Source organism: Streptomyces venezuelae, assembly GCF_008642315.1.
Lineage (GTDB): Bacteria > Actinomycetota > Actinomycetes > Streptomycetales > Streptomycetaceae > Streptomyces > Streptomyces venezuelae_D.
Genome location: NZ_CP029192.1, coordinates 4,663,686 through 4,718,455, shown reverse-complemented (window position 1 = coordinate 4,718,455; position 54,770 = coordinate 4,663,686). Strand labels below are relative to the sequence as shown.

Below are 54,770 nucleotides of genomic sequence, written 5' to 3'. Positions count from 1 at the left end.
AACGCGAGGAGTCCGGCGTCAGGACCTCGTCGGCGAGGATGAGCTCGTCCCCCTCGAAGCCGAACTCGAACTTCGTGTCGGCGAGGATCAGGCCGCGCTCGCGTGCGATGTCCAGTGCCCTGCCGTAGACCGCGAGGGTCGTCTGGCGCAGCTGAGCCGCGGTCTCCGCGCCGACCTGGCGGGCGACCTCCTCGTACGACACGTTCTCGTCGTGCTCGCCGACGGCGGCCTTCGCGGCGGGCGTGAAGATCGGCGCGGGCAGCTCCGAGCCGTCGACCAGGCCCTCGGGCAGGGCGAGGCCGCAGACCGTACGCGACTCGTCGTACTCCAGGAGGCCCGAGCCCGTCAGATAGCCGCGGGCCACGCACTCGACCGGGACCATCTCCAGGGACTTGCAGACCAGCGTGCGCCCCTCCCAGTCGGCGGGGGCGCCCTTCGGCAGCTCCGAGGAGATGACGTGGTTCGGCACGAGGTCCGCGAGCTGGTCGAACCACCACAGGGAGAGCTGGGTGAGGACGCGGCCCTTGTCGGGGATCTCCGAGGGCAGCACCCAGTCGTAGGCGGACATGCGGTCGCTGGCGACCATGACGAGCTCGCCCGCCTCGTTCCGGTACAGCTCGCGCACCTTGCCGGTGTGGAGGTGGACCAGGCCCGGCACTTGCAGCGGCTCGGGCTTTTCTACGAATCCGGACACGGTTCCCTCCCGTGGTTCTGGCCAAGTGAGGTCGATTCTCCCGTATGGGAGGTGTGGTTTTGGCCAGGGGTTGAGTGGGGCGGTCGAATGGGCGCTCGGCTGGGGCGGTCGGTCGGCGTCACTCAACGGTCAGTACGGTCAGTCACGCTTGCAGATGCGGTCCAGGAGATTGGCCGTGGCGCGCTGGATACGGGCGTCGACATGGCCTGGACGGTCCAGCGCCGGGGACCAGGCGAAGGTGCCGGACGCGAAGACCAGGGCGCCGGACGGGGCGCGGTAGAGCGACGACTCCTGGTGGCGGACGACACCCTCCGTGTCCTCGTACGGGGAGTGGGCGAGCAGGATGCGGCCCTGGTGCTCGGGGAGCGCCGTCCTCGGGAAGTACCGGTCGGCCTCGCCCGCGACCAGGCCGTCGATCTCGTCGCCGTCGTGCGCCCCCGTGGCCTCCCACAGCCAGTGGTCGGCGTTGCGGACGACGAGGGGGCGCGGCTCGGGTACGCGGCCCGCGTACTGGATGCCGAGGAGCTGCTGCTCGGCCGCCTTGCCGCCGTCCCGCTCCCGCCACAGGGTCGGTTTGCCGGGGCCGCGGCGCTTGCGGCAGGTGAGGAGACGGTCCTCGACGCCGGACGCGGAGGGGCTCAACTCCACCTGCCAGTACATGGTGTTGGCGGAGAGGAAGACGAGTGACGTGCCGTGCTCGCGGGCCTGCTCCGTGGCGCGGCGCATGCTCGGCGACCAGTACTCGTCGTGGCCCGGGAAGACGAGACCTCGGTACCGGGTGGGGTCGACGCGGCCGGCGTGCAGGTCGCGGGCGTCCGCGTACGCCAGGTCGTATCCGTACCGCTCGGCCCAGCGGATGAAGTCGTAGGCATGGCCCACGTGCAGGGGGAGGCCCGCGCCCGCGTACGGCCGGTCGAAGGAGACCGTTACGGCGGCCTCGCTCTCGCCGAGCAGGCCGCCCTGCTCGTCCCACGCGTGGTACAGGCTGGCGCCCGTGCGGCCGTCCTCGGGGTAGAGGTTGTACGCCTGCCACGTGACGTCGGGCAGGAGCAGGAGGAGGTCGGCGGGGTGGTCGTCGCGGACCGTGAAGGGGACGTGCGAGCGGTACCCGTCGGCGGTGGTGAGCACCGCGACGTACGCCCCGACGTTCCAGTAGCTCGGGATCTGCAGCCGCCAGGAGAGCCACCAGTGGTGGCAGGAGACCGTGCGGTCCGCGGTGAGGGGGGCGGGCTGGACGATCCCGGAGAGCCGGGGGCTGGTGGTGATCTTGCTGGCGCCGTCACCGCCGTAGTGCCCGATGCGGTAGATGTCGACGCCGAACTGCTGGGGCGGGTCGACGGTGACGTGGAAGTCGATGGCCTCGCCGGGAGCGGCGGCGCCGGTCGAGGTGAACCCTTTGATCTGGCAGTGCACGTCGTCGGCGTTGAGCGGACCGCCGGTCCGCGGAGCGGGGATGTCGGCGGCGCCGGGGGCCGGGGCGTGGTCGATGTACCAGGGGACGACGTGGCCCGTGTCGTCGAAGTAGTGCTCGGCTCCGCGCAGCCAGGGCAGCGGGCCCTGGCCGAAAGGGTCCGATACGGCGTGCGCCAGCGCACCCGATTCCCATCGACGGATCGGCTCCGACCTCATCTGTGCCCCTCCCTCGCTCCCCCGAGCCTGCGGCGCCTGTGGTGCATCCGGTCCGGCAGCCGCTCCCAGCACATCACATTACGCACGCACCCCGTCACCGTTCGTCGCGAATTGATATGAACGGAGCGTGATGCTCCGGGAGGGGCGGGGTGGGGTGGCGCTGAGGTGGGGTGACGCGGGGGTGGGGTGGGGGTGGCGTGCGGTTGGGCTTGGGGGTGTGTGGGGTGGTGCTTGGGGGTGGGCGGTGGCGGTGGGCGGTGTTTGGTGGCGCTTGGCGGTGCTGGTGACGCTGGGCGGTGTTCGGTGGTGCGGGGCAGCGCCAGCGACGCTGGTACGGGTTTGGTGGACCCGGATTCGGAAGGTCCGGGGTTGGTGGGGCCCGGTTCGGAGGGGCCCTGATTCCGTTGGGACCGGGTTCCGCGGGGGCCGGGTTGGGAGGGTCGGGGTACGTCTTTCCCTGGGGCGTAGGGGGCCCGGGGTCAGACCAGGCGGACCGGTTTTTCGGGGCGGATTCCCTGGCGGGTGAGCCAGTCGCGCAGTGGGGTCGGGTCGCCGTCCTCGACGAGGCGTGAGATGCGCGGCGTGAGGTCCGCCGCACGCTCGCCGCCGACCAGCAGGGCGGGGCCGTCGAGCCAGTCGAGGCCGGGAGCGGCGCCCGCGGTGTCGATGGCCGCGCAGCACACCATCGCCGTGACGTGGTCGACGAGCAGCTCACGGCCGGTGCGGGGCGGCTGCAGCGGGAAGAGCGGCAGCGCGCCGTCGTCCCAGAGCGCTTCGTCAGGACCCTGCCCCGTGGGGGCGGGGCGCGGGGGCGTCGCGGCCTCCTCGCGGGCGATCTCCGCGGTGAGCCCTGCGGCGAGCCTGCCGCTCCGGCTCTCGTCGTCGGCCTCGCCGGCGCCTTCGTCGACCTCGGGGAAGAGGGCGGCGGCGCGCTCGGGGGCGTCCAGAGCGTCCAAGGCGTCCGGGGCGTCGGAGGTCTCGGTGGGCGTGGGGGACGGAGCGGCCGGGGTGTCCGGGGCGGCCGGGGTGCTCGCGGAGCCCTTGGTGTCCGGGGTGGCCAGAGCGTCCGGGGTACCCGTGATGTCCGGAGCGGCCAGAGCATCCGCCGCGTCCGAGGCGACCGGAGCATCCGGGGTGCCCGCGGAGCCCGCAGTGTCCCGGGCGGCCGAGGCGTCCGGGGCAACCGGAGCAACCGGAGCGGCCAAAGCATCCTCCGTGTCCGGGGTGCCCGCGGAGCACTCGGCGTCCGGCGCGGCCGAAGCATCCGGGGTGCCCGGCGCCGCCGGAGCGTCCGAGGTGTTCGCCGTCTTCCGGGCGGTCGGGGTGGCCGGGGTGGTCGGCTGTGGGGTGGGGGGCTCGTATGGGTTCGGGTTACTCTCCGTAGCGTTCTGCGGGGCCGTCGTCAGGTGCGTCAGGACTCGGTCGAGCGTGGGGCCCTTGGGGGCCGAGGCGCTTCGGTCGGCCGCGCCGTCGACCTCCAGGGCGTCCAGGACCCGGTGCAGCCGCGCCGCGTCCATGCGCCATTTTCGGTCGACGACCTCGTCCGGATACTCCTGCCAGGCCACCGGCGCCCAGTCCGGCCCCGACTCCGCGGGACCGCCGTGGAAGAGCCGCGCGGCGAGGAGCGACGCCGCCTCGTCCACCGAGCCCGGCTCCTCCAGGAGGTCGCAGGCGGGGCGCTCGCCGAGGCGTGAGGCGAAGCCTTCCGCCAGGCGGTCCCTGCGCGACAGCTCCGTCAGCGCGGAGACCACGCCCGCGTCGAGCCGCGAGGGCCAGCGGCCCATGCGCCAGGCGGGCAGTGCGACGCGGGTGAGAAGGCGGTCCCAGCCCGCGTACGCGAGGCCGACCTGCTCCTGGGCGACGATCCGCACGCCGTAGTCCACCGTCTGGGCGCGTTCCGCCGCGGCCGCGGCCACACCGCGCTCCATCTCGGCGGCATGGACCCTGCAGTGGCGCAGCAGGAGCCTGGCGACCCGCCCGACGCCGCCGAGCGCCACACGGGCCAGCGGACCGCGCCCCGGCGCCGAGGCGACCGCGACCGCCGCGTCGAGCCCGCGCACGAAGCGCCGGGCGGCGGCTATGTCGGGGTGCGCGGAGGGGCCCGTACCGGCAACGACCGGCGCGAGCACCGCGCGGAGCTCGCCGACGCGCATCCACCACAGGAACGGGGAGCCGATGACGAGGACGGGGGCGATGGGGCCGGTGGCCCCGCCTTCGCCTTCGCCGCCTGTGGGGCCGGTGGCCATCCCGGTGCCGGTGCCGTGGCCGGTGCCGGGTGAGTTCTGCGCTGCCGAACCCCGCACCCACCCCCGCCGCCCCGACGGCCCGTGCGCCGGATGCGTACGGTCCTCCAGCCAGCTGTCGCAGTCCGGGGTGAGCGCTATCGCCGAGGGAGCGGGCACGTCGAGGCGGTCGGCGAGGTCCCGCACCAGGCGATACAGATCGGGGGCCGACTCCTCGGCGATCGGGACGGTGGGACTGAGAGCGGGCCGCGCCCGCGCGACGACCAGGCCGACCGCGCCCGCGGCGACCAGGACGAGCAGCGCGACGACGGTCACGGTCCAGCTCGCGACGTACCAACTCCCGCCACCGGCATGCCCCGTGGCCCCCGCCGCGAACAGCACGACGGCGACGGCCGCGGGCAGCAGGGCGACGGCCAGCGCCCTGCTGCGCAGCCGCAGCACGGCGAGGGCCCGGGAGCGCGCGGCCTGCGCGCCCACCTCCACACCCGTACCTGACACGACCGATGGCACCCCCATGCTGCCTACTGTTCGGCCGCCGGCCGGAGCCGACGGCGCACTTCAACGGCGTTGGTCTTGCTCACTCCCCCACTGTGGCACCCGCCACCGACATCGCAATGCCGGTGGTCTGTTTGGCTCTGGGCGCCTTGAACGCTTTCGCCGCACCCTAGTTGGGGCGCCGGTCGTCGTCAGCCGGATGGGCCACCGGTCACTCGATGGAATGGCTTTGGCTAAAGCTGGATGCCGAGAGGGCCCCGGATCCAGTGTCAGATCCGGGGCCCTGAGGGTTCGGGGGTGGCCGAAAGTTCACGCGGCAGCCGCGTGCGTCACGCCTCCGCCGCGGCCTTCGCCGCGATGTCGGTGCGGTGTTGGGACCCGTCGAGACGGATACGGGACAGCGCCGCGTACGCCCGCTCGCGCGCCTCGGTGAGGCCCGCGCCGGTCGCCGTCACGGACAGCACGCGGCCGCCCGCGCTGACGACGGCGTCGCCGTCGCGCCTCGTTCCGGCGTGCAGGACGTACGCATCCGGGGCATCCTGCGCCGCGACCTCGTCCAGACCCTCGATGGGGTCGCCCGTGCGCGGCGTACCCGGGTAGTTGTACGAGGCGACCACCACGGTCACCGCGGCGTCGTCGCTCCAGCGCAGCGGAGGCAGGTCGGCGAGGTTGCCGGTCGACGCGGCCATCAGGAGCCCGGCGAGCGGGGTCCGGAGGCGGGCGAGGACGACCTGGGTCTCGGGGTCGCCGAAGCGGGCGTTGAACTCGATGACGCGCACGCCGCGGCTCGTGATCGCCAGCCCCGCGTACAGCAGTCCCGCGAACGGGGTGCCGCGGCGGCGCAGCTCGTCCACGGTCGGCTGGAGCACGCTCTGCATGACCTCGTCGACGAGCTTCGGGTCGGCCCACGGGAGGGGCGAGTACGCGCCCATGCCGCCCGTGTTCGGGCCCTCGTCGCCGTCGAGCGCGCGCTTGAAGTCCTGGGCGGGCTGGAGCGGGACGACCGTCTCGCCGTCGGTGACGGCGAAGAGGGACACCTCGGGGCCGTCCAGGAACTCCTCGATGACGACGCGGTCGCAGGCGAGGGCGTGCGCGCGGGCCACGTCGACGTCGTCCGTGACGACGACTCCCTTGCCTGCGGCGAGCCCGTCGTCCTTCACGACGTACGGCGCTCCGAAGGCGTCGAGTGCCTCGTCGATCTCGGCCGGGGTGGTGCAGACGTACGACCGGGCGGTCGGCACGCTCGCGCCCGCCATCACATCCTTGGCGAACGCCTTGGAGCCCTCCAGCTGCGCGGCCTCCTTGGAGGGGCCGAAGCACGGGATGCCCGCGGCGCGCACGGCGTCGGCGACGCCCGCGACGAGGGGGGCTTCGGGGCCCACGATGACGAGCCCCGCGCCCAGTCGCCGGGCGAGGCCCGCCACGGCGGCGCCGTCGAGGGCGTCGACGGTGTGCAGCTCGGCCACGTCTGCGATGCCGGCGTTGCCGGGGGCGCAGTGCAGCTCGGAGACGTCGGGGTCGAGGGACAGAGAGCGGCACAGGGCGTGTTCGCGGGCACCACTGCCGATGACGAGGACCTTCACGGGGTCAGCGTAGCCCGCGGCACCCCCACCCATTCGTACGGGCCACCCACTGACCCGCCTCCCCCCTCCTGTACGTTCCTCCAACCCGGCACGTTCGCCCTACCGTCCGACGGGGCCAGGAGCCCCCAAGCCCGCCGCTCCGCGACGGATCACACCCACCCACCCGCCCGTGCACCCCGAACCGTCCGGCGGAACTAGGGGCGGTTCGGACCGGGCTCGTACGTCGGGGGGGGCGGTGCGGGGTAAACGGGCGGGCGGGAGGGGAGCGCCCGCCGCGCAGCGGCGGGCTTGAAGCTCCTGGTCCCGCCGGACGGTGCGGGGTAAACGGGTGGGAGCCGTCGCCGCGGGGCGGGGCGCGTTATTCGTTGGGGTATTCGTCGACCACCGTCGCGCCCAGCTCGCGCATGATCAGGTCGTGGCCCGACAGGGCGGACTCGACCAGGTCCGGGTCGTCGTCCTCGGGGATGTCGTCCTCGGGGGAGATGTGCTCCCGGGGCGGGGCCGCGACCGGAGCAGGAGCGGGGGCCGGAGTGGGCTCCGGGGACGGTGCGGGCGGGGAGTACGGGGCCGCCGGGGGCGGGGCCTGCTGCTGCGGGGGCGCGGCGGGACGCGGGGCCTGCGGAGCGCCGCCGCCGAAGTTCCCGGCCGCGGGCGGAGGCGCCGAGCCGCCGGACGGGTCGACGATCGCCTCGACCTTCCACTGCACCCCGAACTGCTCGGACAGCGCCTGTCGCAGCACGTCCTCGCTGCCGCTGCTCGCGAAGTTGTCCCGCGCGCCCGCGTTGACGAAGCCGATCTGCAGGGTCGTCCCGTCGAACCCGGCCACCTGGGCGTTCTGGCTGAGCAGGATCCACGTGAAGCGGCGGCGGTTCTTCACCGCCTCCAGGATGTTCGGCCACAGGGAGCGTGGGTCGGGACCGCCCGCGGGGGCCGCCGCCATCGGCGCGGCGGAGGGCGGCGGGGAGGCGGCAGCCGGGGCGGAGGGCTGCGGGGCCGGGTTGGACGCGGGTGTGCCACTGCCCGCGGACGCCGCCGTCGGCCAGCCGCCCGGGCGGGGCGCGGACGATGCCTGGGCGGGAGCCGAGGCCGTGGGCCAGCCACCGGGACGACGCTCCCCCGGCGAGTCGGAGGAGGGCGGCGGGGTGGCGGGAGTGGTGGGGGGCGCCGGGGGCTGCGGCGCGCTCGCCTGCGGAGGAGTCGCAGCCGGGGCAGGCGATGGCGCAGGGGACGCCGCCGGGGCCGGGGGCGTCTCGGGTGCTCCGCCAGATCCCCGTACCGCCGCCCGCGCGGCCGCGGGACCGCCGCCCGGAGGCACCGGCGGCCCCTGGGGGGCGGGCGCACCGCCACTCGCCGGCGGCATGGCCACGCCACCCTGCGGCACGCCCGCGTGGGCCTCGGGCCCGGGAACGTACCCCATCGCGGGGCCGGGGCCCTGGCCGCCGGGCACGAAGTTGCCGCCGCGCTCCAGGCGCTCCAGGCGGGCCATGACGGAGCGCTCGTCGTCGTAGGCCGCGGGGAGCAGCACGCGGGCGCAGATGAGCTCCAGCTGGAGGCGCGGGGACGTGGCGCCGCGCATCTCCGTGAGGCCCTCGTTCACGAGGTCGGCCGCGCGGCTGAGCTCGGCGCCGCCGAAGACGCCGGCCTGCGCCTGCATGCGCTCGACGACGTCGGCGGGGGCGTCGATGAGCCCCTTCTCCGCGGCGTCGGGCACGGCGGCGAGGATCACGAGGTCCCGCAGCCGCTCCAGGAGGTCGGCGACGAACCGGCGCGGGTCGTTGCCGCCCTCGATGACGTGGTCCACGACCTCGAAGGCCGCGGCGCCGTCCCCGGAGGCGAAGGCCTCGATGACGGAGTCGAGCAGCGAGCCGTCCGTGTACCCGAGGAGGGACGTCGCCATGGCATACGTCACACCGTCCTCGCGCGCGCCGGCGAGGAGCTGGTCCATGACGGACATGGAGTCACGCACGGAGCCTGCCCCGGCCCGCACCACCAGCGGGAACACCCCGTCCTCGACGGTCATGTCCTCGCGGCCGCAGACCTCGGCGAGGTAGTCGCGGAGGGTGCCGGGGGGCACGAGCCGGAACGGGTAGTGGTGGGTGCGCGACCGGATCGTGCCGATGACCTTCTCGGGCTCGGTCGTCGCGAAGATGAACTTGAGGTGCTCCGGGGGCTCCTCGACCACCTTCAGGAGGGCGTTGAAGCCCGCCGAGGTGACCATGTGGGCCTCATCGATGATGTAGATCTTGTACCGGCTCGACGCGGGGCCGAAGAAGGCCTTCTCGCGCAGGTCACGGGCGTCGTCGACACCTCCGTGCGACGCGGCGTCGATCTCGATGACGTCGATCGAGCCCGGCCCGTTCCTCGCCAGGTCGCGGCAGGACTGGCACTCGCCGCAGGGCGTGGGAGTGGGACCTTGCTCACAGTTGAGACAGCGGGCCAGGATGCGCGCGCTCGTCGTCTTGCCGCAGCCGCGCGGGCCACTGAACAGGTAGGCATGGTTGACCCGGTTGTTCCGCAGCGCCTGCTGCAGCGGGTCGGTCACATGCTCCTGCCCGATGACCTCGGCGAACGACTCCGGGCGATAGCGGCGGTACAAGGCGAGAGACGACACGTATACGAGGTTATAGGCGACCACTGACAACCCGGACCGCCCCGATGGCACCTGGAGGCCGCCCGGAACGCAAAGCGCCCCCCACGCACCCGCCAGAGCCGACCTACCCTTGCTGCCTTCCGGCCCTGGGGGAGTTCAGTCAGATAGCGCCACGTGAGGGGCTGGCCCCCACAGTAGCGGATCCCGGGGCGGGGAAGCGACGCCGGGAGGAACGGTTCCGCCCTCGCGAGTCCCTCTGGAGTCCTTCGCGACTCCCTCCGGAGTCCCGCGAGTGGATCGTGTTCGCGAGCACTGCCCAACGTCTTGTATTGTTTGCGGCGGAGGATTCGCCTAGTGGCCTAGGGCGCACGCTTGGAAAGCGTGTTGGGGGCAACCCCTCACGAGTTCGAATCTCGTATCCTCCGCCGGCAGAAGGCCCGGACCGTTCCGACGGTCCGGGCCTTCGTCGTTGTCATCTCTGATTTGGTCTCCGTCGTGAACCTCTTCCGAGGTCTCTGCACACGTCTCAGCCACAGCCCCACCCACTCTCACCGTCACCACTCGGTCACGGATAGCGTTGCTTCGCTCGAGTTAACCCTCACCTCACCGGAGACACCAGTGAACCGCTCGACCCGGCGCGTGGCGGCCGCGCTCACAGCCTCGGCCGCCCTGTTGCTGACCGCCTGTGGCGGATCGGACGACAGCAAGGACAACGACAAGATCGCCGGCGCTGACGCGGGCAGCGAGAAGTCGGCATCCCCCTCCGCGTCGGCGGACGGCATCGACCGGCCGGAGATCAAACTGCCTTCTGACGTGAAGCTCACCTTCACTCCAGAACGGACGGGGGACCCCGTCAAGAACGCCGTCCTTCGGGACAACGCGGACATGATTCGTGCGCTCAACATGGCCATCGTGGAGGGAGACCCTCAGCTGTCCGCTCTGGAGTTCTACACCGAGGGCGAGGGTGCTGTGGCCGCTCGGGACTGGGCGAAGTCGTTCAAGGACGCGGGCTGGACCGTCACCGGGACGGTGCGCTATTTCAACCGGAACGTAAAGGTCAAGTCCAAGGACAGCGCGGCGATCGGATACTGCGCCGATGAGAGCAAGGGCTTTACCAGAGACGTTAAGACGGACGAGATCAAGCGGACGAAGGTGACGAAGGACAGCTACGTCGCCTACAGCGCTCAGCTCAGGAAGAACAAGCAGGGGGTCTGGGAGCTCATGAAGATGGCATCCACTCGCGGCGCGACGGGCTGCCAGCCGTGAGTCGGCTCCTGCGCACCGCCGCGATCGCGGTCGCGGCGGGGGCGACCTGGCTGTGCGCGGCTCCCGCCGCCGTCGCAGACCAGACGCCTCCCGGAGGAGGAGGCTCGTTCGGTGGCCGGCCGGGAGGCGACACCAGCGTCTCCGGCGATGCCGGCGGTCCCACCCTCTCGGCGTCCGCCAAGGGGATCGTCTACGACTTCTCCAAAAACGGAAAGGGAAGTTCCGTCGGTCCCGTCACATCGTCCTCCGCAACGTGGACTCCTCCTGCCTGCTACTACGCCCCCAAGTACACCCCGAAGTCGCTCGAGGCGTACATGCGGTACCAGTGGATGGGCACATCGACCACCGAAGAGTGGGACAAGAAGACGCAGGGCCTGTACGTCGACAAGGGCGGCGACTCCGACAAGGACTTCAAGAAGGACAAAGCCGACAAGGGGGCTTGGTGGGGTGCCTTCGTGAGCGAGGGACGAGAGGCCGACCCCGCAGCGCAGGACTGCGACAAGATTCCCTTCTGGGTCGACAAGGGGGACCCGCCCCCCGCTGACGCCCCACAGGCTGTCACCCCGGAGATCCTCGCGCAGCTCGCCTACTCCCAGATTCGTGTTCCCGGTACGAAGGTTGATCTGAAACCGCAGAACAAGTCGACGGTGAATCTGCCGACGTGGGCGTGGCTCGAGGGGGCGGAGTTCAAGCCAGTGTCAGTCACCGCTTCCGTTCCCGGGTTCGGGATCGAAGCTACGAGCACAGCCGAGCCCGCCGCACTCAAGATCGAGCCGGGGACGCCGGACGCTGAACTGCACCCGGCCTCCGGACAGTGCCCGATCGAGGGTGGCCGCATCGGAGTGCCGTATCGCAAGGGCAATGGCGGCGACACCCCTCCGTGCGGCGTGACTTACTTGCGGGCGTCCGGCGACGATGCCTATCGGCTCAAGGCCACCGTCACCTGGAAGATCCATTGGACGGGGACCGGGGTCGAGGGCGAACAGAGGTTGCCTGACGGCGTGTTCGGTTCCGAACAGGACGTCGTCGTGCAGGAGATCCAGTCCATCAACCGCTGACCGTGACCGAGGCCGTCGGTCGGTGCCGGTCTCCGTGGCCCCGTCAGGCCCGCCGCCCCTATCAGCCCGCCGCCCGTAAGTGTCCGCGCAGCGCGTCCTCCAGGGTCGGGGACGGGCGGAGGCGGGTGGTGAGGCCGAGTATGCGGAGCATGCGCAGGATGAGCGGGTGGGGGCAGACCAGCAGCAGGTCGCCGTCGCGTTCCTCCAGGCGTGTGCGGGCGCGGCAGAGGAGGGCCAGGCCGGAGCAGTCGAGGAACGTGGTCGGCGTGAGGTCGATGACGAGCAGCGTTTTGGGCGGTTTGGTGGTCGCGTCCAGGGTCGGCAGGATCGCCAGGGCCGCCGCGATGTCTATCTCGCCGTGGAACTCCATGACGGTGTGGCCGGGGGCACGGTGGACGCGCAGATGCCCGTCGGGAAGCGGAACGCCGTGGATCATGGCGGCATCCTCACTGCGAACGGCCCACCTCCAGGGGGCCGGATGGGCGGGTGGGACGAAGAGCCACCGGGGGCCTGGGTGACGACGTGCGGGGTGTGTCCGGAGCAAGCGTTCTCACTGGGTGATATGCCCCCGTCAAGGCGTTGTCCAACCTGCCTTCTTGACAGATTTGGTGCGACAAGTCCATGGAGCAGCAACAGAGTTGCGGGGGTTGAGGGCAACCACCCCTGTGGGGTGATTCCGTGTGCCGGCCCTCTCGTCGAACCTGGGCGGGGTCGCGGAGGTGGGGAGGGCGTTCATGGGGGCCGGTGGGCGGCGGGACCGTGGCGGGCGGGTCGTGTCGTCGCTGCGTGCCGTGCCGGGGGTCCGCGCGGTCACGACGTACCGGCGGGAGTGGCTGTCGAAGGACCTCGTGGCGGGGGTCGTGCTGACCACGCTGCTCGTGCCGCAGGGCATGGCGTACGCCGAACTCGCCGGGCTGCCCGCCATCACCGGCCTCTACACGTCCATCCTGTGCCTGCTCGGCTATGCCGTGTGCGGGCCCTCGCGGATCCTGGTCCTCGGGCCCGACTCCTCGCTCGGGCCGATGATCGCGGCGACGGTGCTGCCGCTGGTCGCCGCCGACGGCGATCCCGGCCGTGCCGTCGCCCTGGCCTCGATGCTGTCGCTCATGGTCGCGGGCATCATGATCCTCGCGTCGACCGCCCGTCTCGGTTACGTCGCCGAGCTGATCTCCAAGCCCACGATGATCGGGTACATGAACGGGCTCGCCGTCACCATCCTGGTCGGACAGTTGCCCAAGCTCCTCGGGTTCAAGGTGGACGCCGACGGGCTGATCGACGAGTGCGTGTCCGTGGCGGAGGGGCTCGCGGACGGGAAGGCGGTCGGGGCGGCCGTCGCCGTCGGGTGCGGTGGGATCGTGCTGATCCTGGCGCTTCAGCGGTGGCTGCCCCGGGTGCCGGCCGTGCTCGTCATGGTGGTGTCCGCCATCGGGGCCGTGGTCGTGTTCGACCTGGAGGACCGGGGGGTCTCGCTCGTCGGTGTGCTGCCCGAGGGGTTTCCGCCGCTGACCGTGCCCGACGTCCGCCTCGATGATCTCGGGCCGCTGCTCGCGGGAGCTCTGGGGATCGCCGTCGTCTCGCTCGCCGACACGATCTCCAATGCTTCCGCTTTCGCCTCCCGCACCGGGCAGGAGGTGCGGGGGAACCAGGAGATGGCGGGTGTGGGCGCGGCGAACCTCGCCGCCGGGTTCTTCCAGGGGTTTCCCGTGAGTACGAGCGGGTCGCGTACTGCCGTGGCGGAGCGGGCCGGGGCGCGTACCCAGCTGACCGGTGTCGTCGGCGCGGGGCTGATCGTGCTCATGCTCGTGGTGGTGCCGGGGCTCTTCCGGCATCTGCCGCAGCCCGCGCTCGCGGCAGTCGTCATCACCGCGTCGCTCTCGCTGGCCGACGTGCCCGGCACGGTGCGGCTGTGGCGGCAGCGCAGGATCGAGTTCCTGCTGTGTCTCGCGGCGTTCCTCGGGGTCGCCCTGGTGGGGGTGCTCGAAGGGATCGCCGTGGCCGTGGGGCTCTCCGTGCTGAATGTCTTCCGGCGGGTCTGGTGGCCCTACGAGGCGGTGCTCGGGCGGGTCGAGGGGCTCCCCGGGTATCACGACGTCAGCTCGTACCCGGACGCCGAGCGGATTCCCGGGCTGGTCATCTACCGCTTCGACGCCCCGCTGATCTTCGCCAACGCCAAGACCTTCCGCGACGAGGTGACGCGGCTCTCGCGGGCGGATCCGGTGCCTGAGTGGATCGTGGTCGCCGCCGAGCCCATGACCGACGTCGACACCACCGCCGCGGACGTCCTGGAGGCGCTCGACGAGTCCCTCAACTCCCGCGGAGTGCATCTCGTCTTCGCGGAGCTGAAGGACCCGGTACGGCGCAAGATCGAGCGGTACGAGCTCACCCGCACCATCGACGAGCGGCACTTCTTCCCGACCGTGGAGGCCGCTGTCGCCGCGTTCCGGAGTCGGTGATCGACACGGGGGCGCGCCCGGTCACATCGGCAGCGCGTGGTGCTTGGCCCGCGCGTACTCCGCCTCCGTCAGCGCGCCCGAACGGTGCAGTTCCGCCAACCGCTCCAACTCCCCCGCACTGGCGACCGACGACGACCCCACGGGGTGGTTGCCGAAGGCGGACATGCGGGTGGCCACGTTGCGGTTGCCCATCCCGGAGCCCTGGGAGATGACGTAGAGCAGTACGCCGAGCAGGGGCAGGACGAACACGAGCAGCAGCCACAGGGCCTTGCGGACGCCGTTCAGATCCTCGTTGCGGAAGATGTCCACGACGATGTGGATCACGATGGCGAACCAGATCACCCACAAGAAGAACATGAGCATGGTGAGGAAGACGTCAAACATCGGGTAGTCGTCCACGGCAGCCCTCCCGTCGGTCCGGTCCCGGCGGTCCAGTCCCGTCGGTCCGGTGGGCAGCAGCTTCGGGGCGCGTGGCCCGGGGCGTATCACCCCTGCGGGGCGAACCCTCATGCGGCGAACCGCGCGACAGTGGCCCCGGAGCGCGGGCCCGGCGCCACTGCTGCGAGGGGGCACCGTCATGCTGACCGCCACGCGCGCCCGGCCGCTGGCGGCCCGTGCCGTCCGGCAGCTCGTGGGCGTGAACATCCTGGATCTCGCGACGCGGCTCGCGGCACAGGCGTTCCTCGCCGCGCTGCCGATGCTCATCGCGGTCGCCTCGTTCTGCCCGCCCGGCTGGCGGCACGAACTCCGCAGGTCGCTGCGGTCGTTGTTCGGTTCGGGCGGGACCGAGGCGGCGATGCTCGACCAGGTGTACGCGGGCGACCCGCAGACGATGAACAGCTGGGGCGCGGCGAGCGTACTGGTGGCGCTGCTGTCCGCCACGGCCTTCTCCAGGGCCCTGCAACGGCTCTGCGAACGCTGCTGGCACCTCCAGGCGTCGGGCATGCGGATCTTGTTGTGGCGTTGGGCCCTGTGGCTCTTCGTGTGGCTGACCGCCCTGTTCTTCCAGGGGCTGCTGCACGACGGGTTCGGCGCGGGCCCGGTACTGGGGATTCCGCTGCAGGCCGTCGGCGCGGTCCTGATGTGGTGGTGGACGCAGCACCTGCTGCTCGCGGGGCGCGTGCCGTGGCGTCCGCTGCTGCCGGGGGCGCTGCTCGCCGGAACGGGCGTGGTCGTGTTCTCGCAGGTCGCCGCGGTGTGGCTGCCCGGGGCGCTGCAGCGCAGCGTGGAGCGGTACGGGCCGCTCGGCTCGGTCTTCACGCTCCTGTCCTGGCTGATCGTCTTCTTCACGGTCGTCGCGGCCGGCATCGCGCTGGGTCAGGTGTTCGCGCAGGAGGAGCGGGTGCGGCGCGTGCTGCGCATCCCCGCGGTGCCTGCGGCGGACGGGGACGGCGTCACGTCGGCGACGCCGTGACCCGGCCGTCGCGTACCGCTTCGGACAGGGCGCGGTGGTCGCGTTCGTTCTGGTCGGCGTAGCGCTCGGCGAACTCCGCGAGCGCGCGGTCGAACCGGTCGGAGCCGCCCAGGTACGCCGCGATGGCGATCCGGTCCCCGGAGCGTGCGTGCGCGCGAGCCAGGGTCGCCCCGGCCAGCCGCCCGAACAGCCGCATGACCTTCGGAGTCATGCCCTCGGCCTTGGGGATGGCCTTCCAGTCGCGCAACTGACGTACGTAGAAGTCCCGTTCGAGGCCGTCGAGGCCGGAGACGCGCTCCCAGCCCAGGAACATGTCACTGGTGGCCTGCATCAGGCGCTGACCGGACACGACCCGCTCCCCCTGGTTCGCGTGGGCGCTGGGCTCGCAGTACGGGGCGAGCGCCGACTCCTCGGCCTCCTTGGCCTGGAGGAACAGCGGGTCGCCGGTGTCCCGGCCGAGCAGCAGCAGCACCCAGCAGCGGGTTCCCACGCTGCCGACGCCGACCACCTTGCGCGCCATGTCGACCACCCGGTACTGCGCGAGGAGCGCGCGCCGGTCGGACGACAGCGTCAGGACGTAGTGTCCGATGAGCTCCCGCAACTGCTTCTCCAGCTCGGAGCGTTCGACCTCGGGGAGCAGATCGGAGAGGGGGGTGACGAGCGGTGCGTCGGGAGCGATCCGCAGGTCGTCCCCCACCCGGTGGACGAGTTTCTCCAGGGACTGGAGGTGGTCGCGGCCCCTGGCCTTGCTGAGGGTGCGCGACAGACGGCGCCGGCCGCTCGGGCGCAGCTCCCCGGCGAGCCTGGCGTACAGGTCGTCGGCGTCGATCCGGGCGTACCAGACGTCGAGGTTGCGCATGCCGGCGAAGCCGCGCATCGCCTCCCGGTAGAAGCGCACCGTCTCCCGGATCACGCGGGACCGCTCCGGCGCGTCGAAGCCGTTGGCGCGGCCCGCGACGGCGAGGCTGGCCGCCAGCCGTTTGACGTCCCACTCCCACGGTCCCGGCAGCGTCTCGTCGAAGTCGTTGACGTCGAACATGAGATGGCGCTCGGGGGACGCCAGGAGCCGGAAGTTCAGCATGTGCGCGTCCCCGCACAGCTGGGTGGTGATGCCGCTCGACGCCGTCGTCGCCAGGTCCATCGCCATCAGGGATGCGGCGCCCCGGTAGAAGCGGAACGGCGATTCGAGCATCCGCCCGTACCGGATCGGCACCAGCTCGGGCAGGCGGCGCGACGACTGGCGCTCCAGCGCCTCGACCGGGTCGGTGCGGTCCGGTGCCGGGGCGAACTCGGCGTGCCGGGAGCGCGGCACCTTGGTGCGGGCCGCCCGGCCGCGGGCAGCGCGCTCCTGCGGAGTGGGATGTACGTGCCGGCCCTCGTCCATGGCCCGCCCCTCTCTGACGCGGCGGGTCACGGCGGCCCGCCCTCCCTGACGCGGCCGATCCTGCCGGTGCCGGGGGCGGGGCCGAACCACCTTCCGGGGGTGAGGTGGGGTCCGTCCGTGCCCCGCACCGTGTCGCCATGAATCCGACGACGACGCAGCGCCGTTGGCTGGCGCGGGCGTCCTTGGCATCGATCCTCGCCGCCGTGCTGACCCTCGGTGTGTTCGCGGGCGCGCGGACCTTCGGGCTGCTGGCCGTCGGCCTCGTCGGCCTGGTGCTCGTGGCGGCCGGGCTGTGGTGGAGCCTGGCCAGGCAGGGCACCCTGCGGGTGCTGGCCGTCGCCCTGACCCTCGGGGCGCCGGTGTGGGTCCTCGTCGCGTACACCCGTGCCCGTCTGACCTGGGTCGCCGTTCTGGCGGTCGCCCTGTGGCTGGTGGCGGTCGCCACGGGCCGTGCGGCACTCGTACGGGACGCGGACGAGGAGGCGGCCGCGATGCCGGAGCATCCGGCTCCGCGCGTGCGCCACCCCGTCCTGATCATGAATCCGCGGTCGGGCGGCGGCAAGGTCCGCCGGTTCGAACTGCGGGAGCGCGCGCGGAGTCTGGGCGCGGAGGTGCTGCTCCTGGAGGGGCGCGACGGGGCCGACGTGACCGACATGGCCCGCAAGGCCGCCGCCGAGGGGGCCGATCTGCTCGGGGTCGCGGGCGGCGACGGGACACAGGCGCAGGTCGCCGAGGTCGCCGCCGCGCTGGATCTGCCGTTCCTGGTGATCCCGGCGGGCACCCGCAACCACTTCGCCCTGGACCTGGGGCTCGACAGGGACGACCCGTCGAAGGCGCTCGACGCGCTGCGGGACGGTGTGGAGCTCCGGGTCGACCTCGGCAGCGCGAACGGCCTCCCCTTCGTCAACAACGTGTCGTTCGGCGCGTACGCCGAGGTCGTGGCGAGCCCCGCGTACCGGGACGACAAGACGCGTACGGCACTGCGGCTGCTGCCCGACATGCTGGCGGGCCACCAGGGACCGCGGCTCTCCGCGCACGCGGGGTCCGTGGAGTTCGCCGAGCCGCAGGCACTGCTCGTCAGCAACAACCCCTACGGCACCGGGGACATCGCGGGCCTCGGCCGCCGGGCCCGCCTCGACGGCGGTGAACTGGGCTGCGTCGGGGTCAGGGTCACCAGCGCCGCCCAGGCCGCCGGGCTGCTGCGCGGACGGCGTGCCGCCGGTCTCGTCCGTACGAACGCGGCGCACGTGGTCGTCGACGCCGACCAGGACCGGATCCAGGCCGGGGTCGACGGCGAGTCCCTGTCGCTGCGGGTGCCCGTGCACTGCGACGTGCGGCCGCGGGCCCTGCGGGTGCTGGTGCCGCGCCACCGTCCGGGCGTGCGCGGGGCACGGCCGATGCCGGACTGGCGGCACATCGGGAGGCTCGCGGTGGGGCGCGGGCGCTGAGGCGGGTGTCACCGTGCGGTGTCGTCCGCGTCGTCGGGGCCGTGCTCGTGGTCCGTGTCGGCCGCGCCCAGGAGCTTGTGGGACACGGGACGGGCGTACCGGACCAGGGACCAGATCACCAGGACGTCCAGCGCGATCATGACGAGGCACCACACCGGGTAGTACGGGACGAAGAAGTAGCACTCCAGCGCGCTCAGCCCCGCGACCGTCACGCCGACGGCACGCGCCCACAGGTACCCGCTGAGGAGGGTGAGCGCGGCGGCGAGGACGATCATGCCGATGATCAGGTGGAGCCAGCCCCAGGCCGTGACGTCGAGTGCGTAGGGGTAGTCGTCCGGCCGTGCGAAGAACCTGTCGTCGATGAGCGCGGCGAACCCTGCGATCGCGTGGTAGCTGCCGACGATCGTCAGTACGCACACGGAGAACACGACGGTGGTGACCGCGAGCGGGCCGGCGGCGGGCTCCCGCGGACCGGCGGCGGGTCCCTGCGGTCGGGCATGTTCGGCCATGACTGCTCCTTTCGCTCCGGCTGAGGCCGGAGCCTGGCCCGGCCCGTCCCGGAGCGGTTCACCCCTGGCAGGCGAGATGCGGGGCCGGGCGGGAACACAGTCACCTGGCCGGGGTGAGGCCCCGCGGGACAGGGCCGGAAGAATGGCCGCACGGGCAGGTATCGCAGGAGGTGATGCCATGGGCACCGATCGGCCGGGCGCGGGTACGGGGCGGTCCGAACCGCTCCCCGACGGCGGCAGGTTCGAGATCCGGGTGCGCGGCACCCTCGGTGAGGGGCTCCGGTCCGCCTTCGCCGAACTCACGGTCACGCTGCGTCCCGCGGAGACCGTCATGTACGGGGGCGGCATCGACCAGAGCGCGCTGTACGGCATTCTCGACCGCATCCAGGCGCTGGGGCTCGAACTCCTGGAGGTGCGCGGCCTGCCCCCGCCCTCCAGGGCCGAAAAGCCCTCCGGATAGGCCGTAGGAGCCCTTCCCGGAGCCGTGGGGAGCGGTCACCGTGGGTGTATGTGCTGCCGACCGGCCGGGAAGGTGAGGACATGCACGCGGTGACGGCGCATCCCCTGTGCGTGGCGCACGACGGCCGGGTGCCGACGGCACGGCCGCCGGTGCCGGGCCGCGGGGCCGGACTGCGCAGGGCCCTGCGCGCGTCGGGGCACGCTCCGGACCGCACGGACGCGCTGGAGACCGCCTGTCTCGTGTGGCTGGCCGGAGTGCTCGTGGAGATCGCCGGGAAGGCGGCGGACGCGCGCACGGCGAAGCTGTTGGCGGACGAGGCGTCGGCGGCCCTCACGGCGGTGGCGTCGGTCCCGGCCGCGCCCCTCGCCGCGTCTTTCACCGCCCCCCTCACCGCACCGCTCACCCGCCGCGAACTCGTCGTGCTGCGGGAGCTGCGGGAGAACGAGAACGTGCCGCTGCGCCGGATCGCCGACAGCCTGCACGTCTCCCTCAACACGGTCCGGAGTCAGACCCGTTCCGTGTACCGCAAACTCGGCGTGAGCTCCCGCTCGCAGGCGCTGCACCGCGCCCGCGAGCTGCACCTCCTCTGACCCGTGCCTCCTTCGTCCCGCGCCTCCTCCGCACCACACACGTCGGCGTCACAGCAGCTGGAGCTCCCGCGCCCGCCGTACCGCCGCCGACCTGCGGGACACGGAGAGCTTGCGGTAGACGCTCTTCAGGTGGGTCTTCACCGTGTTGACCGAGAGGTAGAGGTCCTCCGCGATCTCCTCGGTCGTCATCATCTGCGACAGCCGCCCCAGCACGTCCTCCTCCCTGGCGGTGAGCCGCTCGACCGCGACGTCGGCCGTGCCGTGCCCGTCGCCGGGCTCGGAGTGGCGGGCCCGGGCGCAGGGCGTGTCGAGCGAGGCCGCACAGGCCCTCGTCAGGGGCTGCCGCAGTGTCGGGGGCAGCCACGGTCCCGCGGTGTCCAGGAGCGCCCCGGGGGCCGCGGGCAGGGCCTGTTCGGCGATGTTGACCAGCCGCCCGACCAGGGACGCGACGCCCGCGGTGAACGGGTCGGGCAGCGCGTGCAACGCGGCGCCCACGTGCCCCAACTCGGCTCGTACGGTTGCCGGTTCGCCGCGTGCGAGGGCGACCCATGCCCGTACGACCAGCAGTGTCGCGTTGGAGCTGTCCCGCGCGGTCCAGGTGGGCAAGGGCGGCCTGGTCGCGAGCGTGGCGAACTCGCCGGCCGCGCGGAAGCGGCCGCGGACCGCTTCGAGCAGGGCGAGCTCCACCAGGCAGCCCCGGCGCAGGGTGCCGTTCTCGGTGGCTCCCGCCGCCTTGAGGCCGCTCGTGAGCAGGGGCTCGGCCGCCTTCAGGTCTCCGGCGCGCAGCTCCGCGCGCCCCAGCACGAACAGCGTCAGCGCCCTGATCTCCGGCCGCTCCGCCAACGCGTGCGCGGGCAGCCGTGCGCACAGGGCCCTCGCCTCGGCGGCCGCGGTCCGCGCGGCCGCGGGGTCCCTGGAGTGTTCCGCCGCCATCCGGATCACCGCGTGCGTGAGCCGGCACCTGAGCATCCGGTCGGCCTCCGCGTCCGGCAGCCCGTCGGTCAGCCGGGCCGCCTCCGCCAGCGCGTCCGCGACCGCGTCGGCGTCGGTGTGCTGCGCGGCCGCGGCGACGAGCACGGGTTCGGGGTCCTCCGTCCGTGCCTCCGCGGGGGTCCACTGGCCCGGTATGTCCGGCAGCCGTGTCGCCGTGAGGCCCAGGAGCTGTCCGATGCCCAGCTGGTCGACCACCAGACGGGCGGCGTAGTGGGCGTCGTCCGCCGCGAGGGCGTGACCGACCGCCGCCGCGAGGCAGCCGTGGGCGGCCAGCCAGGCGGCGGCCCGCCGGTGCACTCCGGCGACGCTGCCCGGCAGTTCGTGCTGGAGCCTGAGCTGGAGCACGTCGGCGAACATCCGGTGACAGCGGAACCAGCCCTGCCCCTCGGGCTGCAGGAAGGAGTTCTGCCGTACGAGCATGGCGAAGTACCGTCCCGCGTCGGCGCCCGCGACCTCCGTGGCGAGCTCCGCGTTCACGTGCTCCAGGACGCTCGTCGTCAGCAGCAGCCTGCGCATCTCGGGGGACTGCGCGTCGAGCACCTCCTCCACCAGGTACGTCACGATCGCCTCGTCGTCACCGGCGAACCGGGCGATGAACTGGTCCGGATGGAGCTGCCCCTGCATCGACATCGCGGCGAGCCTGATCCCCGCCGCCCAGCCCGCGGTGCGCCGCCGCAGCGCCCTGACCACGTGGCGGGCCACGTCCAGTCCGTGCTGGGACAGCAGCGACGCGGTCTCCGCGTCGGTGAACGCCAGGTCGGCGGTGCGCAGTTCGGTGAGTTCGCGGGCGAGCCGGTAGCGGTGCAGGTGCAGCGGCGGGTCCCGGCGCGAGAGCACGACCAGGCGCAGCATGGACGAGGTGTGCCGCAGGAGGCTGACGACGCCCTCGGCGACCGGTGAGCCCGGCTCCGGCTGGAAGTCGTCGAGCACCAGCACGACCGGCGCGGCACGCAGCGCGAGCCGGGCGGAGAGCCGTGCGACGAGCAGTTCGTTGACGGGCACGTCGTCGAAGGCGGGAAGGTCCACGCCCGCGCCGCGCAGCGCGGTCAGGATGCGTGGCCAGAAGACGTCCGGGCGCTCCTCGCGCCCCTCGCACCGCACACAGGCCACCGGGCCGGGGGCCCTGCCGGTGTGCAGCCACTCCGTGGCGAGTGCGGACTTGCCCGCTCCCACCGGCCCCACGACCACGGTCAGCGGCCCGAGCACGCCGCGCGAGAGCCGTTCGGCGAGCCGCGGGCGCGGGACGAGCCACCCGGGCAGTTCGGGAACGACGGTGCGGGGTTCGGGCACGGCCGTGCGGGGTCCCGGCACGGGTGCTTCGGGTGTGAAGACGGTCTCGGCGGGCGGCCTCCCCAGGTGGTCGTCCATCGACGGCACCTCCCTCTCGGATCGGGTGGTGCTGGAAAGACGAGTCTGGGTCCGGCGGGTGCGACGGCACCCTCTGGGGGGAGCCATCTCACCCGGGTGAAGTTTCCGTGCGCCCGGCGCACGTGCGCTGTCCTGCGGGGCGGCGTACGCGGCCGGGCACCGGGCTCACTTGGACTGGAGCGCCTCGACGAGTTCCTCCTCCCGGTCCTTGGTGAGGGAGGTACGCAGGACGGTGGGGTTGAAGGGGCGTAGCGCTTCTCGTACCCGGTCGGGGGTGGAGCGGCGCACGAGCGCGAAGACCGCGGCCCTGCCGGGCTCCAGCGTGTTCGCGACCTCCTTGACGAAGGCGTCGTTCACGCCGATGTCGGAGAGCTTCCCGGCGACCGCGCCGGTGGCGGCGCCGACCGCCGCACCGAACACCGGCATCAGGAAGAGCAGTCCGAACAGCGTCCCCCACAGGGCGCCGCCCGCCGCTCCGGCCCCGGTGAGGCTGTAGCTCTGGCGGACGTGGACCTTTCCGTCCGGGGTCCGCCAGGCGAGTGCGGCGTCCTCCAGGTCGAGCAGCTCCTGGCGCGACAGCTCCTTGCTGAGCCGCAGGACCGCTTCGGCCTTGTCCTTGTCGGTGAAACCGAGCACGACTAGATCGGCCATCATGTCCTCCTGAACCTGGTCTCGTGGTCCCGGGGGGAGATCGGCTCCCCCCGCTGGTCCGCCGCGGCGACGAGCTCGGCCGCGATGGGCAGGAGCGCCTCTTCGGTGAGGAACCCCTCGGCGACGGGGACGCCGCCGGCGTTGCGGATGGCGGCCCGCAGATACTTCGCCCACACGTGCTCGAAGAGGATGAACGCCGCGGCGCTGCCCGGCTCCAGCTCCCGGGCCGTGTCCTTGATCTCGGCGCGGCTGAGGCCGAAGGCGTTCCCCTCGGCCACGGACGGATACAGCTCTTCCGACCCCCGCACGCTGTCGCGGGAGATGCCGAGCAGCGCGGCGACGGTGTCGCCCATGTCCTCGGCCTGGTAGTCGAGGGCGGTCAGCCGTCCGTCGGTCTCCTTCGCCACGAAGAGCATGTCGAGCACGCGGATCTGCCCGTTCGACTCCAGGATGATCAGTTCTTCGATGACCCGGCCCTCGAACTTGGCCGAGGGCCCGAACTCGACCGTCAGCAGCTGTACGGGCCCGATGGTGCTCATCGGGACCCCCTTCCTCGAAAATCGACGGTTCGCTTCCATCAGGCCGCTTCGTGCCCCGCACCACGTCACCCACCACAGGTGAAGGTCGTGCCGCGGCCGCTGCCCGACAGTGGGCGCCGGAGGTGCGACGCCATGGCCCACGGAGAAGCTGCGGACGACCGCACGACCACCGGAGCCCCCGGTGCCGACGACGAACTGGTGCGCCTGCGCGCGGAGGTCGCGACCCTGCGGGCCGACGCCGACACCCGGCGGAGCAGGAAGGCCCGCCTCCTGGTGGTGCGGCGCGTGACCGCCGCCGTGCTCATCGCCCTGGCGGCCGTCCTCACGGTCACCTCGGTCGTCGGCGTGTGGGGCGCGCGCACCACGCTCAGCACCGGGCGGTGGGTCGACACGGTGGACGACCTGCCGAGCCGTCCGGCGGTGAACAGGGCCGTGTCCGCGTACCTCACGGACCAGATCTTCGGCCGGCTCGACGTGGAGGACCGGCTGGCGGAGGCGCTGCCCGACCGGGCCGCGTTCCTGGCCCCGCCGGTCACCGGGGCGGTGCGGGACTACGTGCGCTCCTCGATCTCCGACCCCATCGCCACCGACGAGTTCCGGTCCCTGTGGCGCACCACCAACCGGTTCGCGCACGAGCGGATCGTCGCGATCCTGGAGGAGAAGAACAAGAACGTGCGCGCCGAGGGCGACACCGTCACCCTCGACCTCCTGCCGATGATCAACAACGTTCTGAACACCCTGGAGGACCGGCTCCCCACGCTCTTCGGCAAGGACCTCGACCTGCCCCGCATCACCTCCGGCGAGATACCGCCCGGCCTGCACGACCGCATCGAGGAGGCGCTCGGTGTGACGCTGCCGGACGACTTCGGGCAGGTGCGGCTCTACGACCGCGGTGAGCTGAGCCAGGTGCAGGAGGCGGTGCTGCTGTTCAAGCGGGCGGTGTGGGGGATCGTCATCGCCGTACCCGTCCTGCTCGCCCTCGCCCTGTGGATCTCCCCGAACCGGCGGCGCACGGTGCTCCAGTTCGGCCTGTGGCTGGTGGTCGCCGTCACCGTGCTGACCAGCGTGCTGCGGGCGGTGCGGGACCAGCTCCTGGCCCAGGTGAAGCCGGGCGCGTACCGGGAAGGGGTGCGCGACGTGCTGTGGACCGTGTTCGAGACCCTGCGCGAGCGGGGCGCCCAGCTCCTGTGGATCGGCGTCGCCGTCGCGGTCGTCGCCTACCTGGTCGGGCCGGGCAGGCTGCCCGTGTGGCTGCGCCGCACCGTCGCCAGGGGCGCGCGGGCGTCCGGGGGGCTCGTGGCGCGGGCCGCGCGCCGCGCGACGGGTGCGGGGGCACGGCAGTGGCTCCGCGCGCACGCCGACGTGCTGCGGGTCGGGGGGCTCGTCGTGGCGGTCCTCGTCGCCCTGCTGTTCGCCTCGTGGACGGCCCTGCTCGTCGTCGCCCTGGTGCTCCTCGCGTACGAGGCGGGGGTCACGCTCCTGGCGCGCGGCGGGCCCGAACCGGCCGGGGAAACGGCCTCCGAGGACCGCGACGACGCCTCACCCACCGCAGGTGAGGCCGGGCAGGCACCGGCCACGGAGACTGACGCTGCCCAGGTCACCTCGTCGCACGGAGGGAACCCATGAGCACAGGCACGAGCAGCGAACGGATCGGCCCGAGGGGCGACGAGGAAGGCCGGTGGCGGCTCTGGGGGCCCTACCTGAGCGAGCGCCAGTGGGGCACGGTCCGCGAGGACTACAGCGAGAACGGCGACGCGTGGTCGTACTTCCCGCACGACCACGCCCGGTCCCGCGCCTACCGCTGGGGGGAGGACGGTCTCGGCGGGATCTGCGACGAGAAGCAGCGGCTCTGCTTCGCCCTCGCGCTGTGGAACGGCCGCGACCCCATCCTCAAGGAGCGCGCCTTCGGCCTCACCAACGGCGAGGGCAACCACGGCGAGGACGTGAAGGAGTACTACTTCTACCTCGACAGCACGCCCAGTCATTCGTACCTGCGCTACCTGTACAAGTACCCGCAGGCCGAGTTCCCCTACGAAGACCTCGTGGCCACCAACCGGGAGCGCGGGCGCGGCGACTTCGAGTACGAACTCCTCGACACCGGCGTGTTCGCCGACAACCGCTACTTCGACGTGACCGTCGAGTACGCCAAGGCCGCGCACGACGACGTCCTCGCCCGCGTCACCGTCGACAACCGCGGGCCCGATGAAGCCACCGTGCACGTCCTGCCGACGCTGTGGTTCCGCAACACCTGGTCGTGGACCGAGGACGGCGACGAGAAGCCCGGGATCTCCGCCGCCGAGAGCCCCGCCGGAACCGTGGCCCTCACCGCGACCCACCCCGCACTCGGCGGCTACGAACTCCGTTTCGGCGACCGGGTGCCGCTGCTCTTCACGGAGAACGAGACGAACAACGAGCGCCTCTTCGGCTCCCCCAACGCATCGGCGTACACCAAGGACGGCATCGGCCGGCACGTCGTGAACGGGGAGATCGGGGCCGTCAATCCGGCGCGGCACGGCACCAAGGCGGCCGCCCACTGGACCCTCACCCTGCCCCCGGGCGGCTCGACGACCCTGCGGATGCGGCTCGCGCCCGCCGGCTCGCAGCCCTCGCTCGGCCGCGGCTTCGACTCGGTCTTCGCCGCACGCATCGCCGAGGCGGACGGCTTCTACGACGAGCTGGCGCCCAAGAGCGCGGGCGAGGACGAACGCCGCGTCATGCGGCAGGCGTTCGCCGGGATGCTGTGGAGCAAGCAGTACTACTGCTTCGACCTGGAGACGTGGCTGGCCGAGCACGGCCTCGCGCCGTGGAGCCTGCCGCGGGGCGACGACACCCGCAACCGCGAGTGGTTCCACATGGTCAGCGACGACATCATCTCCATGCCCGACAAGTGGGAGTACCCCTGGTTCGCCGCCTGGGACCTCGCCTTCCACGCCGTGGCCCTGTCGATGGTGGACACCGGCTTCGCGAAGGAGCAGCTGGAGCTGCTGACCCGGGACGCCTATCTGCATCCCAACGGACAGCTTCCCGCGTACGAATGGAACTTCGGCGACGTCAACCCGCCGGTGCACGCCTGGGCCGCGTACTTCGTCTACATGATGGAGGAGCGCATCAGCGGCCACGCCGACCGCGCGTTCCTGGAGCGGACCTTCCAGAAGCTCCTGACGAACTTCACCTGGTGGGTCAACCGCAAGGACCCCACGGGGCGCAACGTCTTCCAGGGCGGCTTCCTCGGCCTCGACAACATCGGCGTCTTCGACCGCAGCGCGCCCCTGCCCACCGGCGGCCAGCTCGAACAGGCCGACGGGACCGCCTGGATGGCCCTGTACTGCCAGGCCATGCTCCAGATCGCCCTGGAACTCGTCGAGCACAACCCGGCCTACGAGGACCTGGTCCTGAAGTTCGTCGAGCACTACCTGTGGATCTCCGCCGCCATGGACCGCGTCGGCGACCTCGACGACGGCATGTGGGACGAGGAGGACGGCTTCTACTACGACGTGCTGCGGCTGCCCGACGGGCAGGCGGTCCGCCTCAAGGTGCGCTCGATGGTCGGCCTCCTTCCGCTCTGCGCGTCGACCGTGTTCCGGCCCTCCCAGCTCGCGAAGGTGTCCGGTCTCCGCGAACGCCTTCACCGCTTCGCGACCCGCCACCCCTCGCTCTCCGCCACCCTCGCCTCCGCCCGCGCCGGTTCCACGGGCGGGCCACGGCTGCTGTCGGTGATGGACGAGAAGAAGCTCCTGCGCGTCCTCGAACGGATGCTGTCGGAGGACGAGTTCCTCGGCCCGTACGGCCTGCGCGCGCTCTCGCGCCACCACGCGGAGCACCCCTACACCTTCTGGGTCAACGGCGAGCAGCACCAGGTGAGTTACGTGCCCGCCGAGTCGGACTCCGGGATGTTCGGCGGCAACTCCAACTGGCGCGGGCCCGTGTGGTTCCCGGTCAACGCCCTCGTCGTACGGGCCCTGCTCAACCTGTACGGCTTCTACGGCGACGACCTCACCGTGGAGTGCCCCTCCGGCTCCGGGGTGCGCATGACCCTCTACGAAGTCGCCGAGGAGATATCGCGGCGGCTCGGCGCGACGTTCCTGCGCGGCCCCGACGGGCGCAGGCCCGTCTACGGCGGGCAGGAGACGTTCCAGAACGACCCGCACTGGCGCGACCTGATCTCGTTCCACGAGTACTTCCACGGGGACAACGGCGCGGGGATCGGCGCCGCCCACCAGACCGGCTGGACCGGCCTGGTGGCCCCCCTGATGATGATCTTCGGGAGCCTCGGCCCCCGGGACTTCCTGGCCGACCCCGGGGAGGGGACCTCATGACCGGGCTGCCCGCACAACCCGTCGTGCACGAAGTGAACACCCGGGTGTGGCTGCGCGAGCTCCAGCGGCGCACCGGCTCCCGCACCGGCCTCGCCGACGTCCCCAAGGACGCCTGGGACCACATCACCCCGCACGGCGTCGACGCCGTCTGGCTCATGGGGGTGTGGGAGCGCAGCCCCGCGGGCCGCGCCATCGCCCTGCGCGACGCGTCGCTGCGGGACGCGTTCGCGCGGGCGGTGCCGGACATCGCCGACGACGAGATCGCCGGGTCGCCGTACTGCATCCGCCGCTACGAGGCCGACGCGGCCCTGGGCGGCGCCGAGGGGCTCGCCGTGGCCCGCGCCGAACTCGACCGGCGCGGCGTCGGGCTGCTGCTCGACTACGTGCCGAACCACGTGGCGCCCGACAGCCCCTGGGTGACCGAGCACCCCGAGTACTTCGTCCGTGGCACCGCCGAGGACCTGCGGCGCGATCCGGCCGCGTTCCTCGACACCGGAACCGACGTGTACGCGCGTGGCCGGGACCCGTTCTTCCCGCCCTGGCCCGACGTCGTCCAGCTCGACGCCTTCGCGCCCGCCCTGCGCGCCGCCACCGCCCGGGTCCTCACCGACATCGGCAGCGTCTGCGACGGGGTGCGCTGCGACATGGCGATGCTGCTCATGAACGACGTGTTCGCCCGCACCTGGGGGCAGTACGCGGGGGTCGCGCCCCAGGAGGAGTTCTGGCCGGCCGTGTTCGCCGACGTCCGGCGCCGCCACCCGGCCATGGTCTTCGCCGCCGAGGCGTACTGGGACCTCGAATGGGCCCTCCAGCAACAGGGATTCGACTTCTGCTACGACAAGCGGCTCTACGACCGCATCGTGCACGAGGACGCGGAATCCGTCCGCCAGCACCTCCGGGCGCCGGTGGACTACCAGCGCCGTCTCGTACGGTTCCTGGAGAACCACGACGAGCCGAGGGCCGCGCACACGCTGCCCGCGGACAAGGAGCGCGCGGCGGCCGTCGTCATCGCCACACTGCCCGGGGCCACGCTGTGGCACGAGGGCCAGTTCACGGGCCGCCGCACCCAGCTGCCCGTCTTCCTGGACCGCGGGCCCGACGAGGAACCCGACACCGAGCTGCGCGCCTTCCACGAACGGCTCCTGGCCGCCGTCCACAAGAGCGGGATGCGCGAGGGCAGTTGGCGGCTGCTCGACAGCGAGGGATGGCCCGACAACCCCAGCCACCGCTCCGTGCTCGCCTGGAGCTGGACCGGCGCCCGCGGACGGTTCGCCGTGGCCGTGAACCTCTCCGGGCAGTCCGCGCAGGCCAGGATCCGGCTGCCCTGGCCCGAACTGGGCGGGCGCCCGGCCCGGCTGACCGACCTCCTGGACGGCTCACGCCACGCACGCTCCGGCGACGAGCTGACCGACCCCGGTCTCTACGTCGACCTCGCCCCCTGGGGCACCCACGTGTTCGCCGTCACCGCCGACAGCGGCACCTGACCGGACGGCGGCACCCATGGCCGACCACACCGCCCCGTCGGGAGCGGCCGAAGGAGGACCGCGCCACGTCCTGCTGCCCCTCGCCCTCGCCCAGTTCATCTGCAGCTTCGCCGGCTCCAACATGAACGTGATGATCAACGACATCAGCGAGGACCTGGACACCACGGTGCAGGGCGTCCAGACCGCCATCACGATCTTCCTTCTCGTGATGGCGGCCCTGATGATCCCCGGCGGGAAACTCACCGACCGCTACGGCCGCAAGCGCTGCTTCCAGGCGGGCCTCGCCGTGTACGGAGTGGGCGCCCTGCTCAGCGCGTTCGCGCCCGGACTCGGCCTGCTCATCCTCGGCAACTCCGTCCTGGAGGGCATCGGCACGGCCCTGCTCATCCCGCCCGTGTACATCCTCGCCACGCTGCTGTTCACCGGCGTCACCGCACGGGCCCGCGCCTTCGGCGCCATCATGGCGATGGGCGGCATCGGCGCGGCCGCGGGGCCGCTGATCGGCGGGCTCATCACCACGGCGGTCAGCTGGCGCGCGGCCTTCGTGTTCCAGGCCCTCATCGTCGGCTCCATCCTGCTGCTGAGCCGTCGCGTGCCGGATCCGCTGCCCGCCGACCCCACCGCGTCCTTCGACGTCCGCGGCACGGTGCTCAGCGCCGTCGGGCTCATCGTCCTGGTGACCGGCATCCTGGCCGTCGACGACAACGCGTGGCTGGCCGTCGGGCTGCTCGCCGCGGGGGCGCTGGTCCTCGTCTGGTTCTTCCGCTCGGCACGCGCGATGGAGCGGGCGGGCAAGGAACCGCTCCTGTCGACCGGCCTCTTCCACAACCGCACCTCCAACCTGGGCCTGATCACCCAGCACGTGCAGTGGCTCGTCCTGATGGGGGTGTCGTTCGTCGTCGCCGCCTACCTCCAGGTCGTCCGCGGCCACAACGCCATCGAGACCGGCGTGATCTTCACGGCGGCCACGGTGGGCCTGCTCGCCTCGTCCCTGGCCGCCGAGCGCTTCGCCCGGCGCCGCGCCCAACGGACGCTCATCACCGCCGGGTTCGCCCTCACCCTGGGCGGCATCGTCGTCCTGCTCGTCATGTCGGGCGGCGCCGCGAGCGCCTGGGCCTCGTCCCCCGGGCTCTTCCTCATCGGGGTGGGCCTCGGGGTGATGCTGACCCCGTCGGTCAACATCGTCCAGTCGAGCTTCGCCGAGGACGAGCAGGGCGAGATATCCGGCCTGTCCCGCAGCGTGTCGAACCTGGGCTCGTCCGTGGGCACCGCCGTCGCGGGCACCATCCTCGTCGCCGACCCGGCCCACGCGTACGCCGCCGCGATGATCACCCTCGCCGCCCTCGGCCTGGTCGGCCTCGGCGCGGCGACACTGCTGCCGGGCGGCTCGGCCCCGAACGTTTCGACGACGCGGGCCGCCGGGGCCGGGGGTTGAGCGCGGCCCAGGGGTTGGGGCGGCTACGGGTTCGGGGCGCCTCTGCGGTACGCGGAGACCGCCGGGCTGCGCGGGGTCCAGTCGTAGACCACCGTGCTGCGTACCAGGAGGTCCTGGACGGAGGCGTTGCGGCGGCTCAGGGGGATCCACAGCAGGCCCGCGGGGAGCGCGAGGCAGAGCGCGGCCCGCAGCACCGCGGGCGCGACCCTCAGCAGCCGCCCCGAGCGGGAGCTCACCCGCAGCCCCATCACCTGGCCCCCTGCGGTGCGCCCCGTCGTGACCCAGCTGCCCGCCGCGTAGCCGAGGACGAGGACCGTGCCGCACACGGCCGTGACCCACGCGGGCGGGTCGAGGCTGCGGAACGGCGGACCGGTCACCACGAGCACGAGCGCGGACGCCCCCAGGTGCAGGAGCACCCCGAGCAGCGCCACGACCAGCGCGTCGACGCACCCGGCGGCGAGCCGCGAGACGAGGCCCGCGGGCTTCCCCCGCGCCTGCCAGGGCCCGTCCGGGGCCGCCGCGCCGCCGTTCACGCCGGCCGCACCGGCGGGGGCAGCGGGGTGCCGTTCCGGGCGTCGGGCGTCCGGCGCAGCAGGCGGTCGGTGAGCTGGGTGACAAGACGGTCGGCCCTGATGCCGCGCTCCCGTACGGCCTCGACGGTCTCGCGCGTCATGCCGCTGCCCGCCTCCCTGGCGATGCGCTGCACGTCGATCTCCGCGAGGACGTCGAGGACCAGGGCGACGAGGTCGATACGGGCGATGACGGCGTCGACGTCGAGGCGCCGGGCGATCGCGTCCACGTCGACCCGCTCCACCACCCGCTCCACGTCGAGGCGCCGGGCGATCGCGTCGACGTCGACCCGGTCCACGACCTGGTCCACGTCCACGCGCCGCACGACCCGGTTCACGTCGACACGGGACACGATCCGGTCCACGTCGACGCGCTCCACGACCCGGTCGACGTCGACCCGCTCGACCACCCGGTCGACGTCCACGCGGGACACCACGTCGTCGAGTTCGATGCGCCGCACGACGGCGGCGAGCAGTTCGCGTACGACCGCGTCGAGACCGGCGCCCGCGGCCCTGAGCACCAGGCGCGGCACGAACAGCAGCGTGCCGGCGATGCCGGTGTCCCTGTGTGCGTCCACCTCGGCATCGCACCGGACCGCCGGGCCGCCGGCCTCCTCCCCGGCGGGTGAGGTTCGCGGCCGCGGGACGGTCCTCAGTTCCTCACAGGGGCGCCCCGTAGGCCTTGTGGGCCTCGCGTCGCCCGTACGTGGCGAGGGACCAGATCACCACCACGTCGAGCAGGATGATGAGCGCCGACCACACCGGGTGGTACGGCGTGAAGAAGAAGTGCTCCATCGCGCTGAGCCCCGCGATCCCGATGCCCACGCCGCGGGCCCACGTCTTGCCGGAGAAGAGGCTCAGCGCCGCGGCGAGCACCACGACCCCGGTGAGCATCTCGACCCAGCCGCGGGTGTTGACGTCGAAGTCGTAGGAATAGTTGTTCTGCGTCTCGTAGTAGTTGTCGCTGAGGATCGCGGAGAGGCCCGCGACGACGTGGAACGAGCCGACGAGGCCCAGCACGCACGCGGCGAACACGACCCCGCCGAGGGTCACCACGTTGACGCGGTGCTCCGGTTCGGGCGGGGGTGCGCCGGGACCGGCGGCCGGGTTCCGGGTGTAGTGCTCAGCCATGTCGAACCTCCTGTTGGACCTGGACGGATCACGACGGGGGACGGAGCCGTCGGCGCGCGGCGAACTTGCCGAGCTCCCACAGGCCGAGGAGCGCGAGAGCGGGCAGGAGGGCCCAGCCGAACTGGCCGATGGTCAGCGGTGTGGTGTCGAGGAGCCGGTTGAAGACGTCCGTCTGGGTCACGGCGACGGCGAGGAGGAACTCCCCGAGGAGCGTCCAGTTCAGCTGTTTGCTGTCGAAGGAGTCGGCGGTGAAGACCGTGCCCGTCTGGTCGCGGCATTCGAGGGCGGCGACGAGCAGGCACAGCGCGAACGTCGTGAAGGCGATGGAGTTGCCGACGGCGAGGCTGTCGAACCGCGTCTCGCCGAGCTTGATCATGCCGAGCAGCCCGACGGTCAGGGCCGTCCCGACGAGTCCGACGGTCAGCATCAGGCCGCCCGTCATCACGGGTTCGCCGCGCGGGCGCGGACGGCGGCTCATCAGCCCCGCGCTGACCCGGTCGAAGCCGAGGGCGAAGCCGAACGCCGCGTTGACGAAGAAGTGGATCCACAGCACCTGCGCGGGCGTGAAGGGCTCCCCGTCGGCGATGTCGAAGAGCGTCGCGCCGAGGAACGTCAGCACGAAGGCGACGAGCAGCACGAGCACGAACCGGATGTACTTGGTGAGGTTGTCGTAGATCTTGCGGCCCTGCTCGACCGCGTGGACGATCGTGGCGAAGTTGTCGTCGGCGAGGATCATGCGTCCGGCGTTCCGCGTGACCTCCGTGCCGGAGCCCATGGCGATGCCGATGTCCGCGGCCTTCACGGCCGGGGCGTCGTTGACCCCGTCGCCGGTCATGGCGACGACGTCGCCCTTCTTCTTGAGGGTCTCCGCGAGCAGCACCTTGTGTTCGGGGGCGACGCGTCCGACGACGCCGATGTCGTCGATGCGGGCCAGCCGCTCACGCTCGGTCAGCGCCGCGAACTCGGTGCCGAGGACCGCCTCGCCCGGGATGCCGATCTGCTCGGCGACGGCGGCGCCGGTGATGACGTCGTCGCCGGTGACCATGCGGACCCGGATGTGGGCGGCCTGCGCGGCGGCGACGGCGTCCCGGGACTCGGTGCGCGGCGGGTCGACCATGCCGACGAGGCTGGTCACCGTCAGCTCCGTCATCAGCGGCAGGAGGTCCCCGTCCGGGGTGAACTCCGCGGGGTCGAGGTCACGGGTCGCGGCGGCCATCACCCGGTGTCCGGCCCGCTCCATGCGCTCCAGTTCGCCCTGCGCGCGCTCGCTCAGGGCCTTGTCGAAGGGGACGGCGGCGCCGTACGACAGGGCCGTGGACGCGCGTGCCAGCACGGCGGGCGCGGCACCTTTGACGAAGCAGCGCACGACCGTGCGGCCCTGCGGGTCCCGTGCCTCGTGGAAGGTGGCCATCAGCTTGTACGCGGGGTCGAACGGCAGCGTGGCGAGGCGCGGCAGCCGGGCGCGCGTGGCGTCGACGTCGAGCCCCGCCTTGTGGCCGAGCACGAGCAGGGCGCCTTCGGTCGGGTCCCCCACCACCTTGCCGTCCACGAGGGTCGCGTCGCTCGCGACGAGGTACGGGAGGATCGCGCCCTCGATGCTCGGGGACGTACCGGCGGCGTGCTGGATGCGGCCCTCCAGGCCGTAGCCGGTGCCGGAGACCGTGTAGCGGTCGTAGGGGTCGACGACTTCCACGACGGTCATCTGGTTGAGCGTCAGCGTGCCGGTCTTGTCGGAGTTGATCGCCGAGGTGAAGCCCAGGGTCTCGACCGAGGGCAGGTCCTTGACGATGGCGTGCCTGCGGGCGAGTTCGAGGCCGCCGAGGGAGAGGATCGTCTGTGTCACCGTGGGCAGCGCCTCGGGGACGGCGGCGATCGCCAGGGAGACCGCGCTGATGAACAGCATGTCCCACGGCTCGCCACGCTGCCTGCCGAGGACGAACATCATGAACATCGTCAGGCCCGCGGCCCCCACGATCCACAGCGTCAGCCGGTTCAGCTCCTTGGTGAGCGGCGACTCCGTACGCGGTGTGGTCGACAGCATCCCCGCGATCCGGCCCAGTTCGGTGCCGGACCCGACGGCGGTGACGACGAGGACGGCGCTGCCGTGCGTCACCGGGGTGTTCATGAACGCCATGTCGGTGAGGTCGGCCGGCGTCGGCTCGACGTCCGGCGCCACCCGCACCGGCGTGGCGTCCTTGGCGGCGGGCACGCTCTCCCCGGTCAGGGCGGACTCGTCGATCTGCAGGGCGTTCGCCTCGATGAGCCGCCCGTCGGCGGGCACCTCGTCCCCCGCGGTGAGGAGGACGACGTCCCCGACGACGAGTTCCTCCGCGGGGACCCTGGCCTCGGTGCCGTCGCGCCGCACCCGCGCCGTCGACTTCGTCATCGCCTTGAGGGCGTTCATGGCGCTCTCCGCCTTGCCCTCCTGACGTATCCCGATGACCGCGTTCAGCACGGTCAGCGCCGTGAGGACCACCGCGGTCCCCCACTCCTGGACGGCGAGGGACACCACGGCGGCGCAGACGAGGATGATCTGCATGTACGAGGTGTACTGGCCGAGGAACCGCCGCAGCCCGGACGGCGGCCGCTCCTCCGGCAGCGCGTTGGGGCCGTCCTCGGCCAGCCGCGCGGCCACCTGCCCGGCGTCCAGGCCGACGGCCGGATCGACGCCGAGGCGCGCGGCCACCGACTCGGCGGAGTCCGCGTGCCAGGCGGCGGTCCGGGCCGGGGGCGGGCGGTGTCCGGGTGCGGGCGCGGGTGCGGATGCCGTCATCGCTGCCGCCTCGTGTTCTTCCTGTTTCCCTTGCTCCCCTTGGGTTGTTTGACCCCCTTGGGTCCCTTGGCGAGCTTCGCCGCGTACGGGTCGGGCACCGACCCCGCCGGGGCCTCGCTCTCCAACAGGACCTTCTCCCGCGCCAGTTCACGTCGGCTCTTGTCGTCGATCTCGGGATAGCGCGGGTCGATCCCGATCAGGGTGTCGGCGAGCACGGCCGCCGCACAGATGCGCGCGAACCACTTGCGGTCGGCGGGGACGACGTACCAGGGCGCCCAGGGGGTGCTGGTGGCGGAGAGCATCTCGGAGAACGCGGACTGGTAGGCGTCCCAGAAGGTGCGCTCGCGGGCGTCGGCCGCGGAGAACTTCCAGTTCCGCTCCGGTACGTCGATCCGCCGCAGGAAACGGGTGCGCTGTTCCTCCTTGGACAGGTTGAGGAAGAGCTTGACGACCCGGAACCCGTTCTCGGCCAGATACCGCTCCCAGTCGTTGATCTCCCGGAAGCGCCGCCGCCAGATCGCCTTGCCCACCTCGCCCGTACCCGGTATCCGCTGCCGGCTGAGGAGTTCGGGGTGCACCCGCACCACCAGGACCTCCTCGTAGTGCGACCGGTTGAAGATGCCGATCTCCCCGCGCCGCGGCAGCCGGCAGGCGTAACGCCAGAGGTAGTCGTGACCGAGCTCCTCGGCCGACGGCACCCGGAAGTTGGTCACGTGCACGCCCTGCGGGTTCACCCCGCTCATGACGTGCCGGATCGTCCCGTCCTTGCCGCCGGCGTCCAGCGCCTGCAGACAGACCAGGACCCCGTGGGTGCCCTGGGCGGCCAGACGACGCTGGTGGTCGGCGAGCAACTCGACTCCTGTGGCGAGGAGTTCCTGCCCTGCCGTCTTGTCCTTGATCCCGGCCTTGTGCGCGGGGTCGAAGTCCCTGGCCAGGTTCACCTTCGCGCCTGGCGCCACCCGGAGCGGGGCGATGAACTCGGCGATCCGGCGGGCCTGCTTCTCCGGTGTACGTTCCCGTCCGTCCCGCATGGCTCAGACGTCTTCGCGCCGCACCACGCACAGACCCCAGATGATGAAGCCGTTGACGGCGATCAGGGTCAGCGACCAGAAGGGGTAGTAGGGGATCGACAGGAAGTTGGCGATCATCAGCAGCCCGGCGATGATCACGCCGAGCACCCGGGCCCACGCCATCGCCACGAACAGGCCCGCGCTGACGCCGATCGCGACGACACCGAGGATCAGGTGGATCCAGCCCCAGCTCGTCAGGTCGAACTGGAAGACGTAGTCGCGCGTCGTCAGGAACACATCGTCCTCGAGCACGGCCATGAGACCGCGGATGAAGCCCATGATGCCCGCGATCATCAGCATGACCGCCGCGAAGACGGTCAGCCCGGCGGCGGCCGCCTGCGCGGTGCTGCTCGTACGGTGGTGCACAGGTGTCGAGGTGGCCATGACAGGACCTCCAAGTCGAGGGAGTGCCGGTTGCACCATTGCGCCTGGAGTCTTCTCCCCGGCCGGCGGCCGGTGGTCACCCTCCGGGGGTGATAGCGGGCATGACGAAAGGGCCCGGCCACCGCGGCGGCCGGGCCCTTCGTCGTGTGTCACCTTCGTCGTGCGTCAGTGCCTCACCTGCCCCCCGCCTGCCAGAGCGTGACGGCCAGGGCGGTGCAGGAGGTGATCGCTGCCAGGGAGGGCAGGGGCCAGCGGCTGCGTTCCAGGGCGTCGAGGCGGTCCTCGTGCTCGGAGAGGGTCTTGTCGGTCTGGTCGGCGCGCTGGAGCAGGAGGGCGAGATCACCCCTGGTCGTGGCGAAACCGACGTCCACGGAACGGCGCAGCCGCTCCAGTTCCAGGGGGACGCTCCCCGTCTCAGCTCCCGCCATCGTCCACCCCCCGCCTCCGCAGCCACGGGGGCAGCAGCGCCTCGACGGCCGGCACGGCCATCAGGCGGCTCAGCGCCGCGGCGAGGGCCACGAGGCCCGCGAGCACCGGGACGTCCGCGACGCCCGGATCGGCGGCGAGCAGCGGCAGCGCGGTGATGAGGGTGACGAGTGCTTGTACGGCGGTGCGCAGTCCTCTGCGCGTGGCATCGGTCATGATCGTCCTCCCAGGACTCGAGACCTCGGAACCTCGGGGCTCACGCCCGCGGCACGCGCAGGCGGTCCCAGCTCGTGCGGCCCGGTATCCCGTCGGCGTCGGCGCCGCGGTAGCCGAGCTTGTGCTGCCAGACGGCGTACGAGGCGCGGTCGGCCTCGGTCCAGACGGGCCCGGGCCCGACCTCGTACCGCCCGCACCCTTCCTTGACGAGCCGCCGCCCGACGGACGTGAACAGCGCGCTGTGACGGCCGACGGCGAAGAACGCGGCCCCGGGGAACGGCGCGTACGCGGGTCCGTCGCCCCCTTCGCCGCCCGGTGCGTCGGAGCCGAGCCGCTTCGCGACCCGCCCCCGCATCACCGGCATGGAGAAGGTCGGGTCGATCTTGCGCCGGGTCCACTCCTTGTGGCCGATGACGCTCGCCCCCGACCAGCCGTGCGCCCGGCACAGCGCCGCCGAAAGACGTTCGACCGTGTCGAGCTGCACGGCAGGGAAGGGGTCCCGCCCATTGCCGAGGTTCTCGATCTCGAAGCCGTAGAAACGGGCGTTGCCGTCCACGGCGTCGGGCCCCGGCCGCGACGGCAGCGCCTTGGACCGCTGCACCGCGTCGAGCACCGCGGTGGAACCGTTGCCCGCGTGGTTGGTCCGGCCGTACCCGACCAGATGGAGCGTGCCGTCCTTGCTGATCAGGCCGATGCAGAGCGGCCCCGGCAGATCGGTCATGCCGCGTCGGCAGAGGGCGAGGCTGTCACGCCCCGCGGTGTGGTGCAGCATGACGCCGTGCACGGGGCCCCAGGCGCCCTTGTGATTGCGGTTGTGCGTCCTCCAGTTGCCGTGTTCTCTCATGCGGACGCCCTCGCCGCGCAGGGCGCGGACGAGGGCGTCGGGGGACAGAGGCGTGGCCATGAGGCCTCCCCGGTGTGCGTCAGATCAGGTCAGATCAGGGACGTGATGGTGAGGTAGCGGTTGCTGAGGGTGAGGGTGCCCGCGGTGGTGCGGTAGGCGCCGGTCACGGTGTAGGCGGCGCCGGGGGTGAGGCCGGTCATCGGGATCTGCATGCTCGCCGTGACCTGGTTCGTGCCGCCGACGACGGCCGCGCGGGAGTCGGCGGCGGCGGTGACGACCCGGGTGCCCTGCTTCACGGAGGCCGAGAAGTACGCGAGACCGGCCGCGCTGTTGTTGAAGCGGGCACCGACCGTGAGGACCGCGACGCCGTACGGCGGGGCAAGGAACGTGAAGGCGAAGGGTTCGGTGGCACCGGTGAGCGTCTCGACGTAAGAGGTCGACGTCGTCGTACCGCTCAGGGTGCTCGACCAGTGCGCCGGGCCGAGGGAGAGCGGGGCCCACAGCTTGCCGGTGGTGAAGTAGAAGTGCCGGCCGGGGTTGTTGAGCCAGGCGATCATGCCCGGGATCGGGTCGGTCACCTTCGCGTCCCGGGCGGCGGCGTCGGCGAACCGCAGCACGGTGCGGCCGTCGACGGCCTCGGCGAGGGACTGCAGGTGGACGGGGATGTCGGCGTTGTCGGCGGGCTGGGGGTAGGGCAGGTTGCCGAGGGGGGTGAGAGCGACCATGGTCTTCTGATACCTCCGGATTCAGGGGGAGTTGGGGGTCAGCCTTCGAGGGGCGGCTGGAGCATGTCGCTCAGCCCCGTCCCCTCGTCGTCCGCCGCCACCAGGGGGTCGTCGATCTGGACGGGGCCGGGCGGCGGTACGTACCCCTCCGTGAGCGTCGCTTCCTCGTTCACGCCGTGTCTCCCGTCGTCTCCAGGAGCGTCCGGTAGCTGATCGCCTTCGCCGTGAGGTCGCCGAGCGTCGCGTACTGGGCGGTGAGGCGTTCGTACTTCCGCTGCCTGCCGTAGGCGGGGTCGACCGGGGCGTCGGGGACCAGCCCCTCATCGCCCGGTACGCCGTTGTAGGCGGTGCCGCGCAGGGTGAGGGTCTGCTGCGGAGCGCCACCGGCCGCGTGCGTGGTGCGGATGCCCACGACCCAGGCCAGGGTGTCGAGTTCGGCGCCCGCGGTGTCGACCACCCGGACGACGTCGCCGAGCTGGATGCGCGGATCGTGCAGGACCTCGACGTCGCCGAGGAGCGGCACGGGGTAGCGGCCCGCGGTGAGCATGGCCTTCGACAGGGCGGAAGCGGTGTCGACCGTCTGCACCCAGTCGCCGGAGGGCGCCGTGTACTGCTGCTTCCCGTAGTACTTCTGGCTGGTCGTGTTCCGCCACGCGTACGAGCGCAGCTTCGGGTCGGCCGAGCGCTTGAGCGGCTGGAGTCGCACGGAGGGCTTGCCGTCCTTGGTGACCGTCCACACGCTGGCCGCACTGTGGTTGGCGAACCGCACGGAGTACGTCGGACCGTCCCGCCAGCAGCTGACCGTGACATCGCCCTTGACCGACGTGCCGCCGGTCTTCGCGGTGCCGAAGCGCACCTGGTGCCCCTCACCGGACACGGAGTCGTCCAGGACGCCGGGCGGGCCGACCTCGGTGTCGTCCTCGGCCATGGCGTACTGCACGACGATCGCCGAGTTCGGCTTGATCTCCCGTACCACCGTGTCCAGGATCGGCTCGCCGACGACCGCCTTGATCCCGTTCCAGTCCTGGTAGGGCTGCTCGCAGTAGTTGCGACAGGCGTCGATCTCCTCGGTGACGGTGAGCGAGGAGATGCTCCGGCGCGTGGTGACGGTGAGGTCGGGCGCGGCCGGCACCGTGGTGAACCGCGAGGGGCCGCGCCAGCGGAACACGCCCTGCTCGTCGAACTCGGCGGTGGACATGCTGGCCCGGGCGATCTCGGTGATCGCGTCCCACTGGGAACCGGACACCTTGGGAATGTCGTAGAGCGGCAGTTCCGGGGTGTCGAGGACGGCACCCTTGGTCCACTGGCCGCGCTGCTCCCACTCCTCCCGCGGGTAGGAGGGGGTGTCCGCCCACAGCCGGTCGGTGACCTGGACGCACTCGACCGCCATGTCGGTCTTCAGGTTGACCTGTTGCAGCTCGGAGACCGGCTGCCAGGAATCCTCCTTGCTGAAGGTGGTCACCTCACCCACCCGCGTTCTGCCGTCGGGCTGCGTGAGGCGGGGCTGCACGGTCGGGGCGACGACCGTGCCGGCCGAGGACGTGTCCACCGTGAAACCGAGGTGCCAGACCCCCCGCAGGGAGGCCAGCGTGTCGATGGTCCAGGTGATCACCTGCGGGACGCCGACACCGTTGGTCCCGGACGTGATGGCCACCTTGCCGGTGGCGATGTCGAAGGAGGCCTTGAGGTACCCGGTGCGTGTCCCCGACTGGTCGAACACCGCCGACATCTCGATCATGTTGCCGCGCGCGAGCGCCGTGTTGGCCCAGCACTCCACCTGGAAGACCTTGCCCGGCAGGATGAACCGCGAGCGCGGCATCCAGGACGCGGTCAGCCCGGCGGCCTTCGGCATCAGGGCCATCTCGAAGGGCGCGCCCTCGCGGATCCAGTCGTACGTCGACGGGCTCGGCACGTCCTCGGGCTGACCGTACGTCGCGTTGAAGCCGCCGTGCAGGGAGGCGTACAGCGCGGTGAACGGCTTCGTGTCGGCCGGGTCGATGTCCGGGGCGCGCGGCGGCGGACAGCTGTGGATGCCACCCTGGCGCAGGAGTTCGTCGACGCACCAGGTCGCGGTGGCGACGGGACGGCCCCACATGTAGCCGTGGTACGGCCGCGGCAGATAGGCAGGACCCCGCAACCGCTCCGCCCCGTCAAGCGCCTGCACGGTGACGGTGTCGCTGCCGGAGGCCGCCGTGCGTGACCGCACGGTGCCGCGGAAAGCAGGCACGGTGCGACCGCCCGCCCCCGCCGTGTGGACGACGGACTGACCGGGACGTACGAGATCACCCGTGAGGCGGTCCGCCCACGCCGAGTAGAGCCGCGGCGCCGGAATGCCTTCCGCACCACCGAGCAACAGCTCCAACTGGGCGGAGGCGCTGCCCGAAACGGCGCGCATCGCCTCCGGAAGGTCCGTCGCGTACGCCCGCTCGACCTTCCACGACTGGACCTGCGGGCCGACCTCCTTGCCGCCGAGGCGGGTTGAGTGGGCCGGCACGCGCTCCGGTGCGGTCAGCGCCCGGTCGAGGACCTCGTCAGAGCGCTGCATCGCGGACCTCCACCAGGTCGAGGCTGACGTTGCGGTACGGCAGCCTGGCCGCGGGAACATCCGTGTACGCCGTGACCGCCATCGCCGGGCAGCCGTCGCCGAGCGCGTGCGCGGCGGGCTGCTCGTCGAGGGTGAGGCAGCCGCCCGCGAGCCCGAACAGGCCGACGGCGCCGGGCCGGGCGACGGGCGTGACGAAGGCGGCGCCCTCGGGGACGACGGCGGTGACGGAGGCACCGATGCTGTGGCTGCTGCTGAGGTACTTCCCGTCCGCCGCCTTCCAGTCCAGCTGGGCGGTGGCGACGGCCGGGTCCCAGCCGGCCGGAAGCAGCCAGGACGCCCGCATGCCCGGCACGACGGGCCAGCCGGACCACACCCCGTGGATCCACCCGACGGCGGCGCCCGCTTCCCGGCAGTCGACCGTCGTGACACCGTCGGCGTTCCTGGCCAGCGCGATGTCGCCGTTCATGGTGAACCAGTGGTCCCAGCCGCCGGGGATCTCCGACTGCCCGGCCGCCTGATAGGGGTCGAGCAGATTGACGGAGGCGGGGTCGAGGACGACGAGCGGGCCGCGCCCGGTGCCGACGCGGCGGGCCAGCCGGGCGAGGTGCTGGGCGTCCTCGGGCTCCAGCCACTCGAAGGAGAGCTTGAGACGGCGGATGGTGCGGGTCGGCGCGAAGGTGGTGACGCGCCCTTCGAGCGCCTTGAACTCGGTGACGTTGAGCTCGGCGGTGCGGTCCCAGCTCTTCGCCGCCTGCCGGATTTCCCGGAGCCGGCCGGGGGCTCCGATCCACAGGTTCCTGGCCATGGACTCCTCCTGTTCTGTTGTGAAGTGCGGGCGGTGTGGCCGCGGTTACCTGCGGGCGAGGGCGCGCCGGCCCGCGAACACGGCGCGGGCGATGGTCTGCGAGTCGACGTCGACGTGCACGGGACGGTCGGCGAGGCGCTCCATGGCCTCGGCGAGGCGGCGCAGGGCGACGGTGTTGCCGCCGCCGTTGCTGATCATCCGTTCCAGCCGGGAGAGCGGGATGACGGCCTCGTGTTCGCCCGCCTCGCCGACGAGCGCGAGCGTGCCGCCGTTGCGGGCCTGGACGATGCCGCCCTGGGCGAGGTGGGGCACGGGCACGTGGAGGCGCGGGAAGCCGAACGACTTCCCTCCCCACTTCGGCACCCAGCTGGGGATGGAGATCTTGATCCCGGCGAGCACGCCGAACACGCCGTTGAGGGCGGAGGCGAGCCCCTTGATCGGGGTGAGGATCAGGTTTCCCAGCCCCTTGACCAGCGGCTTGATGAAGTCGACGGCCGCGCGGGTGCCGGTCTTGATGCCCTTCCACGCGGCGTTCATGCCGCGCTTGAGAGCTGCGGTGACCTTGTCCATGTTCACGAACTGGGCGATCAACGGGGCGGCGAGCGTCATGATCAGCCCGAAGGGGCTGCTCGCCATGGCGAGGTTGAGCCCCTTCTGCGCGGTGCTCGCGCTCTTGAGGCCCTTGCCCATCTTGCCCATGGACTTGCCGCTCTTGTCGGCGTTCTTGCCGGCCTTGCCGACGGACTTGTCGACGGCATCGGCCTGACGCTTCACGTCACGCAGGGCGGTCTTGGCCTTGTTGGCCGAACTCCGCAGCTTGTCGAGCGAACTCTTGAATTTGTCGGACCCCTTCTTCGCCTTCCCCAGGGACCCGTCGGCGGTACGAAGCCCGCTGTGCAGCTGCTTCACCGCGCTGCTGCTGCTGTTGGCGGACGTACGCAGCTTGCCCACCGCGGAGGCGGCGGACGTGGTGGACTTGCCGAGCTTGCCGACGGCGGAGGCGGCGGAACCGGTGGGCTTCCCCAGCTTGTTCACGAACCCGGCCGCGGAGCCGGTGGACTTGCCCAACTTGCCGACCTGGGTGGCGGCCTGGCTCGCCGCGCTGCGCATGCGGCCCAGTTGGGTGGCCGCGGTACTTATGGACTTGTTCAATGCCATGGTTGTCTACTCCTCCGGATGTCTGCTCCTTGCACGCCGGATCAGAAGCGGGCATTGAGCCGGGCGATCTCGTCCTCCAGCGCCTGGACGGTGACCGTGGCCTGGCGCGCCTCTCGGTTCAGTGCGTTGACCTGACTGCTCCGGAGCCCTTCGAGCTGGCTGTCGTGCCGGCTGGCGGTCGACCGGAGGTCGGAGAGGTCGGCTTTGCGGGCGATCTTGCGGTTGAGCTCGCGGGCGACATCGGTGACACGCTGATCCACGCGGTCGGCTTTGGTGGATGCCTCTATGGCCTTTTGCTTGGCTTCTGCGCCGGCACGCTTGAGCGATGTCGGGTCCTCCCCGTTACGCTCAAGGCGCTTCTTTTCGAGGTGTGAGAGCAAGTCCCACTCAAGGTTGATCAGTTTCGCGCCCGTGGAAACAAGAGTTGCCTCGCCCGAGACTCCCGTGAGCGCCCCGGAGGCACCCGTCGCGGCGCCGGCGGCACCTACTGTCTCGGCCTTGGCCCAGCCGTGTTCGAACTTTGTCGTGAACTCCTGGATCTGGCTCTCGAGGTCTGCGACTCTCTCTTTGATCGGCTTTACGGAACCATCACTCATGTCCTTTACCTCCCGAAAGGTTGTTAAATGCCTGGAGCGCCTTCAGGGCTCTTTACCGGTCGCGGCAAGTCTGAGTTCGATCTCCCTCCCACACTGGTTGGTCGCCCACTGCTCGCGGAGACGTGGGGCAGGCTTCTCGGGAGGTCGTTCGATGTCGAAGGCGAACGCGCGGTGGGAAACATGGTCCGTCGGGAATACATCGGCGGTTCCGGATGGGGGACGGAGCGGGCCCACATCGTGATTCCCCCGCACTACTCCCGGCTCGCCATTACCAACGGAATCCACAAACCGAAACGTTGGAACATTTCCATCGGCGAACTGTCGACCGCGCCCGATATAGCGACCGAGAACACAGGGACCACCTCCCGCGTATACGCCCATCACGGGGGAGAGTGCGAGGCGAAGGTCGACTTTGAAGGGCATGGAGCCGTTTGGTTCTACAGCTTCCAGTGGTCCGGCGGGCGAGAACTCATATCCCACACCGACAAGTTCCGGGGAGCAATCGTCATTCCGGGCCCCGGGCTCGTCGCCGTTGGCAGTGCTCACTTGGGGAAGCCGGGATGGGGCAGCATGCCGCCGTGGAAGATGTCGCTGCGCCCGGCATGACCCCCCCGGCACCTCCCCTCAAACGAAGAAGGCCGCCAGCTGCTCGGCCGTCGGCTTGGGGTCGGCGGGCTCGGGTAGCTGCTCGACCCCGGCGTCCGGGAGAGCGTCCGCGTCCGGGCGCGGGATGGGCTGGGGTGGGTCCAAGGGATCCGCGTCCTCGTCCTGATTGACCGTGGCGAACATCCAGTTCGCCTGGGCCAGTTGGTCCACCGCGTGGGCCAGCAGATAGTCCCCCACCGACCACTCCGCCGCCTCCCCCTCCGTCTCCCGCGCCACCGCCCCTTCACGCGGCAGCTGCCGGATCAGGACCGCCAGCCGGCGGGAGGAGAGGCGGCCGCGGTGCCAGTCCAGGAGGTCGAGGCCGTAGAAGCGGAGCAGGTCGGCCTCAAGAGCCTCGGCGTGTTCGTCGACGAACGCGCCGAGGCTCAGCCTTCCCCCAGGCCGAGCCCGGTCTCCTTGCCGTACGCCTCAAGGATCGCCGCGATGTCCTGCATCGTGACCTCGTGCCGCTCGAAGCGGGCGTACTGCTGCTCCCCCAGGAGGAGTTCGAGCAGCCCGTCCACGTCGTTGTCGTCGAGGTCACGGAGCTTGCGCGCGGTCGCGCGGGTCAGTTCGGTCGGCAGCTCGAAGCTGTCGGAGTCGAGCTCGAAGGTCCACGCCCGGCCGAGCGCTTCGAGGCGCTGGGCGCGGGCGGCGTTGACGTTGAAGCCGGACACGGGTCTCTCCTTCGGCAAGGCGACGCCCGGCCGCGCTGGGGGCGCGGGCCGGGCGTCGCTGGGATCCTATGCGGTCGCGCGCAAGCGCAACCGGCGATTTTGCGCAATCAATCAAGCGTCAGACGAGCGGCCGACTCAGGAGTACGAGGACGACAGTTCCTTGATCCGGAAGCTCGCCAGCGGAGCGTTGTCGTCCTTGGCCAGCGCCGTGAACGTCACGCCCAGCTTCACCGCGCCGGTCCGGGTCAGACCGATCTCCTCGGTCTCGGTGACCTGACCGCGCGGCACGAAGAACCGGTACTTCGCCGCGCCGTCGGTGAACTCGATGCCGAGCGCGCGCTCGTCCGCCGCCGGGGAGTTGGCGAGGTCGTACGTGAACTCCTTCAGCTCCGGGTCGGCCTGCGCGTCGACCGTCGCCGGCGTGGTGGTCGCCGCCTTGACCTCGCCACCGCCCATGAAGAAGGCCAGGTTCGCCTTGTTCAGCTGGAGCAGCTGGAACTTCACGGTGAGGTCGCGGTCGGAGTAGATGAACCGCGCCGGGCTCACCGACTGCCAGGTGTCGACCGGGTCGATCTTGTCCTTCTTGTTGAACTTGATGCCGTCGGTCGTGGTGTAACCGAGGTCCGTCCACTTCGCCTTGTCCCAGTCGGTGGCGATGGTGGCCGGCGCGTCGGTCCCGATCGGCGCGATGAGCACCCGTCCGGTACCGGCGACGCGGATTTCCTTGCCGTTGTTGCCTGCCATGCGAACTCCTCAGGTGTTGATGCGATCGAGTACGACGAAGGCCCCGCCGGGTGGCAGGGCCTTGAGGGGTGAAGCTGCGAGGTGGTGCGGTGCTGCTACTCGGGGCGGATCGAGATCCGCACCGTCGACAGGTACCGGTTGCCCGCCGGGCGGTTGTAGTCGGGCAGCCAGCGCGGCCCGTCCGCCTCGGCGACGTCGGTGACGACGGCCCCGCCGTACGAGGTGCCGGCCAGTTCGAGCACACAGGCACGGGCGGCGAGGGAGATGCCGTGCGCGGTGGTCTTGTCCGGGCCGTAGACCTCAAGGTCGAGCAGCGGCTGGTCGAGATGCCGGTCGTCGACCCACGCGCCGCCGACGCGGGAGACGAGGACGGCCTTCTGGGTGCCGTCGAACCCGGCGGGCGGCTTGTTGTCGACGACCGAACCGGCGAGCTCCGCCCGGTTCTTGAGGAAGTCGACGACGAGCCGTTCCGCGTCGGGGAAGGTCAGGATGGACACATGGACACTCCCTGTCATGAGAAGGGAAATGAGTCTGGGCAACACAAAGCGGCAGGTCCGCCGCCCCGGTGCGGGGCGCAGCTCTGCCGCTGCTCCAAGTGTGATCCAGGGGTCCTGATCCCGCAACTGAACTCTGCGGGGCCGGTGTTGGGCGGTCCGGGAACGTACGAAGGGTCCCGCACCAACCGGTGCGGGACCCTTCCCCACGTACGCCTGCAGCTGTCGCTACGCCTTCGCTCCTCCTGCCCGCCGCACACACCGCTCCGCGGCGAACACGTCCTCCAGCCGGTACATCGACCGCCGCCCCTGCCGCCCCGCGGCCTTCAGGTGGCCGAGCTGGACCCACTTGCGGATGGTCGCGGGCGAGACGTCGGCCTCGGTGGCGGCGAGGTCACCGGAGATGAGCGGTGTGTTCATGCCGCGTCCCCCGTCTCCTCGTCGAGCACGCCGTCGTCGAGCACGTGCCGGCAGGGCGGGTTCACGCACATCGCGACCCCGCGTTCGGGAAAGGCGCGCAGCGACACGGAGTCGCAGGCCGGGCAGCGGCCGGGCAGCCGCACGAGCTGCTCAGGGTCCCCGAGGGCGCGGGCACAGCGGTTCGCCATGCGGCGGGACTCCTCCTCGACGTGGGCGGCGAGGTCGGGCATGTCCTTGTCCCGCAGTACGTCGAGGAGTTCGGCGAGGCGGCGCAGGCGGACCGGCACGGGGGCGGAGGAGATGCGGCGCAGGCCGAGCCGGTCCCGTACCGCTTCCTCCAGTTCGACCACCCCGTCGCCGATGTCGCGGAGTGCGTCGGAGACGTAGAGGCGTACGGGCGCGACGGTGGACGCGGTGGGGCCGCCGCCCCGCACCTCGCGGAACGTCCGCCCCGTGCCGGGCGCCAGCTCCTCCAGGAGCAAGGGGTACCGGCGGCGCAGCGAATCGATCCAGAGCGCGGCGCGGTCGACCGCGGTGCTCGTGCTCATCACGGCCTCCCCAGGTTCTCGTTCGACTTCGGCTTCGGCTTCGGCTCCGGCCTCGACTTCGGCTTGCGCGGCTTGACCTCGCGGCCGTTGCGCCAGAGACGTCCCCCGCTGACCCCGTCGAACCACGTGTGCGACGGGTCGACGATGGCTTCGCACTCACGGCGGATCGGACACTGATTGCAGGCGCGCAATACCGGCGCGGCCTCGGCAGGGGTTCGAGTGAAGACGTATTGCTGGGGGAGATCCGCGCAGGCGGCGTCCCTGCGCCAGTCGAGAGCCTCGTCCCGGTCGGGGCCGGAGACTCGTATGTCAGCGAACGCGCTGTTCAGAGCAGGTGCGAGCAGAACTGTCCGATTGGGCATGCGCATCCCCTCCGCAGGTATGCGAACATTAGTTCGAAGACGTCGATGCGTGATCAGAGTTCCACGCTACGTGCGCATGCGCAACTAAAAACGGAAGGGTGAAAGGCAGGGCAAGGAGGCAGGAGTGGCCGGAAACAGACGCTGCGACAACCCCGGACAGGCACCCTCTCGCGCCTGCCTGCGTCGGATCTTCACAACAACGTGCGAGCGCGCACATATTTCGGTGCGCGCGCGATCGGTACGCTCGCTCTGCGACGAGGGGAGAGCGACGACATGGTGTCCAGCCCGCGGGCCAGCGCCCGCAGCGACCAGGGGTACCGACCCGGGAGCGATCACGAACACGGCCGTGAGGGTGGCCGGAACCGAGCGGACGAACTGGAGGAGTTCGCCGAGTGGATCGAGGGCGTGATGCGCGAGCGCGGTTACGACATCGACAGTCCGCGCGGCGGCGGCAAGTCGAAACTGGCGGACGACGCGGGCGTGCACCGGGCCGCGGTCAGCCGCCTCATCCAGCGGCAGAGCATGCCGGACCTGGAAACGATGCGGCGCCTCGCCGCGGTGCTCGGCGTCCCCCTGCGGGACATGCTGATCCGCTCCGGCCGACTGTCCGAGAACGATCTGCCGATCATGGCGGCGCGCGGCGGGGAACCCGAGGCCCCCCGACTGCTGAGCCCCGAGGAAGCGGCCCGGAGAATGGGGGTGCCCCCAGAACTGCAGGAGGTTTTCGTGAGGGTCACGAAGGCGTTCCTGCCGCAGGTCGAGTAGTCGAACAGCTGGGGGCCGACTCACGGCCGACTTACGCAGCCCGGGGGCGCAGAGGGAGTGCGAACATGCCGACTGACGAAGCGGAGGGGCCGTCCGGGGGTGCACGGCGTCGCGGCGGTACGGGGCGCCATGACGCCGAGAGCGGGACGAGGGCGTCGGAAGAGCTGGCCTACCTCGTCGGCGGGCTGCTGATCGAGCTCGGCTCCAAGATCCAGGAGGCCGGGGTCGACGGCGTCCGGATCCTCACCGAGGAGGAGGCGCAGCAGAGCCAGCTGCGCTGGTTCCAGGAGGGCTGGGCGGAACACGCCCGCGCCTCGGAACACGCGCGTACGGCCGACGACGGCCCCGGAGCCGGTTCGCCGGCCGGTCATGCCGGTCACGCGGACGAGGAGCCGCGGTCCATGGGGTCGGCGCCCGCCTCGTCCGGGAGGCTGCTCCGGTTCCCGTCGGACGCGCCGCGGGGCACGCACCCGCTCCCGATCGTGGGCACGGACGAGGCCCGCGGGACGCGGGATTTGATGGCGCACCGGCCGCGCAGGCGCCGGGAGGACGGTCCGAAGCGCACCGGACCCGACGCATAGGATCACGTATCCTCCGCTTTCGCCCGTCCGGGCGAGCAGGCGGGAAGAGAATGGACAGCTGGTGTCACGAATAGCGCGGGCCGTGCTCCATGAGTGGCGGAACGTCGTCGTGGACCCGTGCCGCAGGCTCCGGGAGCGCGGACCCCTGGGCGTCTCGCTGGCCGTCGTCGCCTGCGTCGCCGTGATCGGCCTGCACGAGTTCCAGCAGACGGCTGCCGGTGCGGGCGTGGTGCGCGTGCTCAGCGAGGTACGGGCCGACCAGCCGGTCTGGCTGTCCCTGCTCCGCACGCCCGTCTCCGTGTTCGTGCCCGCGGTGGACCTGTCGGCGTGGGGCGGCCTGCCCCGCCTGTTCCTGGCGTTCGCCCTCGCCGAGCTGCTCTTCGGACGCGTACGGACGCTGGTGGTGGCGTACGCCGTCACCCTCGCCGGGACCCTGGGCGCGCGCGTGATGATCGCCCTCGGCCCCGACCGGCTCGGCCTCCCCGCGGAGACGGCGCACACGGTCGACACCGGGGCCTCGGCGGCGATCGTGGGCCTCTTCGCCTATACGTCCGTGGCACTGCGGTCCCCGCTGCTCTTCCTCGCCGCGGTCGTACCGACGGTGTCCGGATCGATCGCCGAGCCGAACCTGGCGGGCAGGGAACACCTGGTCGCGGTGACCGTGGCGCTGATCCTCGGCGTCGTACTGCACAGGCGGGGCGGCGGGCCGGGCGGCGGGCGGGGCGGCGGGCGGCGCGAAGTCGCCCGTTGTCAGTGCCCGCTGCCAGTATCGAAGGCAGTCGATCGGGAGGTCGGGCATGGCCGGGAGGCCGGACGGGGCCGGGAGCTCGGGCGGGGTGGTTCTTGATGCCGGTGATCCGCTGGCCGTGGCGGTGACGGGTGCGATCCGGAGTGGTGACGTCGCGACGCTGCGCGAGCTGCTCGACGCGCACGCCGGACTCGCCGCCGCGGGCGTCGAGCGGCACGGCGAAGCGGCGGGCACGCGCAGCCTGCTCCACCTCGCCACGGACTGGCCCGGCCACTTCCCCGCCGGGCCCGAGACCATCGCGGTGCTGGTCGCGGCAGGTGCAGACCCCGACGCCCGGTTCGTCGGCGCCCACCGCGAAACGCCCCTGCACTGGGCCGCGAGCAACGACGACGTGGCGGCGGTGGACGCGCTGGTCGCGGCGGGCGCGGACATCGAGGCGGACGGGGCGGTCATCGGGGGCGGCACTCCGCTGGCCGACGCGCGCGGCTTCGGACAGTGGCGGGCGGCGCGCCGACTGCTCGAACTCGGGGCGCGGACGACGTTGCAGGACGCGGCGACGCTGGGCCTCCTCGACCGGGTCACGTCCTGTGTCGAGGCCGGCCCGCAGGACACCGACGCCACCACCGACGACGCCACCCACTCCGCCGCCACCGCCGCCGACATCACCAGCGCGTTCTGGGGAGCGTGCCACGGCGGACACCTGGCGACCGCGCGCTACCTCGCCGCACAGGGCGCCGACCTCGACTGGATCGGGTACGACGACATGACGCCGCTGGACATCGCGGTCGAGGCGGGAGCCGACGACGTAGCGGAGTGGCTGCGCGCGGAAGGGGCGAGGCACCGGCGCGACGTGTGACGCGCACGACGGGGGTCAGGAGCAGCCGGCCGACGCACCCGCGCGCACGGCCCGGCGGAGCCTACGGCTGGGGCCGGGGAGCCGCGTAACAGTGCAGAACGACTCTCTGCCCCGGCTCCCACTCCTGCTCGGCCACGCCCAGCAGCTGCCACCCCATGCGTTCGTAGAGCGCGGTCGCCGACCGGTCCGAGGACACCACGTCGAGGACCGGATGCAGGCCGCGCCCCCGCGCCTCCCGCGTGGCCCTGCCCATCAGCAGGGCTCCGATCCCGTGGCCCCGGGCATCCGGCGCGACGTACAGGCGGCTCATCACGGCCACCGCCTCCGGCACCGTCGCCGCCTCCTCGCACCACAGCCCCGGCGCCTCGTCCCCCGCCCCGGGCCTGGACAGCCCCACATGGCCGACGACACGCCCGTCGAGCTCGGCCACCCACGCACCGATGGCGTCGGTGCCCTCGATCCAAGCCCCGGGCTGCTCGGGCCAGTTGACCGGGTATCCGTCGGCCTTGTGCACGGCCGCGAGCACACCGACGCAGGCCTCCAGATCACGCTGGCCGGAACGTTCCCGCAACCGGAGGACGGGGTGCCCGTCTGCCGCGTCGGCGGCACGGTCTCGTCTCATCGGAGCATCGAATCACAGCGGTCGGCCGCGTACGGGCCGCACGCCCAACTAGACACTTCGACAACAACATCGTCAGGCGAGCGCGACCAACTCCCGGTACTCGGAGCTCCACATGTCCTCGTCCCCGTCCGGGAGCAGCAGCACCCGGTCCGGGCGCAGGGCGTCGATCGCGCCCTCGTCGTGCGTGACCATCACGATGGCTCCGGGGTACGTCCCCACCGCGCCGAGCACCTCGTCCCTGGACGCCGGATCGAGGTTGTTGGTGGGCTCGTCGAGGAGCAGGACGTTCGCGCCCGAGTGGACGAGCCCGGCCAGCGCGAGCCGTGTCTTCTCGCCGCCCGACAGGACCGCAGCGGGCTTGTCCGCGTCGTCCCCGCCGAACAGGAAGGACCCCAGCACGCGCCGCACCTCGCCGTCCGTCAGATGCGGGGCGGCGCCCGCGAGGTTCTCCCGGACCGTCCTCGTACCGTCCAACGTGTCGTGCTCCTGCGCGAAGTACCCGAGCCGCAGCCCGGCCCCGGCCACCACCCGCCCCGAGTCGGGCAGTTCACGCCCGGCGAGCAGCCGGAGCAACGTCGTCTTCCCGGCGCCGTTGAGTCCGAGGACGACGACCCGACTCCCCCGGTCGACGGCCAGGTCGACCCCACCCAGCACGCGATGGGATCCGTACCCCTTGACCAACGCCACGGCGCCCAGCGGCATCCGGCCGCACGGCGCGGGCTCGGGCAGCCGGATGCGCGCGACCTTCTCGCTCCGCCGCCCCGGCTCCGTACCGGCGAGCATGCGCTCGGCACGCCGGTCCATGTTCTTCGCCGCGGTGGCGGTGGCCACGTGCGAGCGCATCTTGTCGGCCTGTGCGCGCAGTGAGGCGGCCTTGCGCTCGGCGTTGGCGCGCTCGCGGGTACGCCGCCGCTCGTCGGCCGCGCGCTGGGCGAGGTAGGTGTGCCAGCCGGTGTTGTGAACGTCGACGGTGGCGCGCAACGCGTCCACGTTCAGGACACGGTTGACGGTGTCGGCGAGGAGCCCCGTGTCATGGCTGATCAGCACGACACCGCCCGGATACCCGGCCAGGTAGGTGCGCAGCCAGGCGACCGAGTCGGCGTCCAGGTGGTTGGTCGGCTCGTCGAGGAGCACGGTGTCGTGGTGCGCGAACAGGATCCGCGCGAGCTCGACGCGGCGGCGCTGGCCGCCCGACAGCTCGCCGACGGGCCGGCCCATCGCCCGCTCGGGGAGCCCGAGTCCGGCGGCGACCCGGGCGGCCTCGGCCTCCGCGGCGTAGCCGCCGTACTCCTGGAAGCGGTCGTCCGCACGGGAGTAGGCCGCCATGGCCCGCTCCTGCGCGGCGGGCCCCGCGGCCGCGGCCATGGCGGCCTCGGCGGCACGCAGCGCCGCCACGGCCTCGTCCAGGCCGCGCGCGGACAGGATGCGGTCGGTGACGGTGACGGCGGGGTCGGCGGCGCGCGGGTCCTGGGCGAGATGCCCGACGGAGCCGGTACGGGAGACGGTGCCGTCGGCCGGGGCGGCCTGCCCCGCGAGGATCTTCATGAGAGTGGTCTTGCCGGCGCCGTTGCGCCCGACCAGGCCGACGCGGTCGCCGGGGGCGATGTGGAAGGAGACGTCGGACAGCAGAAGGCGGGCACCGACGCGCACGTCGACACCTCGAACGGTGATCATGGGGTAACGCTCCGCAATAGCGAATGGACACACGGGTGGCGTGGAAGCGTGTGTCCTGGCTAGGAAATGCGAGGCGTAGACATGCCCCCGAGGCTAACGCGCCCACGAACGCCCCCGCACGCCATTTCCACGGAGCGCGGCCCCCTCCCCGCCTACTTCCGTTTCGCCGCGGCGGCGGCAGCCTTCGCCTCGGCCTTCAACTCCTGCTTGTGCGCACGGACCTTGTGGAGGGAGTCCGGTCCTGTGATGTCCGCGACGGAGCGGTACGCCTTGGGGGCGCCGTAGTCGCCGGCCGCCTCGCGCCAGCCCTTGGGCGTGACGCCCATCTGCTTGCCCAGCAGGGCGAGGAAGATCTTGGCCTTCTGCTCGCCGAAGCCGGGCAGCTCGTGGAGGCGCTTGCGCAGCTCCGTCCCGGAGTCGACGTCTCCCCAGAGCTTCGTCGGGTCCCCGTCGTAGTGCTCGACCAGGTACTGGCAGAGCTGCTGGATCCGCTTCGCCATCGAACCGGGGTAACGGTGGACCGCCGGCTTGGCCGACAGCATGGCGGCGAATTCCTCGGGGTCGTACGCGGCGATCTCGTGGGCGTCCAGGTCGTCCGCGCCCAGGCGGGTGGCGATCGTGTACGGGCCCGCGAACGCCCACTCCATGGGGACCTGCTGGTCCAGGAGCATGCCCACGAGGGCGGCGAGGGGGCTGCGCGACAGCAGCGCGTCAGCGCGGGGTTCCTGCGCAAGGCGCATCTCCATACCCCCATGCTCCCCCGCCTCCGGTCCCCCCGCGACACGGGGCTCCCACCCGTTCACCCCGCACCGTCCAGCCCGGCCAGAAGCCCCGACCGTTCACCCCGCAACGCCCATTCCGGGCAGGAGCACCGACACCGCCGCTCCGCGGCGGATGCTCCCCGCCCACCCACCCGTTTGCCCCGCAACGCCCTGCGGGAGTAGGGGCGGGGGCGGGCGGGTTCTGCCCCCACCGGGGCGCGGCTGCGGCCCGCCCCCGCCGGGCCGCAGCCGCGCACGAAGCGGGAGGGGACGTGGGGGTATGTGCGCACGCAGCACCGAGCCAACCGAGGCGGCCGGAAACATTCCACGCGGCGCAGGGATGGCGAGTACGGACATACCCCCGCGGCCCCGCACCCACAGACGGGCAGCATGCGAACCCACCCCAAGGCGCCCCCGCCCGAAAACGCACCCACAACCGAGCAACACGCCCCCACCTCTAGCCCAAGAGGGCGGCATCCAAGGCCCTGGCGATCCATTCGGGGTTCGTGCGGGGACATGCCCTAGATGAGCGTTCCGCCCGCCACGTCACGCCACCACGCCCCGTGGCCCAGGGCGCTGCTCACCCTCCTCGCCGTCCTCCTGGTCACCCTCGCCCCGGATGCCGGCCTCGCCACCCCCGCCACACCGCCCCCCGCCGCCCTCTCCACGGAAACCGGCGGCGGCGAGATCCAGCACGACCTCACGGAAACCGCGCTACGCCTCCGCATCCCCACCCGTCGCGCCAACCACCTCCCCACCCCACGCCGCCCCGTCACCCCCGCGTCCTCCACTCCACTCCGCGCCACACCCACCCCACCCCGCCTGCTCCTCCCCCACGTCCCCACCCCCCGCTCGGTCGTCCTGCGCTGCTGAGGGTCACCCACCCCCACCCCCTCACCAGCAAGCACAACGCAAAAGGACGACCTCATGCCGATGGACCCCTACGCGGCCCTGCAAGCCCTGCTCCGCGCAGAAGCGGTACGCGCAACGCCCCCCGAAGCGCCGCCCGAGCACGACGCTGAAGACCCT

General features: G+C 71.9%; 54 protein-coding genes, 1 tRNA gene and 1 other RNA gene (1 of these 56 only partly in view). 18 read left to right on the top strand and 38 right to left on the bottom strand.

From position 1 onward, the window contains the following. From DEJ48_RS20555 to ffs, 6 genes are all read right to left on the bottom strand, one after another. A protein-coding gene (locus tag DEJ48_RS20555) for a phosphoribosylaminoimidazolesuccinocarboxamide synthase (RefSeq protein ID WP_150217595.1) crosses the window boundary here: on the bottom strand, positions 1–694 show its 5' portion. 203 nt of this gene lie to the left of the window's left edge; only the first 694 of its 897 coding nucleotides appear in the window; the start codon lies at positions 692–694; its stop codon lies off the left edge, out of view. 138 nt (positions 695–832) lie between these two features. Next, positions 833–2,323 (bottom strand): N,N-dimethylformamidase beta subunit family domain-containing protein, encoded by a 1,491-nt coding sequence (locus tag DEJ48_RS20550; RefSeq protein ID WP_150217594.1) that lies wholly within the window; start codon positions 2,321–2,323, stop codon positions 833–835. A 479-nt stretch (positions 2,324–2,802) separates the two neighbouring features. Further along, positions 2,803–5,082, bottom strand: a complete 2,280-nt coding sequence (locus DEJ48_RS40375; protein WP_223832119.1) for a hypothetical protein — start codon at positions 5,080–5,082, stop codon at positions 2,803–2,805. Between the two features lie 308 nt (positions 5,083–5,390). Continuing rightward, positions 5,391–6,644, bottom strand: a complete 1,254-nt coding sequence (gene purD, locus DEJ48_RS20540) for a phosphoribosylamine--glycine ligase (protein ID WP_150217593.1) — start codon at positions 6,642–6,644, stop codon at positions 5,391–5,393. Positions 6,645–7,002: 358 nt separating this feature from the next. Continuing rightward, positions 7,003–9,255 (bottom strand): DNA polymerase III subunit gamma and tau, encoded by a 2,253-nt coding sequence (locus DEJ48_RS20535; RefSeq protein ID WP_150217592.1) that lies wholly within the window; start codon positions 9,253–9,255, stop codon positions 7,003–7,005. A gap of 67 nt (positions 9,256–9,322) precedes the next feature. Further along, an RNA gene (gene ffs, locus DEJ48_RS20530) (signal recognition particle sRNA small type) lies at positions 9,323–9,421 on the bottom strand. 153 nt (positions 9,422–9,574) lie between these two features. On the opposite strand from ffs, the gene DEJ48_RS20525 reads away from it, so the two are divergent. The 3 genes from DEJ48_RS20525 (at position 9,575) to DEJ48_RS20515 (ending at position 11,558) form a co-directional block, all read left to right on the top strand. After that, positions 9,575–9,659, top strand: a tRNA-Ser gene (locus tag DEJ48_RS20525). A 193-nt stretch (positions 9,660–9,852) separates the two neighbouring features. Continuing rightward, positions 9,853–10,500: a hypothetical protein gene (locus tag DEJ48_RS20520; RefSeq protein ID WP_150217591.1), complete on the top strand. Its 648-nt coding sequence runs from the start codon at positions 9,853–9,855 to the stop codon at positions 10,498–10,500. Then, complete coding sequence (locus tag DEJ48_RS20515; RefSeq protein WP_150217590.1) at positions 10,488–11,558, top strand: hypothetical protein; 1,071 nt, start codon at positions 10,488–10,490, stop codon at positions 11,556–11,558. The genes DEJ48_RS20520 and DEJ48_RS20515 overlap by 13 nt, the downstream gene beginning before the upstream one ends. 61 nt (positions 11,559–11,619) lie before the next feature. Here the strand turns inward: DEJ48_RS20515 and DEJ48_RS20510 are convergent, their stop codons facing one another. Beyond that, the gene (locus tag DEJ48_RS20510) at positions 11,620–11,994 is read right to left on the bottom strand and encodes an STAS domain-containing protein (protein WP_150217589.1); all 375 of its coding nucleotides are present in this window, start codon (positions 11,992–11,994) and stop codon (positions 11,620–11,622) included. 298 nt (positions 11,995–12,292) lie between these two features. On the opposite strand from DEJ48_RS20510, the gene DEJ48_RS20505 reads away from it, so the two are divergent. Next, positions 12,293–14,011, top strand: a complete 1,719-nt coding sequence (locus tag DEJ48_RS20505) for a SulP family inorganic anion transporter (protein ID WP_150217588.1) — start codon at positions 12,293–12,295, stop codon at positions 14,009–14,011. A 21-nt stretch (positions 14,012–14,032) separates the two neighbouring features. Here DEJ48_RS20505 and DEJ48_RS20500 read toward each other — a convergent pair whose 3' ends face one another. Next, positions 14,033–14,410: an SHOCT domain-containing protein gene (locus DEJ48_RS20500; RefSeq protein ID WP_150217587.1), complete on the bottom strand. Its 378-nt coding sequence runs from the start codon at positions 14,408–14,410 to the stop codon at positions 14,033–14,035. A gap of 178 nt (positions 14,411–14,588) precedes the next feature. Between DEJ48_RS20500 and DEJ48_RS20495 the strand changes: the two genes are divergently transcribed. After that, a complete protein-coding gene (locus tag DEJ48_RS20495) occupies positions 14,589–15,425 on the top strand; it encodes a YhjD/YihY/BrkB family envelope integrity protein (protein WP_150217586.1) in 837 nt (278 codons plus the stop codon). Here DEJ48_RS20495 and DEJ48_RS20490 read toward each other — a convergent pair. Beyond that, positions 15,406–16,809, bottom strand: a complete 1,404-nt coding sequence (locus DEJ48_RS20490; protein WP_150221280.1) for a DUF2252 domain-containing protein — start codon at positions 16,807–16,809, stop codon at positions 15,406–15,408. The genes DEJ48_RS20495 and DEJ48_RS20490 overlap by 20 nt on opposite strands. Before the next feature lie 137 nt (positions 16,810–16,946). Here DEJ48_RS20490 and DEJ48_RS20485 point away from each other — a divergent pair, with 137 nt between their 5' ends. After that, positions 16,947–18,257 (top strand): diacylglycerol/lipid kinase family protein, encoded by a 1,311-nt coding sequence (locus DEJ48_RS20485; protein ID WP_150217585.1) that lies wholly within the window; start codon positions 16,947–16,949, stop codon positions 18,255–18,257. 8 nt (positions 18,258–18,265) lie between these two features. On the opposite strand, the gene DEJ48_RS20480 is transcribed toward DEJ48_RS20485, so the two are convergent. Further along, a complete protein-coding gene (locus DEJ48_RS20480) occupies positions 18,266–18,766 on the bottom strand; it encodes a hypothetical protein (RefSeq protein ID WP_150217584.1) in 501 nt (166 codons plus the stop codon). A gap of 178 nt (positions 18,767–18,944) precedes the next feature. On the opposite strand from DEJ48_RS20480, the gene DEJ48_RS20475 reads away from it, so the two are divergent. Both DEJ48_RS20475 and DEJ48_RS20470 read left to right on the top strand, forming a co-directional pair. Next, complete coding sequence (locus DEJ48_RS20475) at positions 18,945–19,226, top strand: hypothetical protein (protein ID WP_150217583.1); 282 nt, start codon at positions 18,945–18,947, stop codon at positions 19,224–19,226. Between the two features lie 80 nt (positions 19,227–19,306). Then, positions 19,307–19,816, top strand: coding sequence for a helix-turn-helix transcriptional regulator (locus DEJ48_RS20470; RefSeq protein WP_150217582.1), 510 nt, complete (start codon positions 19,307–19,309; stop codon positions 19,814–19,816). A gap of 48 nt (positions 19,817–19,864) precedes the next feature. On the opposite strand, the gene DEJ48_RS20465 is transcribed toward DEJ48_RS20470, so the two are convergent. From DEJ48_RS20465 to DEJ48_RS20455, 3 genes are all read right to left on the bottom strand, one after another. Beyond that, positions 19,865–22,177, bottom strand: coding sequence for a LuxR family transcriptional regulator (locus tag DEJ48_RS20465; RefSeq protein WP_150217581.1), 2,313 nt, complete (start codon positions 22,175–22,177; stop codon positions 19,865–19,867). Between the two features lie 165 nt (positions 22,178–22,342). Further along, positions 22,343–22,828, bottom strand: a complete 486-nt coding sequence (locus tag DEJ48_RS20460; protein WP_150221279.1) for a DUF1269 domain-containing protein — start codon at positions 22,826–22,828, stop codon at positions 22,343–22,345. Next, positions 22,828–23,367: a DUF1269 domain-containing protein gene (locus DEJ48_RS20455; RefSeq protein WP_150217580.1), complete on the bottom strand. Its 540-nt coding sequence runs from the start codon at positions 23,365–23,367 to the stop codon at positions 22,828–22,830. The genes DEJ48_RS20460 and DEJ48_RS20455 overlap by 1 nt, the downstream gene beginning before the upstream one ends. 132 nt (positions 23,368–23,499) lie before the next feature. Between DEJ48_RS20455 and DEJ48_RS20450 the strand changes: the two genes are divergently transcribed. Genes DEJ48_RS20450 through DEJ48_RS20435 form a run of 4 tightly spaced genes read left to right on the top strand, consistent with a single transcriptional unit; the run spans position 23,500 to position 30,602 of the window. After that, on the top strand, positions 23,500–24,993 hold the full coding sequence (locus DEJ48_RS20450; protein ID WP_150217579.1) for a hypothetical protein: 1,494 nt from the start codon (positions 23,500–23,502) through the stop codon (positions 24,991–24,993). Then, positions 24,990–27,683: an MGH1-like glycoside hydrolase domain-containing protein gene (locus tag DEJ48_RS20445; RefSeq protein WP_150217578.1), complete on the top strand. Its 2,694-nt coding sequence runs from the start codon at positions 24,990–24,992 to the stop codon at positions 27,681–27,683. The genes DEJ48_RS20450 and DEJ48_RS20445 overlap by 4 nt, the downstream gene beginning before the upstream one ends. Next, a complete protein-coding gene (locus DEJ48_RS20440) occupies positions 27,680–29,167 on the top strand; it encodes an alpha-amylase (protein WP_150217577.1) in 1,488 nt (495 codons plus the stop codon). The genes DEJ48_RS20445 and DEJ48_RS20440 overlap by 4 nt, the downstream gene beginning before the upstream one ends. Before the next feature lie 16 nt (positions 29,168–29,183). Continuing rightward, on the top strand, positions 29,184–30,602 hold the full coding sequence (locus DEJ48_RS20435) for an MFS transporter (RefSeq protein WP_150217576.1): 1,419 nt from the start codon (positions 29,184–29,186) through the stop codon (positions 30,600–30,602). A gap of 23 nt (positions 30,603–30,625) precedes the next feature. Here the strand turns inward: DEJ48_RS20435 and DEJ48_RS20430 are convergent, their stop codons facing one another. From DEJ48_RS20430 to DEJ48_RS20365, 15 genes are all read right to left on the bottom strand, one after another. After that, positions 30,626–31,135, bottom strand: coding sequence for an RDD family protein (locus DEJ48_RS20430; RefSeq protein ID WP_150217575.1), 510 nt, complete (start codon positions 31,133–31,135; stop codon positions 30,626–30,628). Next, a complete protein-coding gene (locus tag DEJ48_RS20425; RefSeq protein ID WP_150217574.1) occupies positions 31,132–31,749 on the bottom strand; it encodes a hypothetical protein in 618 nt (205 codons plus the stop codon). The genes DEJ48_RS20430 and DEJ48_RS20425 overlap by 4 nt, the downstream gene beginning before the upstream one ends. Before the next feature lie 82 nt (positions 31,750–31,831). Next, on the bottom strand, positions 31,832–32,302 hold the full coding sequence (locus DEJ48_RS20420) for a hypothetical protein (protein ID WP_150217573.1): 471 nt from the start codon (positions 32,300–32,302) through the stop codon (positions 31,832–31,834). Between the two features lie 28 nt (positions 32,303–32,330). Then, complete coding sequence (locus DEJ48_RS20415; protein ID WP_150217572.1) at positions 32,331–35,075, bottom strand: cation-translocating P-type ATPase; 2,745 nt, start codon at positions 35,073–35,075, stop codon at positions 32,331–32,333. Further along, a complete protein-coding gene (locus DEJ48_RS20410) occupies positions 35,072–36,106 on the bottom strand; it encodes a polyphosphate kinase 2 family protein (protein WP_150217571.1) in 1,035 nt (344 codons plus the stop codon). The genes DEJ48_RS20415 and DEJ48_RS20410 overlap by 4 nt, the downstream gene beginning before the upstream one ends. Positions 36,107–36,109: 3 nt before the next feature. Beyond that, the gene (locus DEJ48_RS20405) at positions 36,110–36,529 is read right to left on the bottom strand and encodes a hypothetical protein (RefSeq protein ID WP_150217570.1); all 420 of its coding nucleotides are present in this window, start codon (positions 36,527–36,529) and stop codon (positions 36,110–36,112) included. A 173-nt stretch (positions 36,530–36,702) separates the two neighbouring features. After that, positions 36,703–36,957 carry a hypothetical protein gene (locus tag DEJ48_RS20400; RefSeq protein WP_150169680.1) on the bottom strand — a complete coding sequence of 85 codons (255 nt, stop codon included), beginning with the start codon at positions 36,955–36,957 and terminating at the stop codon, positions 36,703–36,705. Beyond that, positions 36,944–37,171: a hypothetical protein gene (locus tag DEJ48_RS20395; RefSeq protein WP_150217569.1), complete on the bottom strand. Its 228-nt coding sequence runs from the start codon at positions 37,169–37,171 to the stop codon at positions 36,944–36,946. Before DEJ48_RS20395 ends, DEJ48_RS20400 begins: the two co-directional genes overlap by 14 nt. A 40-nt stretch (positions 37,172–37,211) precedes the next feature. Further along, a complete protein-coding gene (locus DEJ48_RS20390) occupies positions 37,212–38,075 on the bottom strand; it encodes a peptidoglycan-binding protein (RefSeq protein WP_150217568.1) in 864 nt (287 codons plus the stop codon). A 29-nt stretch (positions 38,076–38,104) separates the two neighbouring features. Continuing rightward, entirely contained in the window at positions 38,105–38,740 is a 636-nt protein-coding gene (locus DEJ48_RS20385; RefSeq protein WP_150217567.1) for a hypothetical protein, read from the bottom strand. Between the two features lie 38 nt (positions 38,741–38,778). Further along, positions 38,779–38,913: a hypothetical protein gene (locus DEJ48_RS40785; RefSeq protein ID WP_263399446.1), complete on the bottom strand. Its 135-nt coding sequence runs from the start codon at positions 38,911–38,913 to the stop codon at positions 38,779–38,781. Continuing rightward, positions 38,910–41,285: a hypothetical protein gene (locus DEJ48_RS20380; protein ID WP_150217566.1), complete on the bottom strand. Its 2,376-nt coding sequence runs from the start codon at positions 41,283–41,285 to the stop codon at positions 38,910–38,912. The genes DEJ48_RS40785 and DEJ48_RS20380 overlap by 4 nt, the downstream gene beginning before the upstream one ends. Beyond that, on the bottom strand, positions 41,272–42,090 hold the full coding sequence (locus DEJ48_RS20375; RefSeq protein WP_150217565.1) for a hypothetical protein: 819 nt from the start codon (positions 42,088–42,090) through the stop codon (positions 41,272–41,274). The genes DEJ48_RS20380 and DEJ48_RS20375 overlap by 14 nt, the downstream gene beginning before the upstream one ends. A 45-nt stretch (positions 42,091–42,135) precedes the next feature. Beyond that, a complete protein-coding gene (locus tag DEJ48_RS20370) occupies positions 42,136–43,248 on the bottom strand; it encodes a hypothetical protein (protein ID WP_150217564.1) in 1,113 nt (370 codons plus the stop codon). Between the two features lie 41 nt (positions 43,249–43,289). Beyond that, entirely contained in the window at positions 43,290–43,844 is a 555-nt protein-coding gene (locus DEJ48_RS20365) for a hypothetical protein (protein ID WP_150217563.1), read from the bottom strand. Between the two features lie 27 nt (positions 43,845–43,871). Here DEJ48_RS20365 and DEJ48_RS20360 point away from each other — a divergent pair, with 27 nt between their 5' ends. Continuing rightward, a complete protein-coding gene (locus DEJ48_RS20360) occupies positions 43,872–44,450 on the top strand; it encodes a hypothetical protein (protein WP_150217562.1) in 579 nt (192 codons plus the stop codon). An 18-nt stretch (positions 44,451–44,468) separates the two neighbouring features. Here the strand turns inward: DEJ48_RS20360 and DEJ48_RS20355 are convergent, their stop codons facing one another. From DEJ48_RS20355 to DEJ48_RS20325, 7 genes are all read right to left on the bottom strand, one after another. Beyond that, positions 44,469–44,828 carry a hypothetical protein gene (locus DEJ48_RS20355; RefSeq protein WP_150217561.1) on the bottom strand — a complete coding sequence of 120 codons (360 nt, stop codon included), beginning with the start codon at positions 44,826–44,828 and terminating at the stop codon, positions 44,469–44,471. A 47-nt stretch (positions 44,829–44,875) separates the two neighbouring features. Beyond that, the gene (locus tag DEJ48_RS20350) at positions 44,876–45,166 is read right to left on the bottom strand and encodes a hypothetical protein (RefSeq protein ID WP_150184971.1); all 291 of its coding nucleotides are present in this window, start codon (positions 45,164–45,166) and stop codon (positions 44,876–44,878) included. 135 nt (positions 45,167–45,301) lie between these two features. Further along, positions 45,302–45,910, bottom strand: coding sequence for a phage tail protein (locus tag DEJ48_RS20345; protein ID WP_150217560.1), 609 nt, complete (start codon positions 45,908–45,910; stop codon positions 45,302–45,304). Positions 45,911–46,005: 95 nt separating this feature from the next. After that, entirely contained in the window at positions 46,006–46,407 is a 402-nt protein-coding gene (locus DEJ48_RS20340) for a hypothetical protein (RefSeq protein WP_411757469.1), read from the bottom strand. 225 nt (positions 46,408–46,632) lie between these two features. Continuing rightward, positions 46,633–46,824, bottom strand: a complete 192-nt coding sequence (locus DEJ48_RS20335) for a helix-turn-helix domain-containing protein (RefSeq protein ID WP_150217558.1) — start codon at positions 46,822–46,824, stop codon at positions 46,633–46,635. Next, a complete protein-coding gene (locus DEJ48_RS20330) occupies positions 46,821–47,372 on the bottom strand; it encodes a hypothetical protein (RefSeq protein ID WP_150217557.1) in 552 nt (183 codons plus the stop codon). Before DEJ48_RS20330 ends, DEJ48_RS20335 begins: the two co-directional genes overlap by 4 nt. Next, positions 47,372–47,734 carry a WhiB family transcriptional regulator gene (locus tag DEJ48_RS20325; RefSeq protein WP_223832118.1) on the bottom strand — a complete coding sequence of 121 codons (363 nt, stop codon included), beginning with the start codon at positions 47,732–47,734 and terminating at the stop codon, positions 47,372–47,374. The genes DEJ48_RS20330 and DEJ48_RS20325 overlap by 1 nt, the downstream gene beginning before the upstream one ends. 408 nt (positions 47,735–48,142) lie before the next feature. Between DEJ48_RS20325 and DEJ48_RS20320 the strand changes: the two genes are divergently transcribed. The 4 genes from DEJ48_RS20320 (at position 48,143) to DEJ48_RS20305 (ending at position 50,684) form a co-directional block, all read left to right on the top strand. Beyond that, positions 48,143–48,499 carry a transcriptional regulator gene (locus DEJ48_RS20320; RefSeq protein ID WP_223832496.1) on the top strand — a complete coding sequence of 119 codons (357 nt, stop codon included), beginning with the start codon at positions 48,143–48,145 and terminating at the stop codon, positions 48,497–48,499. Positions 48,500–48,564: 65 nt separating this feature from the next. Continuing rightward, positions 48,565–49,080 carry a hypothetical protein gene (locus DEJ48_RS20315; RefSeq protein WP_150217554.1) on the top strand — a complete coding sequence of 172 codons (516 nt, stop codon included), beginning with the start codon at positions 48,565–48,567 and terminating at the stop codon, positions 49,078–49,080. A 61-nt stretch (positions 49,081–49,141) separates the two neighbouring features. Then, a complete protein-coding gene (locus DEJ48_RS20310; RefSeq protein WP_150217553.1) occupies positions 49,142–49,927 on the top strand; it encodes a hypothetical protein in 786 nt (261 codons plus the stop codon). Next, positions 49,917–50,684 carry an ankyrin repeat domain-containing protein gene (locus DEJ48_RS20305; protein ID WP_223832117.1) on the top strand — a complete coding sequence of 256 codons (768 nt, stop codon included), beginning with the start codon at positions 49,917–49,919 and terminating at the stop codon, positions 50,682–50,684. Before DEJ48_RS20310 ends, DEJ48_RS20305 begins: the two co-directional genes overlap by 11 nt. A gap of 61 nt (positions 50,685–50,745) precedes the next feature. On the opposite strand, the gene DEJ48_RS20300 is transcribed toward DEJ48_RS20305, so the two are convergent. The 3 genes from DEJ48_RS20300 to DEJ48_RS20290 all read right to left on the bottom strand — a co-directional run bounded on the left by DEJ48_RS20300 (position 50,746) and on the right by DEJ48_RS20290 (position 53,726). Further along, complete coding sequence (locus DEJ48_RS20300) at positions 50,746–51,306, bottom strand: GNAT family N-acetyltransferase (RefSeq protein WP_150217551.1); 561 nt, start codon at positions 51,304–51,306, stop codon at positions 50,746–50,748. A gap of 72 nt (positions 51,307–51,378) precedes the next feature. Further along, positions 51,379–52,980 (bottom strand): ABC-F family ATP-binding cassette domain-containing protein, encoded by a 1,602-nt coding sequence (locus tag DEJ48_RS20295; RefSeq protein ID WP_150217550.1) that lies wholly within the window; start codon positions 52,978–52,980, stop codon positions 51,379–51,381. Positions 52,981–53,132: 152 nt separating this feature from the next. Then, positions 53,133–53,726, bottom strand: a complete 594-nt coding sequence (locus tag DEJ48_RS20290) for an HhH-GPD-type base excision DNA repair protein (RefSeq protein ID WP_150217549.1) — start codon at positions 53,724–53,726, stop codon at positions 53,133–53,135. Between the two features lie 540 nt (positions 53,727–54,266). On the opposite strand from DEJ48_RS20290, the gene DEJ48_RS20285 reads away from it, so the two are divergent. Next, positions 54,267–54,614 carry a hypothetical protein gene (locus tag DEJ48_RS20285; RefSeq protein ID WP_150217548.1) on the top strand — a complete coding sequence of 116 codons (348 nt, stop codon included), beginning with the start codon at positions 54,267–54,269 and terminating at the stop codon, positions 54,612–54,614. The last annotated feature ends 156 nt before the right edge of the window (positions 54,615–54,770 follow it).

Bases quoted from the DNA above. Each gene is read 5' to 3' on its own strand.
- DEJ48_RS20550 (WP_150217594.1), bottom strand. From the start codon at position 2,323: ATGAGGTCGGAGCCGATCCGTCGATGGGAATCGGGTGCGCTGGCGCAC.
- DEJ48_RS20320 (WP_223832496.1), top strand. From the start codon at position 48,143: ATGCGCGAGCGCGGTTACGACATCGACAGTCCGCGCGGCGGCGGCAAG.
- DEJ48_RS20335 (WP_150217558.1), bottom strand. From the start codon at position 46,824: ATGAACACACCGCTCATCTCCGGTGACCTCGCCGCCACCGAGGCCGAC.
- DEJ48_RS20405 (WP_150217570.1), bottom strand. From the start codon at position 36,529: ATGGCCACCTCGACACCTGTGCACCACCGTACGAGCAGCACCGCGCAG.
- DEJ48_RS20420 (WP_150217573.1), bottom strand. From the start codon at position 32,302: ATGGCTGAGCACTACACCCGGAACCCGGCCGCCGGTCCCGGCGCACCC.
- DEJ48_RS20475 (WP_150217583.1), top strand. From the start codon at position 18,945: ATGGGCACCGATCGGCCGGGCGCGGGTACGGGGCGGTCCGAACCGCTC.
- DEJ48_RS20450 (WP_150217579.1), top strand. From the start codon at position 23,500: ATGGCCCACGGAGAAGCTGCGGACGACCGCACGACCACCGGAGCCCCC.
- DEJ48_RS20480 (WP_150217584.1), bottom strand. From the start codon at position 18,766: ATGGCCGAACATGCCCGACCGCAGGGACCCGCCGCCGGTCCGCGGGAG.
- DEJ48_RS20285 (WP_150217548.1), top strand. From the start codon at position 54,267: ATGAGCGTTCCGCCCGCCACGTCACGCCACCACGCCCCGTGGCCCAGG.
- DEJ48_RS20455 (WP_150217580.1), bottom strand. From the start codon at position 23,367: ATGAGCACCATCGGGCCCGTACAGCTGCTGACGGTCGAGTTCGGGCCC.
- DEJ48_RS20290 (WP_150217549.1), bottom strand. From the start codon at position 53,726: ATGGAGATGCGCCTTGCGCAGGAACCCCGCGCTGACGCGCTGCTGTCG.
- DEJ48_RS20490 (WP_150221280.1), bottom strand. From the start codon at position 16,809: ATGGACGAGGGCCGGCACGTACATCCCACTCCGCAGGAGCGCGCTGCC.
- DEJ48_RS20460 (WP_150221279.1), bottom strand. From the start codon at position 22,828: ATGGCCGATCTAGTCGTGCTCGGTTTCACCGACAAGGACAAGGCCGAA.
- DEJ48_RS20365 (WP_150217563.1), bottom strand. From the start codon at position 43,844: ATGAGTGATGGTTCCGTAAAGCCGATCAAAGAGAGAGTCGCAGACCTC.
- DEJ48_RS20360 (WP_150217562.1), top strand. From the start codon at position 43,872: ATGCCTGGAGCGCCTTCAGGGCTCTTTACCGGTCGCGGCAAGTCTGAG.
- DEJ48_RS20510 (WP_150217589.1), bottom strand. From the start codon at position 11,994: ATGATCCACGGCGTTCCGCTTCCCGACGGGCATCTGCGCGTCCACCGT.
- DEJ48_RS40375 (WP_223832119.1), bottom strand. From the start codon at position 5,082: ATGGGGGTGCCATCGGTCGTGTCAGGTACGGGTGTGGAGGTGGGCGCG.
- DEJ48_RS20385 (WP_150217567.1), bottom strand. From the start codon at position 38,740: ATGGTCGCTCTCACCCCCCTCGGCAACCTGCCCTACCCCCAGCCCGCC.
- DEJ48_RS20415 (WP_150217572.1), bottom strand. From the start codon at position 35,075: ATGACGGCATCCGCACCCGCGCCCGCACCCGGACACCGCCCGCCCCCG.
- DEJ48_RS20380 (WP_150217566.1), bottom strand. From the start codon at position 41,285: ATGCAGCGCTCTGACGAGGTCCTCGACCGGGCGCTGACCGCACCGGAG.
- DEJ48_RS20395 (WP_150217569.1), bottom strand. From the start codon at position 37,171: ATGACCGATGCCACGCGCAGAGGACTGCGCACCGCCGTACAAGCACTC.
- DEJ48_RS20370 (WP_150217564.1), bottom strand. From the start codon at position 43,248: ATGGCATTGAACAAGTCCATAAGTACCGCGGCCACCCAACTGGGCCGC.
- DEJ48_RS20505 (WP_150217588.1), top strand. From the start codon at position 12,293: ATGGGGGCCGGTGGGCGGCGGGACCGTGGCGGGCGGGTCGTGTCGTCG.
- DEJ48_RS20440 (WP_150217577.1), top strand. From the start codon at position 27,680: ATGACCGGGCTGCCCGCACAACCCGTCGTGCACGAAGTGAACACCCGG.
- DEJ48_RS20410 (WP_150217571.1), bottom strand. From the start codon at position 36,106: ATGCGGGACGGACGGGAACGTACACCGGAGAAGCAGGCCCGCCGGATC.
- DEJ48_RS20445 (WP_150217578.1), top strand. From the start codon at position 24,990: ATGAGCACAGGCACGAGCAGCGAACGGATCGGCCCGAGGGGCGACGAG.
- DEJ48_RS20300 (WP_150217551.1), bottom strand. From the start codon at position 51,306: ATGAGACGAGACCGTGCCGCCGACGCGGCAGACGGGCACCCCGTCCTC.
- DEJ48_RS20345 (WP_150217560.1), bottom strand. From the start codon at position 45,910: ATGGCAGGCAACAACGGCAAGGAAATCCGCGTCGCCGGTACCGGACGG.
- DEJ48_RS20315 (WP_150217554.1), top strand. From the start codon at position 48,565: ATGCCGACTGACGAAGCGGAGGGGCCGTCCGGGGGTGCACGGCGTCGC.
- DEJ48_RS20330 (WP_150217557.1), bottom strand. From the start codon at position 47,372: ATGAGCACGAGCACCGCGGTCGACCGCGCCGCGCTCTGGATCGATTCG.
- DEJ48_RS20495 (WP_150217586.1), top strand. From the start codon at position 14,589: ATGCTGACCGCCACGCGCGCCCGGCCGCTGGCGGCCCGTGCCGTCCGG.
- DEJ48_RS20325 (WP_223832118.1), bottom strand. From the start codon at position 47,734: ATGCCCAATCGGACAGTTCTGCTCGCACCTGCTCTGAACAGCGCGTTC.
- DEJ48_RS20400 (WP_150169680.1), bottom strand. From the start codon at position 36,957: ATGGCGGGAGCTGAGACGGGGAGCGTCCCCCTGGAACTGGAGCGGCTG.
- DEJ48_RS20295 (WP_150217550.1), bottom strand. From the start codon at position 52,980: ATGATCACCGTTCGAGGTGTCGACGTGCGCGTCGGTGCCCGCCTTCTG.
- DEJ48_RS20390 (WP_150217568.1), bottom strand. From the start codon at position 38,075: ATGGCCACGCCTCTGTCCCCCGACGCCCTCGTCCGCGCCCTGCGCGGC.
- DEJ48_RS20485 (WP_150217585.1), top strand. From the start codon at position 16,947: ATGAATCCGACGACGACGCAGCGCCGTTGGCTGGCGCGGGCGTCCTTG.
- DEJ48_RS20465 (WP_150217581.1), bottom strand. From the start codon at position 22,177: ATGGACGACCACCTGGGGAGGCCGCCCGCCGAGACCGTCTTCACACCC.
- DEJ48_RS20435 (WP_150217576.1), top strand. From the start codon at position 29,184: ATGGCCGACCACACCGCCCCGTCGGGAGCGGCCGAAGGAGGACCGCGC.
- DEJ48_RS20375 (WP_150217565.1), bottom strand. From the start codon at position 42,090: ATGGCCAGGAACCTGTGGATCGGAGCCCCCGGCCGGCTCCGGGAAATC.
- DEJ48_RS20470 (WP_150217582.1), top strand. From the start codon at position 19,307: ATGCACGCGGTGACGGCGCATCCCCTGTGCGTGGCGCACGACGGCCGG.